At 66.9% G+C, this 55760-nt stretch carries 51 protein-coding genes and 2 tRNA genes (1 of these 53 only partly in view); 28 read left to right on the forward strand and 25 right to left on the reverse strand.

What is annotated here, in order from left to right; genetic code table 11:
• Positions 1-175 precede the first annotated feature (175 nt).
• The 3 genes from cysK to FHR04_RS20960 form a co-directional block, all read right to left on the reverse strand.
• Complete coding sequence (cysK, locus tag FHR04_RS08790) at positions 176-1126, reverse strand: cysteine synthase A (RefSeq protein WP_139402538.1); 951 nt, start codon at positions 1124-1126, stop codon at positions 176-178.
• Between the two features lie 139 nt (positions 1127-1265).
• On the reverse strand, positions 1266-3131 hold the full coding sequence (locus tag FHR04_RS08795) for a PRC-barrel domain-containing protein (RefSeq protein WP_139402540.1): 1866 nt from the start codon (positions 3129-3131) through the stop codon (positions 1266-1268).
• 54 nt (positions 3132-3185) lie between these two features.
• Positions 3186-3326: a hypothetical protein gene (locus FHR04_RS20960; protein ID WP_170213905.1), complete on the reverse strand. Its 141-nt coding sequence runs from the start codon at positions 3324-3326 to the stop codon at positions 3186-3188.
• A 474-nt stretch (positions 3327-3800) separates the two neighbouring features.
• Between FHR04_RS20960 and aceB the strand changes: the two genes are divergently transcribed.
• From aceB to FHR04_RS08830, 7 genes are all read left to right on the forward strand, one after another.
• Complete coding sequence (aceB, locus tag FHR04_RS08800) at positions 3801-5381, forward strand: malate synthase A (protein WP_139402542.1); 1581 nt, start codon at positions 3801-3803, stop codon at positions 5379-5381.
• Positions 5382-5385: 4 nt separating this feature from the next.
• Complete coding sequence (locus tag FHR04_RS08805; RefSeq protein WP_139402544.1) at positions 5386-6201, forward strand: IclR family transcriptional regulator; 816 nt, start codon at positions 5386-5388, stop codon at positions 6199-6201.
• Positions 6202-6289: 88 nt separating this feature from the next.
• Positions 6290-7684, forward strand: a complete 1395-nt coding sequence (locus tag FHR04_RS08810) for an aldolase/citrate lyase/malate synthase family protein (RefSeq protein WP_139402546.1) — start codon at positions 6290-6292, stop codon at positions 7682-7684.
• Positions 7681-8940 carry an allantoate amidohydrolase gene (locus tag FHR04_RS08815; protein ID WP_139402548.1) on the forward strand — a complete coding sequence of 420 codons (1260 nt, stop codon included), beginning with the start codon at positions 7681-7683 and terminating at the stop codon, positions 8938-8940. The genes FHR04_RS08810 and FHR04_RS08815 overlap by 4 nt, the downstream gene beginning before the upstream one ends.
• The gene (locus FHR04_RS08820; protein WP_139402550.1) at positions 8937-10277 is read left to right on the forward strand and encodes an allantoinase; all 1341 of its coding nucleotides are present in this window, start codon (positions 8937-8939) and stop codon (positions 10275-10277) included. The genes FHR04_RS08815 and FHR04_RS08820 overlap by 4 nt, the downstream gene beginning before the upstream one ends.
• A gap of 48 nt (positions 10278-10325) precedes the next feature.
• Positions 10326-11090, forward strand: a complete 765-nt coding sequence (allE, locus tag FHR04_RS08825) for a (S)-ureidoglycine aminohydrolase (RefSeq protein WP_139402552.1) — start codon at positions 10326-10328, stop codon at positions 11088-11090.
• Positions 11091-11131: 41 nt separating this feature from the next.
• Positions 11132-12856 carry an NAD-dependent malic enzyme gene (locus tag FHR04_RS08830; protein WP_139402553.1) on the forward strand — a complete coding sequence of 575 codons (1725 nt, stop codon included), beginning with the start codon at positions 11132-11134 and terminating at the stop codon, positions 12854-12856.
• 88 nt (positions 12857-12944) lie between these two features.
• Here FHR04_RS08830 and FHR04_RS08835 read toward each other — a convergent pair whose 3' ends face one another.
• A complete protein-coding gene (locus tag FHR04_RS08835; protein ID WP_139402555.1) occupies positions 12945-15557 on the reverse strand; it encodes a YhgE/Pip domain-containing protein in 2613 nt (870 codons plus the stop codon).
• A 111-nt stretch (positions 15558-15668) separates the two neighbouring features.
• On the opposite strand from FHR04_RS08835, the gene FHR04_RS08840 reads away from it, so the two are divergent.
• Positions 15669-16250, forward strand: coding sequence for a TetR/AcrR family transcriptional regulator (locus FHR04_RS08840; RefSeq protein WP_139402557.1), 582 nt, complete (start codon positions 15669-15671; stop codon positions 16248-16250).
• A gap of 184 nt (positions 16251-16434) precedes the next feature.
• On the opposite strand, the gene FHR04_RS08845 is transcribed toward FHR04_RS08840, so the two are convergent.
• Positions 16435-17811, reverse strand: a complete 1377-nt coding sequence (locus tag FHR04_RS08845; protein ID WP_139402559.1) for an AAA family ATPase — start codon at positions 17809-17811, stop codon at positions 16435-16437.
• Between the two features lie 205 nt (positions 17812-18016).
• Positions 18017-18712 (reverse strand): Crp/Fnr family transcriptional regulator, encoded by a 696-nt coding sequence (locus FHR04_RS08850; protein ID WP_039686082.1) that lies wholly within the window; start codon positions 18710-18712, stop codon positions 18017-18019.
• 305 nt (positions 18713-19017) lie between these two features.
• Between FHR04_RS08850 and FHR04_RS08855 the strand changes: the two genes are divergently transcribed.
• Positions 19018-20853, forward strand: a complete 1836-nt coding sequence (locus FHR04_RS08855) for an acyl-CoA dehydrogenase C-terminal domain-containing protein (protein ID WP_139402561.1) — start codon at positions 19018-19020, stop codon at positions 20851-20853.
• Positions 20854-21169: 316 nt separating this feature from the next.
• Here FHR04_RS08855 and FHR04_RS08860 read toward each other — a convergent pair whose 3' ends face one another.
• The 4 genes from FHR04_RS08860 to FHR04_RS08875 all read right to left on the reverse strand — a co-directional run bounded on the left by FHR04_RS08860 (position 21170) and on the right by FHR04_RS08875 (position 22219).
• Complete coding sequence (locus tag FHR04_RS08860) at positions 21170-21589, reverse strand: response regulator (protein ID WP_139402563.1); 420 nt, start codon at positions 21587-21589, stop codon at positions 21170-21172.
• 122 nt (positions 21590-21711) lie between these two features.
• Complete coding sequence (locus FHR04_RS08865; RefSeq protein WP_139402565.1) at positions 21712-21894, reverse strand: hypothetical protein; 183 nt, start codon at positions 21892-21894, stop codon at positions 21712-21714.
• A gap of 158 nt (positions 21895-22052) precedes the next feature.
• Positions 22053-22127, reverse strand: a tRNA-Val gene (locus tag FHR04_RS08870).
• 18 nt (positions 22128-22145) lie between these two features.
• Positions 22146-22219 (reverse strand) — tRNA-Cys (locus FHR04_RS08875).
• Between the two features lie 104 nt (positions 22220-22323).
• On the opposite strand from FHR04_RS08875, the gene FHR04_RS08880 reads away from it, so the two are divergent.
• Positions 22324-23223 (forward strand): glycerophosphodiester phosphodiesterase family protein, encoded by a 900-nt coding sequence (locus FHR04_RS08880; protein WP_249039048.1) that lies wholly within the window; start codon positions 22324-22326, stop codon positions 23221-23223.
• A gap of 24 nt (positions 23224-23247) precedes the next feature.
• Here FHR04_RS08880 and FHR04_RS08885 read toward each other — a convergent pair whose 3' ends face one another.
• Complete coding sequence (locus tag FHR04_RS08885) at positions 23248-24465, reverse strand: adenylosuccinate synthase (RefSeq protein ID WP_139402567.1); 1218 nt, start codon at positions 24463-24465, stop codon at positions 23248-23250.
• A 171-nt stretch (positions 24466-24636) separates the two neighbouring features.
• Positions 24637-25062: a secondary thiamine-phosphate synthase enzyme YjbQ gene (locus tag FHR04_RS08890; RefSeq protein WP_139402569.1), complete on the reverse strand. Its 426-nt coding sequence runs from the start codon at positions 25060-25062 to the stop codon at positions 24637-24639.
• 52 nt (positions 25063-25114) lie between these two features.
• On the opposite strand from FHR04_RS08890, the gene FHR04_RS08895 reads away from it, so the two are divergent.
• Positions 25115-26383: a hydroxyacid-oxoacid transhydrogenase gene (locus tag FHR04_RS08895; protein WP_139402571.1), complete on the forward strand. Its 1269-nt coding sequence runs from the start codon at positions 25115-25117 to the stop codon at positions 26381-26383.
• Between the two features lie 15 nt (positions 26384-26398).
• On the opposite strand, the gene FHR04_RS08900 is transcribed toward FHR04_RS08895, so the two are convergent.
• The 3 genes from FHR04_RS08900 to FHR04_RS08910 are packed head-to-tail and all read right to left on the reverse strand — an operon-like array spanning position 26399 to position 27892.
• Positions 26399-26743, reverse strand: coding sequence for a YraN family protein (locus FHR04_RS08900; protein WP_039686100.1), 345 nt, complete (start codon positions 26741-26743; stop codon positions 26399-26401).
• Between the two features lie 13 nt (positions 26744-26756).
• Positions 26757-27434, reverse strand: a complete 678-nt coding sequence (locus FHR04_RS08905; protein WP_139402573.1) for an HAD family hydrolase — start codon at positions 27432-27434, stop codon at positions 26757-26759.
• 11 nt (positions 27435-27445) lie between these two features.
• Entirely contained in the window at positions 27446-27892 is a 447-nt protein-coding gene (locus FHR04_RS08910; protein WP_139402575.1) for a putative dsRNA-binding protein, read from the reverse strand.
• Positions 27893-27931: 39 nt separating this feature from the next.
• On the opposite strand from FHR04_RS08910, the gene FHR04_RS08915 reads away from it, so the two are divergent.
• Positions 27932-28426 (forward strand): hypothetical protein, encoded by a 495-nt coding sequence (locus FHR04_RS08915; protein ID WP_139402577.1) that lies wholly within the window; start codon positions 27932-27934, stop codon positions 28424-28426.
• A 70-nt stretch (positions 28427-28496) separates the two neighbouring features.
• Positions 28497-28724, forward strand: coding sequence for a PspC domain-containing protein (locus FHR04_RS08920; protein ID WP_139402579.1), 228 nt, complete (start codon positions 28497-28499; stop codon positions 28722-28724).
• Positions 28725-28788: 64 nt separating this feature from the next.
• Here the strand turns inward: FHR04_RS08920 and FHR04_RS08925 are convergent, their stop codons facing one another.
• The 4 genes from FHR04_RS08925 to FHR04_RS08940 form a co-directional block, all read right to left on the reverse strand.
• The gene (locus FHR04_RS08925; RefSeq protein ID WP_139402581.1) at positions 28789-29265 is read right to left on the reverse strand and encodes a hypothetical protein; all 477 of its coding nucleotides are present in this window, start codon (positions 29263-29265) and stop codon (positions 28789-28791) included.
• A gap of 4 nt (positions 29266-29269) precedes the next feature.
• Positions 29270-29566 carry a hypothetical protein gene (locus FHR04_RS08930; RefSeq protein WP_039686112.1) on the reverse strand — a complete coding sequence of 99 codons (297 nt, stop codon included), beginning with the start codon at positions 29564-29566 and terminating at the stop codon, positions 29270-29272.
• A gap of 29 nt (positions 29567-29595) precedes the next feature.
• Positions 29596-30705: a M20 family metallopeptidase gene (locus FHR04_RS08935; protein WP_249039049.1), complete on the reverse strand. Its 1110-nt coding sequence runs from the start codon at positions 30703-30705 to the stop codon at positions 29596-29598.
• Between the two features lie 113 nt (positions 30706-30818).
• A complete protein-coding gene (locus tag FHR04_RS08940; protein WP_245616367.1) occupies positions 30819-31130 on the reverse strand; it encodes a hypothetical protein in 312 nt (103 codons plus the stop codon).
• Between the two features lie 301 nt (positions 31131-31431).
• Here FHR04_RS08940 and FHR04_RS08945 point away from each other — a divergent pair, with 301 nt between their 5' ends.
• The 3 genes from FHR04_RS08945 to fumC all read left to right on the forward strand — a co-directional run bounded on the left by FHR04_RS08945 (position 31432) and on the right by fumC (position 35336).
• Positions 31432-33372, forward strand: coding sequence for a S9 family peptidase (locus tag FHR04_RS08945; protein ID WP_139402583.1), 1941 nt, complete (start codon positions 31432-31434; stop codon positions 33370-33372).
• Positions 33373-33449: 77 nt separating this feature from the next.
• Positions 33450-33908: a hypothetical protein gene (locus tag FHR04_RS08950; protein WP_139402585.1), complete on the forward strand. Its 459-nt coding sequence runs from the start codon at positions 33450-33452 to the stop codon at positions 33906-33908.
• A 33-nt stretch (positions 33909-33941) separates the two neighbouring features.
• Positions 33942-35336, forward strand: a complete 1395-nt coding sequence (fumC, locus tag FHR04_RS08955; RefSeq protein ID WP_139402587.1) for a class II fumarate hydratase — start codon at positions 33942-33944, stop codon at positions 35334-35336.
• A gap of 166 nt (positions 35337-35502) precedes the next feature.
• On the opposite strand, the gene FHR04_RS08960 is transcribed toward fumC, so the two are convergent.
• Complete coding sequence (locus FHR04_RS08960; protein WP_139402589.1) at positions 35503-37320, reverse strand: NPCBM/NEW2 domain-containing protein; 1818 nt, start codon at positions 37318-37320, stop codon at positions 35503-35505.
• 701 nt (positions 37321-38021) lie between these two features.
• Complete coding sequence (locus FHR04_RS08965; RefSeq protein WP_039686125.1) at positions 38022-38237, reverse strand: hypothetical protein; 216 nt, start codon at positions 38235-38237, stop codon at positions 38022-38024.
• Between the two features lie 241 nt (positions 38238-38478).
• Between FHR04_RS08965 and FHR04_RS08970 the strand changes: the two genes are divergently transcribed.
• The 3 genes from FHR04_RS08970 to ubiE are packed head-to-tail and all read left to right on the forward strand — an operon-like array spanning position 38479 to position 40827.
• A complete protein-coding gene (locus FHR04_RS08970; RefSeq protein WP_139402591.1) occupies positions 38479-39669 on the forward strand; it encodes a glycine C-acetyltransferase in 1191 nt (396 codons plus the stop codon).
• A gap of 11 nt (positions 39670-39680) precedes the next feature.
• Entirely contained in the window at positions 39681-40055 is a 375-nt protein-coding gene (locus FHR04_RS08975; RefSeq protein ID WP_249039050.1) for a GNAT family N-acetyltransferase, read from the forward strand.
• A gap of 43 nt (positions 40056-40098) precedes the next feature.
• Positions 40099-40827: a bifunctional demethylmenaquinone methyltransferase/2-methoxy-6-polyprenyl-1,4-benzoquinol methylase UbiE gene (gene ubiE, locus FHR04_RS08980; protein ID WP_139402595.1), complete on the forward strand. Its 729-nt coding sequence runs from the start codon at positions 40099-40101 to the stop codon at positions 40825-40827.
• A 36-nt stretch (positions 40828-40863) separates the two neighbouring features.
• Here the strand turns inward: ubiE and FHR04_RS08985 are convergent, their stop codons facing one another.
• Together FHR04_RS08985 and FHR04_RS08990 are read right to left on the reverse strand one after the other, a co-directional pair.
• Positions 40864-41295 carry an SWIM zinc finger family protein gene (locus tag FHR04_RS08985; RefSeq protein WP_139402597.1) on the reverse strand — a complete coding sequence of 144 codons (432 nt, stop codon included), beginning with the start codon at positions 41293-41295 and terminating at the stop codon, positions 40864-40866.
• Positions 41292-42773 carry a UDP-N-acetylmuramoyl-L-alanyl-D-glutamate--2,6-diaminopimelate ligase gene (locus FHR04_RS08990; protein WP_139402599.1) on the reverse strand — a complete coding sequence of 494 codons (1482 nt, stop codon included), beginning with the start codon at positions 42771-42773 and terminating at the stop codon, positions 41292-41294. Before FHR04_RS08990 ends, FHR04_RS08985 begins: the two co-directional genes overlap by 4 nt.
• Before the next feature lie 481 nt (positions 42774-43254).
• On the opposite strand from FHR04_RS08990, the gene FHR04_RS08995 reads away from it, so the two are divergent.
• The 4 genes from FHR04_RS08995 to argR all read left to right on the forward strand — a co-directional run bounded on the left by FHR04_RS08995 (position 43255) and on the right by argR (position 47484).
• Positions 43255-44637 carry a nucleobase:cation symporter-2 family protein gene (locus tag FHR04_RS08995; RefSeq protein WP_139402601.1) on the forward strand — a complete coding sequence of 461 codons (1383 nt, stop codon included), beginning with the start codon at positions 43255-43257 and terminating at the stop codon, positions 44635-44637.
• Between the two features lie 124 nt (positions 44638-44761).
• A complete protein-coding gene (locus tag FHR04_RS09000; protein ID WP_139402603.1) occupies positions 44762-45679 on the forward strand; it encodes an AEC family transporter in 918 nt (305 codons plus the stop codon).
• A gap of 49 nt (positions 45680-45728) precedes the next feature.
• Positions 45729-46958 (forward strand): bifunctional phosphopantothenoylcysteine decarboxylase/phosphopantothenate--cysteine ligase CoaBC, encoded by a 1230-nt coding sequence (gene coaBC, locus FHR04_RS09005; protein WP_139402755.1) that lies wholly within the window; start codon positions 45729-45731, stop codon positions 46956-46958.
• A 55-nt stretch (positions 46959-47013) separates the two neighbouring features.
• Positions 47014-47484: an arginine repressor gene (gene argR / locus FHR04_RS09010; RefSeq protein WP_039686136.1), complete on the forward strand. Its 471-nt coding sequence runs from the start codon at positions 47014-47016 to the stop codon at positions 47482-47484.
• Positions 47485-47506: 22 nt separating this feature from the next.
• On the opposite strand, the gene FHR04_RS09015 is transcribed toward argR, so the two are convergent.
• On the reverse strand, positions 47507-48880 hold the full coding sequence (locus FHR04_RS09015) for an MFS transporter (protein ID WP_249039051.1): 1374 nt from the start codon (positions 48878-48880) through the stop codon (positions 47507-47509).
• Positions 48881-49011: 131 nt separating this feature from the next.
• Here FHR04_RS09015 and FHR04_RS09020 point away from each other — a divergent pair, with 131 nt between their 5' ends.
• Together FHR04_RS09020 and FHR04_RS09025 are read left to right on the forward strand one after the other, a co-directional pair.
• Positions 49012-50166, forward strand: coding sequence for a pyridoxal phosphate-dependent aminotransferase (locus FHR04_RS09020; protein WP_139402607.1), 1155 nt, complete (start codon positions 49012-49014; stop codon positions 50164-50166).
• 111 nt (positions 50167-50277) lie between these two features.
• Positions 50278-50754, forward strand: a complete 477-nt coding sequence (locus FHR04_RS09025) for a hypothetical protein (protein ID WP_139402609.1) — start codon at positions 50278-50280, stop codon at positions 50752-50754.
• 72 nt (positions 50755-50826) lie between these two features.
• On the opposite strand, the gene FHR04_RS09030 is transcribed toward FHR04_RS09025, so the two are convergent.
• Entirely contained in the window at positions 50827-51423 is a 597-nt protein-coding gene (locus tag FHR04_RS09030) for a DUF4097 family beta strand repeat-containing protein (RefSeq protein ID WP_139402611.1), read from the reverse strand.
• A gap of 224 nt (positions 51424-51647) precedes the next feature.
• Here FHR04_RS09030 and FHR04_RS09035 point away from each other — a divergent pair, with 224 nt between their 5' ends.
• From FHR04_RS09035 to FHR04_RS09045, 3 genes are all read left to right on the forward strand, one after another.
• Positions 51648-53372 (forward strand): ABC transporter substrate-binding protein, encoded by a 1725-nt coding sequence (locus FHR04_RS09035; protein WP_139402613.1) that lies wholly within the window; start codon positions 51648-51650, stop codon positions 53370-53372.
• Positions 53373-53525: 153 nt separating this feature from the next.
• Positions 53526-54545: a YpdA family putative bacillithiol disulfide reductase gene (locus tag FHR04_RS09040; protein WP_139402615.1), complete on the forward strand. Its 1020-nt coding sequence runs from the start codon at positions 53526-53528 to the stop codon at positions 54543-54545.
• Positions 54546-54590: 45 nt separating this feature from the next.
• Positions 54591-55760, forward strand: the 5' portion of a protein-coding gene (locus FHR04_RS09045) for a VanW family protein (RefSeq protein WP_139402617.1). It continues 216 nt past the right edge of the window; only the first 1170 of its 1386 coding nucleotides appear in the window; the start codon lies at positions 54591-54593; the stop codon falls past the right edge of the window.

The raw sequence follows: 55760 nt of genomic DNA on the forward strand, positions 1-55760 counted from the left end.
CGCCCGGCAGGGGCGCGTCATCGGCGATGGCGCGTATGGCTGTGGCTAGCACGACAAAGGTGCCGAATACCTCGGGCCTGGGTCCCCCGGCCAACACCAAGAACGTGGACAGGCAGCCAGCGGAACTATGGTTGGGTAATCGGGCCGTGAGCTGGTGTGCGACAGCCGCCCCAGTTCAGAGCCGTTCGCGTGAATACGGTTTATAGCCCGGCGGCGTCCCGGTCTGGTCACTGAACAGCGCCGTGGTCAGGTACCGCGCCCCGGTGTCGCAGGCAATCGTGGCAACGCGTTTGCCCTCGCCCAGCTCGCGGGCCACCTGTAAGGACGCCCAGGCATTGGCCCCGCTGCTCATGCCCACGAAAACGCCCTCTTCTCCAGCCAGCCGACGGGCCAGGGGGTAGGCGTCTTCCTCCCAGACCGTGATCACGCGGTCAATGATGCCCCGGTCCAGGTTGTCGGGAATGAAGCCCGGTCCCATGCCCTGAAAGCCGTGCTCGCCGCGTTCGCCGCCGCTCAGGACGTTGCTGCGCGCCGGTTCCACGGCAATCACCTGAATCTCGGGGTTCTGGGACTTGAGGTAACGCCCCACCCCGCTGATGGTGCCGCCCGTGCCGCTGCCGTACACGAAGGTGTCGATGCGTCCGCCCATCTGCTGCCACAGTTCCGGGCCGGTGGTGCGCTCGTGGACGGCGGGATTGGCCGGATTGGTGAACTGACCCATCACCACCGCCCCGGTCTCCTCGGCGATGCGCCCGGCTTCCTCGATGGCGGCCAGCATGCGGCGCGCGGGATCGGTCAGCACCAGTTCCGCGCCGTAGGCTTTCAGCGTGCGCTTGCGTTCCTCGGACATCTGGGCGGGCATGCACAGGATCAGTTTGTAGCCCTTGGCCGCCGCCACCTGCGCCAGCCCCACCCCGGTGTTGCCGCTGGTGGGTTCCACAATCGTGCCGCCGGGCTTCAGGCGGCCGCTGCGCTCGGCGTCCTCGATCAGGCCCAGCGCGGTGCGGTCCTTGATGCTGCCGCCGGGGTTCTGGCCCTCCAGTTTCACGAACACGTCTGCCATGCCGGGTTCTGTGACCCGTTGCAATTGCACCAGCGGCGTGTTGCCGATCAGCGTCTCAACCATGCCCGCCAGCATAGGCCCGGTCACGCCGACGCAGCAGGAGAAGACTCGCAAAGTTGACAAGCGGCCGATCCGACAGAAAACGCCGCCCCGTCACAGGGACGGGGCGGCGCTGGAAAGCAGGAGAAGGGGAAGGGTCAGCTCAGCCGTGCGTTTTGGGATCGGTGGACAGCCCAGTGGCGGGCGTGGTGTGTTCGCCCAACTCCGGCTGGCTGTCCAGCGCCCCCTTCCCGTGCTCGTCGGGACGGCTGTCCAGCGGGTTGATGTCCGGCGTTTCCGTGCTGACGCTGTCCAGCAGGATGTCCAGCACGTCACCTTGGGTGGCCAGTTCCACGGCCTTGTGGGTCACGATCTCGCCCAGGTTCAGGATGATGCTGTCGTCGGGGGCCAGGATCACGCGGTTGACCGGGCGGCCCAGGGCGTCCTTGATGCGCTGCTCGTGCAGGGCCTGCTGCCGCTCGTCCAGGGCCGTTTCGGCGTCCTCGCGGCGCTCGCCGATCCAGCCTTTGGCACGGTCCCACAGGTTGCTGGCCCCGCTGGACACGTTCTCCAGCCCGTCAGCCAATGCGGCGCGGGTGTCGGTGCCGCCGGACTGGGCGGTCTGGACCGGACGAACGCCGGTGGCCGCCAGCAACCGGTCCTCGACGCCCAGGTGCCGGGCACGTTCCACGATGGCCGCCGTCACGATCTGGCCCTGCGCGGCCACCAGGCTGCCGCCGGGGCTGCGAACTTCCGTCTTGGCACGGCGGCCGATGGCGGCCTCGGGGCTGCTGGGGTCCACGGCCGCTTCTGTACTCCTGTTCTGCAGGCCACCCGAGAGTGCTGCAGCCGTCAGGGCGCCCAGCTTGCCGGTCTGCTCGGCGCGCTCGGCCTGATATTCGGTGATCACGCCGCCCTGGTACACGATGGTCTCGCCCGCGTCGGTGGTCACGTCCTGGCTGGCGGTCTTCCCCACCACGTAGGCTTTCTGGCGCTCGGCCGTGGCGTCGCGCATGTCTTCGAAGCCGCCCTGCACCCGGTCGCGGGCGTCGCCGTAGGTCGCCACGATCACGCCGCCGGTGGCGTTGGTCGCCAGCGCCCCCAGCTTGCCGTCCCGCTCGGCCCGTTCGGCCTGCTCGGCGGTGATGATCTGGCCCTTGGTCACGATGGTGGAACCGTCCTCGGCGTGCAGGTCACTGCCCGCCGCTTTGCCGATCACGTATTCTTTCTGGCGCTCCCTGGACGCGTCGGCAATGTTGCCGTAGGCGTCCGAGATCGCCCCACCCGTCGCGGTGGTGGCGAGCGCCCCCAGCCGGCCGTGCTGCTCGGCCCGTTCGGCCTGCTCGGCGGTGATGGTCTCGCCCTTGGCCACGATCACGGTCCCGTCGTCCAGCGTCACGTCGCCGCCCGCCGTCTTGCCGATGGCGTACTCCTTCTGGCGCTCACGGGTGGCGTCGGCGATGTTCTCGTAGGCGCCCCGGATCGAGTCGCCCGCACTGCCGAAAGCCCCCCGCAGGCCGCCCGGTTCCTGCTCCTGCATGGCGCTCGCCACCGACACCGGCACGATGGCCGCGTGCTCCCCGATCTGCACGTTTTCCGGCGCAGGCACGAAGGTGCGCCCGTTGCTCAGGTCAGAGAACACGCCGCCGGTGGCCTCGTAACCCTCCACCCGGCCGGTCTTCTCGTCGAAATACACGTCGGCGATCTTGCCCAGGTCCTGTCCCTCGGTGGTCAGCAGGGTCATGCCGATCAGGCTGATCTTGCTGTCCAGCACGTCGGCCAGCCGGTCATCGTCACGGGTGGTGGTCACGTGCTCCGCCGAGTCGATCATGATGGCGTCCTCGCCGATCGAACGGATCATCTCGAAGGGCACGACTTTGGCGGCGCGAAACCAGCCGCCCTCGTCCACCAGCAGGCCCAGCACCTCGTTGGCCTGATGATCGAAAATCAGATCGTGCACGCTGTCGATGCGCTGGCCCGAGTCGATGGCAACGATGTGCCGTCCCAGAATGTCTTTGCCTTTAATCATGGATTACGCTCCAGGAAGAGGTTGAAAACGAAGAAGAAGAGGCAACCAGGACCTTCAGATAAAGCCCAGATTGAGGATGCCCTGCGGTTTCAGGTACAGGAAATACGCCAGCAGGAAAATGACGATCAGGATCAGGAGGATCAGCAACCACGTGCCGCCACCGCTCCCACCGCGATTGCCTTTGAGTCGGGTCATGTTGCCTCCATACCAGAGTGTATGGATGAACGGCGGGTCAGTGATGGCTGAAGCGCTCAGCTGCACTTGTCCTACTCTTGGGATGGTCTTTACAAAATTTAATCTGTGGACACGGCACGACTTCCTGGTCCTTACCTACCGTCCGGGATGGAAAGGCATGGGTCCGGGCGGTTCATGCCAGCAGACCAGAATCTGCTGCGTCACAGACCGCTCCGCCTTTGCGGCGCCCTCAGCCACGCAACGGTGCGGAACGGATGAGTGGCCCACCCGCAGCGCCGTTTAGACAGGACCTGTCCCTGCGCCGCAGACAGGGTGTTCACATTTGCCATTAGTTTGCGTACAATGAAAATCAAGTTCATTGCACGGAAGTTGAGTGCGGTCCAGAGCGTGCAGTGCCAAGGGTTCCCAGTCCAGACGGTTCAGGCCCCGCAGGCCAGGTCACTTCCCACCCTTTTTCCCGCCAAGGAGCACCCCATGAGCGACACCCCCACCAGCAAGGCCGCGCCCTCCGAAGGTTTGCAGATTCACGCCCCCGTCAGCGAGCAGCAGCGGGAAATCCTGACCCCGGAGGCGCTGGCCTTCGTGACCGAGCTGCACCGCCGCTTCGAGCCGCGCCGCCGCGAGCTGATGGGGGCACGCGCCGACCGTCAGGCGCGCCTGGACGCCGGGGAACTGCCGGACTTCCTGCCCGAGACCCGTGAAATCCGCGAGGGAGACTGGAAGATCGCGCCGCTGCCCGCCGACTTGCAGGACCGCCGGGTAGAGATCACCGGCCCCGTGGACCGCAAGATGATCATCAACGCCCTGAACAGCGGCGCGCGGGTGTTCATGGCCGACTTCGAGGACGCCAGCAGCCCCACCTGGGACAACATGGTGGACGGCCAGCGGAACCTGCGCGACGCGGTGCGCCGGACGATCACGCTGGAGCAAAGCGGCAAGTCCTACCAGCTCAACGACAAGACGGCGGTGCTGCTGGCCCGCCCGCGCGGCTGGCACCTGCCCGAAAAGCACGTGACGGTGGACAATGAAACGCTGTTCGGCGCGTTCTTCGACTTCGGGCTGTACGCCTTCCACAACGCCGCCGAACTCCTGAAGCGCGGCAGCGGCCCGTACTTTTACCTGCCCAAGCTGGAGTCGCACCTGGAAGCCCGGCTGTGGAACGACGTGTTCAACTTCGCCGAGGAAACGCTGGGCATCCCGCACGGCAGTATCAAGGGCACGGTGCTGATCGAGACCATCCTGGCGACCTTCGAGATGGACGAGATCCTGTACGAGTTGCGCGAGCACTCGGCGGGCCTGAACTGCGGGCGCTGGGACTACATCTTTTCCTACATCAAGAAGTTCCGCGAGCAGGGTGACCGGGTGCTGCCGGACCGCTCCAAGGTCAGCATGGCCGTGCCGATGATGAGCAACTACAGCAAACTGGCGATCCAGACCTGCCACAAGCGCGGCGCCCCGTCGATTGGCGGCATGAGCGCGTTTATTCCGGTCAAGAACGACCCGGAAGCCAACGAGAAGGCCTTCGCGCAGGTGCGCGCCGACAAGGAACGTGAGGCTGGCAACGGCCACGACGGCACCTGGGTGGCGCACCCCGGCATGGTTCAGCTCGCCACCGAGGTCTTCGACCGCCTGATGCCCACGCCCAACCAGATCGACAGCGGCAAGCAGATGGATCTGAAGATCAAGGCCGCTGACCTGCTGACCCCGCCGGAGGGCACCGTCACCGAGGCCGGCGTGCGCACCAACATCAACGTGGGCATCCAGTACCTCGCGGCGTGGCTGCGCGGCAGCGGCGCGGTGCCCATCCACAACCTGATGGAAGACGCCGCCACCGCCGAGATCAGCCGCGCGCAGCTGTGGCAGTGGCGCAAGCAGGGCGTGACGCTGGAAGACGGGCGCACCCTGTCCCATGAACTGTTCGATGAGTTGTACGCCGACGAGGCCGGCAAACTGGGCGGCGACTATGCGGACGCCACCAAGCTCTTCAAGGACATGGCCACCCGCACGCCGCTGGCCGACTTCCTGACGCTGCCCGGCTACGAGCAGCTGGCCTGACGCCATGACCGACACCTCTCCCCCCAACACCCGCCAGAAGACGGGCCGCGCCCGCACCGGCGAGGCGGGCAGCGTCCGCACGCTGGAACGCGGCCTGACCGTGCTGACCTCGCTGGCCGAACTGGGTCAGGCGTCGCTGACGCAGGTGGCCAAGGCGGCAGGCCTGTCGGCCAGCACCACCTATCGCCTGCTGGAAACGCTGCGCCAGAGCGGCTTCGTGGAGTGGGAGGAGCGCAGCGGGCTGTTCAGCGTGGGGGTGCGGGCCTACCAGGTGGGCGCGGCCTTCGCCGGGCGCAACACCCTGATGGGCGCGGCCCAGACCGAGATGCAGGCGCTGGTCGACGATCTGGGCGAGACCGCCAACCTGGCCGTGCTGCGCGGGGGCGAGGCGGTGTACATCCATCAGGTGGAGGGCCGTCAGCTGGTGCGGATGTTCGCGCAACTGGGCGCGGGCACGCCGCTGAACTGTTCGGGCGTGGGCAAGGTGCTGCTGGCGTGGCACAGCGACGACGAGGTGGCCGGGCGTCTGGGCGAGCCGCCCTACCCGGCCTTCACGCCCAACTCGATCACGACGCTGGGCGCCTACCTGAAAGAACTTCAGAACGTGCGGACACAGGGCTACGCGCTGGACGACGAGGAACGCGAGATCGGCGTGCGCTGCATGGCGACGCCGCTGCGCGACCACACCCGACAGGTGGTGGCCTCGCTCAGCGTGTCCGCGCCGACTTCCCGCTTCGACAAGTCGCAGGTGCCGGCGTTCTACGAGCGCATGAACGCGGCCTCGCGGGCCATCTCGGCGCGGCTGGGCTGGACGCCATAATTCACAGCCTGAAGGCGTCCATGTCGGTGTGGACGCCTCTTTTTGCACACCGATAGATAGATGGCTAAGTAACTTCTGGAGGTTCACCATGAGTCCATCCCCACTTCAACTCAGGCCCGACGCGCAGACGCTGGTGGCTGAATTGCACCGCCAGCTCAGACCGCGCTGGGAGGTGCTGGACGACGCGACCCAGCCCGCGCCCGCCACGCCCCCGGACTATCAGGCCGCCGCGCTGCCCGACAACCTCAGGGGCCGCCGGGTGGAGCTGATCGTGGAAGCCTCCGACACCGACGCGCTCAGGGCGGCGCTGAACTCGGACGCGGACGCGCTGGTGCTGGATTTCGACGACACCTTTGCGCCCACGCGCGCCAATGTGGCAACGGCTTACGCGGCGGTGGAAACGGCGGCGAGCAGCGACAAGACCATCCTGGCCCGGCCCCGCGCGCTGTACGCGGTGGAGGAAAACTTAGATTTCGGTGGCCTCGCCATCGCCGCCCTGTGTGATCTGGGGGTGATTCTGGCCGCGCGGCCCGAACAGCCCATGCACCTCTACATTCCCAAGCTGGAAACGGTGGAGGAGGCGGGGCTGTGGGAGGACGCGCTGGCGCTGGCCGAAGACCATCTGGGCCTGGAGAAAAACGCCATCAAGGTCTGCGTGCAGATCGAGACCTACGCCGCGTGCCTGCACGCCGACGCGCTGCTGCACGCGCTGCGCGGGCGGGCCTTCGGGCTGAACGCCGGGCGCTGGGACTACGTGTTCAGCCTGACCAAGCGGGTGGGCACAGGCCGGGGGGCCATGCCGCCGCGCCATGACCTGACGATGGACGTGGACGCCATGCGCGCCTACGCCGAGGCGCTGGTACGCGTCTGCCAGACGCGCGGGGCGCAGGCCATCGGGGGCAGCGCCGCCGTCGCGCCGGACGCGGCCAACCCGCAGCCCGCGCTGGACGCCGTGCGCGCCGACAAACAGCGGGAAGCCGCGCAGGGCTTCGTGGCCGCCTGGGCCGGACTGCCGCTGCTGCTGGACGCCGTGCGGGGCGCGTTCGAGGGCGAAGCGTCGCAGCCGCTGCCCGCCGAGACCGCCGAGCGCACGCACGAGCGCCTGCTGGCCTTGCCCGCCCCTCGCCCTCTGCCCCTGAACGTCGTGCAGGACAGCATCGGCCTCGCGCTGGCGGTGTTCGAGGCATGGTACGACGGGCGCGGCGTGGTGGTTCGGGGCGGCAGGATTGAAGATACGGCCACCGCCGAACTGGCCCGCGCGCAGTTGTGGCAGTGGGTGGGGTGCAGGGCAGAGTTGGAAGGCGGCGACACGTTCACGGCTGACCGCTACCTCTCCGAACGCCGCGCCCTGGCCGCCGACAACACCCCGCAGGCCCGTCTCCTCGATCACCTCGTCCTCGCCCCCGTCTGCCCCGAATACTTTCCCCGCGCTGCCCAACTCTTGAATCAACAGCCGCTCCAGCCCCAGGAGGCCACCGTATGACCGCTGAATCCCGCCTTGCCCTGACCTCTGAAACCGTCCAGGCGCTGAGCCAGAAAATCATGGACGCCTGCGCCGCGCTGGCCTGCTACACGGAAGTGGAGGGCGAAACCAACCGTCCCTTCCTCTGCCCCACCACGCGCCAGGTGCATGAGTACCTGACGCGCTGGGCCGACGAGCTGGGCATGACCACCCATGAAGACGCCGCCGGAAACCTGCGCTCGCACCTGGCCGGGCCGACGCCCGACGCGCCGACGCTGTACCTCGGTTCCCACCTCGACACCGTGCCGAACGCGGGCGCGTACGACGGGATTCTGGGCGTGGTGATGGGCTACGCCATGCTGGAGGCGGTGCGGGGGCAGACGCTGCCCTACGCGGTGGAAGTGGTGGGCTTCTCGGAGGAGGAGGGTGTGCGCTACGGCGTGCCGTTTATCGGCAGTCGGGCGCTGGTGGGCACCGTGGACGACATGCTGGAACTGTGCGACGCGGCGGGCCAGAGCGTGCGCGACGCCATCACCGAGTACGGCCTGAACGTGGAGGACATCGGCGAGGCGCGCTACAAGGGCCGGGCGCTGGGTTACTTCGAGATTCACGCCGAGCAGGGGCCGGTGTTGCAGGACGCGGGCGCGTCGCTGGGCGTGGTGGAGGGCATCGCGGGCCAGAACCGCTTCATCCTGAATTTTGTGGGGCAGGCATCGCACGCCGGAACCACCCCCATGAACCTGCGCCGCGACGCGCTGGCCGCCGCCGCCCGCTTCGCCGTGGCCGCCGAGGACGTGGCCCGCGCCACCCCCGGCCTTGTCGCCACCGTGGGTGTGATGGGGGCGCTCCCCGGTGCCATGAACGTGATCCCCGGCGAGGCCCACTGCACCCTGGACATCCGCCACGCGAAGGATGAAGTCAGGCTGAAAGCGTTACAACACCTGCTGGACACCGCCCAGTCCGTTTCCCAGGAACGCGGCGTCACCGTGACCATCACGCCCAAGCTGGAGGAGCGGGCCACGCCGATGTCCGACTCTTTCAAGGCGCTGCTGCACCGCGCTGCCGAGGCCGAAGGGCTGCCCCACCCCGAACTGGTCAGCGGCGCGGGCCACGACGCCATGATCATGGCCGCGCACATGCCCTCGGCCATGCTGTTCGTGCGCTCGCCCAACGCGCTTAGCCACCACCCCGACGAGCTGGTGCTGGTGGAGGACGTGGCCGACGCCCTGCGCCTGAGCGTGCGCTTCCTGCACCTGCTGGCGGAAGAGAACGCATGACCTTTGATCTGATCATTCGCGGTGGCACCCTGGTCACGCCGAAGGGAGAGCGCCGCGCAGACCTGGGCATCAGCGCCGGCCAGATCGCGGAAGTCTCGGAAGAGATCACGGCAGGCGGCAAGGAGTTGAACGCCTCCGGCCTGCACGTCTTCCCCGGCGTGGTGGACGCGCACGTTCACTTCAACGAGCCGGGCCGCACCCACTGGGAAGGCTTCGAGACCGGTTCACGGGCGTTGGCGGCAGGTGGCGGTACGGCCTTTCTGGACATGCCCCTCAACTCCTCGCCCCCGGTGCTGGGCCGCGCCGAGTTTGAGGCCAAGCGCGAAATAGGCGAGCAGAAGTCGCTGGTGGATTTCGGGCTGTGGGGCGGGCTGACCCCCCTCAATCTGGATCGTCTGGACGAACTGGCCGAGGCCGGGGTGATCGCCTTCAAAGCCTTCATGAGCCACAGCGGGCTGGAGGAATTTCCGGCGGCGGATGACCTGACGCTGCTGGAGGGGATGCGGACGGCCAGGAAACACGGCCTGCTTGTTGGCACCCACGCCGAGAGCAACGAGCTGACGCGCGGCCTGACCGAACAGGTGCGGGCGGGAGGCCACAAGGGCGTGCGCGATTACCTGGACAGCCGCCCGGTGCTGGCCGAACTGGAAGCCGTGACCCGCGCCCTGCTGTTCGCCGAGGAAACCGGGGCAGCGCTGCACCTCGTCCACATGAGCAGCGGGCGGGCGGTGGCGCTGGCCTTCGAGGCCAAAACGCGCGGCGTGGACGTGACCATCGAAACCTGCCCCCATTACCTCCACTTCACCGACGAGGACGTGGAGCGCGTGGGCGCGGCCCTGAAATGCGCGCCGCCGCTGCGTTCACGGGACGTGCAGGACAACTTGTGGCAGGAATTGCTGGCCGGACACATCGACATCGTGGGTTCGGATCACTCGCCCGCACCACCGGACATGAAGACCAGCGACGACTTTTTCGCGCTGTGGGGCGGCATCAGCGGGGCGCAGAGTACGCTGAACGTGCTGCTGACCGACGGGTACGGCCAGCGCAAGCTGCCGCTGGAAGCCGTCGCCGCCCTGAGCGCCCTGAACCCCGCCCGCCGCTTTGGCCTGCCGAACAAGGGCCGCCTGGACGTGGGGGCCGACGCCGATCTGGCCCTGGTGCGCCTGGACGAAACCTTCACCCTGACCGAACTGCATGACCGCTGGAGGCAGAACCCCTTCGGCGGCCAGGATTACCGGGGCCGCGTCACACACACGCTGTCGCGGGGGCGAGTGGTCTATGCGGACGGCAAGTTTGACGACGGCGTGCGGGGGCGGTTGCTGCGGCCTGGGGCGTAACGCAGTGCCCCCTCTTTTCAAGACTTGCCCCCCATTCAAAGGAGCCACATGAAACACCTCGGAGCCACGCGCAGCGCGCTGGAAAACGCCCACGCCGTCATCACCCCCGAAACCTTCGTCCGTACCGCCCTGGCCGAGTGGCCGGGCAGCCAGATCGTGCTGCACATCGCGCCCGTCATCGGTACCCGCGCCCGCTTCGTGCAGTTCACGGCGGAGATGCCCGCCGGGGCCAGCGCCAAAGAGTCCGCGCACGGCTACCAGCGCTTCGCCTTCGTGCAAAGCGGTGAGGTGGAGGCTGATGTGGACGGCGAGAAGCGCACGCTGAAGGAATACGACTACGTGTACGTTCCGGCAGGCGTGACGCACACCCTGACCGCCAGCACCGACGCCCGCGTTTCCGTGTTCGAGAAGCCCTACGAGGCGGTGGACGGCGTCAAGGCGCCCGGCGTGTCCTGGGGCAACGAGCGCGAGAATCCCGGCTACGCCTTCGAGGGCGACGACCACCTGATCGCCCGCAAGCTGCTGCCCGACGAACCAGCCTTCGACTTCATGGTCAGCACCATGAGCTTCGCGCCAGGGGCCAGCCTGCCGTACACCGAGGTGCATTACATGGAACACGGCCTGCTGATGCTGGAAGGCGAGGGCCTGTACAAGCTCCAGCAGACGTACTACCCGGTCACGAAGGGCGACGTGATCTGGATGGGCGCGCACTGCCCGCAGTGGTACGGCGCGCTGGGCCGCGAGTGGAGCAAATACCTGCTGTACAAGGACATGAACCGGCATCCGCTGGCAATGCTGGGCTGCGGCCTCTGAACCCACCACATCCCTTCGCCCATTCTCCAGAGGAGCCTCGCATGTCCCAGACCACCCAACCCCTGACCGATCACTACGACGTCAAGCGCGACTCAGACGGCCACCGCTACCTGCACCCGCTGGTGACCGGCTTCAACCTGACCCGCATTCCGCTGCTGAACAAGGGCACGGCCTTCACGGAGGACGAGCGCCAGAAGCTGAATCTCGACGGCCTGCTGGCCCCGCAGATCGACACGCTGGACGTGCTGGCCGAGCGCCTGTACGCCGATTACGTCAAGATTGAGGACACGCTGGAACGCCACGTCTTTCTGCGTGGCCTGCAAGACCGCAACGAGGTGCTGTTCTACGCGCTGCTGGCCGCGCATGTGGAAGAAATGCTGCCCATCGTCTACACGCCCACCGTGGGTCTGGCGGTGCAGAAATTCAGCCAGATTTACCGTTACGCGCGTGGCCTGACCCTCAGCACCAATAACATTGACCGGGCCAAACAGGCGCTGTCGAACGTGCCGCTGAACGACGTGCGGATCATCGTCGCCACCGACAGCAGCGCGATTCTGGGCATCGGGGATCAGGGCTTTGGCGGCATGGCGATCAGCATCGGTAAGCTGTCCCTGTACACCGTGGCGGGCGGCGTCGGCCCTGACAAGACGCTGCCGGTGGAGCTGGATGTGGGCACGGGCCGCGCGGATTTGCGCGACGATCCCTCCTACCTGGGCGTCAAGCATGACCGCCTGAAGGGCGAGGAGTACCTGCGCTTCGTGGACCGGTTTGTGGAGGCCACCCTGGAGCGCTTTCCCAAGGCCATCATCCAGTGGGAGGACTTCTCCAAGGACACCGCCTTCATGGTGCTGGAACGCTATCGCCGGGTGGTGCCGAGCTTCAACGACGACATCCAGGGCACTGGGGCGGTGGTGCTGGCCGGGGTGCTGAATGCCTGCCGCCTCAAGGGCGAGACGCTGGCCGAGCAGCGCGTGGTGGTCAGCGGCGCGGGCGCGGGCGGGGCTGGCGTCGCCGCCGCCATCCGCGAGGGCATGCGGCGCGAGGGGCTGAGTCCCGAGGACATCGCGGGGCGCGTCTTCGTGCTGGACTCGCGCGGCCTGCTGACCGATGACCGCGCCATGGAAGATTACAAGAAGTCGCTGGCGACGCCCAAGGTGTTGACCGAGGGCTGGGCCGGCACTGGCCTGTTGGACGTGATTCGCGAGGGCAAGGCCACCGTGCTGCTGGGCCTGTCCGGCGTGCCCGACACCTTCGACGAGGAAGTGGTGAAGGCCGCGATGGCGAACACGCCGCGCCCCCTGGTCTTCCCGCTGTCCAACCCCACCGCCAACTGCGAGGCGCTGCCCGAAGACGTGCTGCGCTGGAGTGGTGGCGCGGCCCTCGTCGCCACTGGCAGCCCCTTTGACCCCGTTGAACTGAACGGTGAGACTTATCCCATCGGACAGGGCAACAACGCGTTTATCTTTCCGGGGTTGGGCTTCGGCGCGATCCTGGCCCGCGTGCGCGAGATCACCGACGAGATGGTCACCGAGTCCGCCTACGCGCTGGCCGCCTACACCCAGCGGCTGCACCCGGGCCGCACCTTCCCGCCCGTCTCGGAACTGGCCGACGCCAGCCTGGAAGTCGCCGTGGCCGTGATCAAGCAGGCGCTGAAGGACGGCGTCGCCACCGAGTTCAGCATCCGTGGCCTGAACGACGACGAGCTGCTGGACGTGGTCAAGGCCAAGTTCTGGCAGCCCAAGTACCTGCCGTTCAGGGTGGAATAAGCGGGATGAAAAAGAGGAAAGGCGCATCCAGGAAACAATGGACGCGCCTTTCTTATGTCTGGGAGAACGCGGCAGGAGGGAGCGGGCCTTACCCCCGCGCCAGCTCCTCCCGCTCGTGATGCACTTCCTCCGACACCAGGGGCGAGGTGATCAGCGGTTTGAAGTCCTCGTCGGCCACCACCTCCCAGCGGCGGCGGCCCAGCAGGCCCGCGCCGACGCTCAGGACGGCGATGCCCAGCAGCACCAGCATGAAGGTGACGTAACTGCCCTGGAACGCGCCGCTCAGGGCGTGGCGGAAGGCGTTGACGCTCTGCGTGACCGGCACGAAGTTGTGGATGGCCCCGAAAAAGGGCGGCGAGAGTTCCACCGGGTAGCTGCCCCCCGACGCCGCGAGTTGCAGCACCAGCAGCACCAGGGCGATCAGCCGCCCCGCCGCGCCGAACAGGAAGATCAGCGCCAGCACCAGCGTCAAGAAGGTCAGGCTGGAGGCCAGCGCCGTGGCGATCACCTGCGCCGGGTGCAGGAACTCCACCCCCAGCGCGTGCACGCCCCAGACCACCAGCAGCGCCTGCACGCAGACCAGCGCAGCGGGAACAGCGGCCTTGCGCAGCATCCGCGCGAACTGCGAGGTGCCGCGTCCACTGCGGGGCAACTGGCTGTACGGAAAGATGAAGGTGGTCAGCGTGACGCCCACCCACAGGCTCAGGGCCATGAAATACGGCGCGAATCCGGCCCCGTTGTTCTTGACCGGGGCGAACTTCTCGGTCACGGGCAGCACGCTGGCGCTGAGGCCCGCCGGATCACCGCCCAGGCCCTCGGTGTCGGCGGGAATCTTGCTGTAGAGGGTGTCCAATCCGTCGCGCAGCTTGACAGCCCCGGCGTCCAGATCCGTCGCCCCGGTCTGGAGTTTGGTGGCCCCACGGCTCAGGGTGTTCAGGCCATTCCTCAGCTCGCCGGATTTCTGGGCCAGGGTGGACGCACCATTTTCCAGGTTGTTCAGATCGCCCTGCGCGGGCAATTGCGCGGTGATCTGCCCCAGCGCGTCCTTGATCTTGAGGTTGCCGTCAACAAGGGTATTCACGCCACCTTGCAGAGAGGTAGCCCCCGCACTCAGCTCAGCCGCCCCCTTTGCCGCCTCATTGGATTTCTGGGCCAGTGTCGCCGCCCCGCTCTGAAGTTGCGCCGTGCCCGTCGTGAGCTGCACGGCCCCGGCGCTGAGCTGCCGCGCGCCTTTCACAGCAGCGGCGGAGGCAGCGGAGGCATCCTTCAACCCCGTGGCAAGAGAGGCGGCCCCGCTTTGCACTTTGGCCGTCCCCGCTGCCAGATCGTTCGCCCCCGTCGCCAGCTGTCCGGCACTGACGGCCGCTTTCTGCGCCCCGTCGGCCAGTTTGGGCAGCGCGTTGCTCAGGCTGTTGCTGCCCGCGTGAACCCCCGTGGCCCCGCTGTTGATCTGCGCGATACCGCCCTTGAGTTCGCCGGGCAACAGCGCCTGATCCTTCACCGACTCATTCAGGGTCTTGGTGCCGGTGGCGAGTTCGGCGGCGCCCTGGTTCAGCTTGTTGGCCCCATCTGTGGCCTGCTGGAGGCCGCCCGACAACTCCTTGAGGCCACCCGCAAGCTGCTTATTCCCGGCCGCCACTTTCCCGGCCCCGGCGTTGGCCGCTTTTGCCCCAGTCGAGAGCTGATCCGCCCCGTCTGAAAGCTGGCCCAACCCAGTCTGAAGCTGAGGAAGTTTGGAAGCCAATTCTTTGCTTCCGCCCGCCAGTTGCGCCGCGCCGGCATTCGCACTTTTCGCCCCGGCCGACAGCGCTGAGGCTCCGTCCGAGAGTTGAGTCAGTCCGGCCGACAACTGCGCCGTCCCGCTCTGAAGCTGTCCCACGCCAGTCTGGAGTGGTGCGAGCTGGGCCTGGCCGGGCGCGGCCGCCTCCAACTGGCGCAGACCGCTGGAGAGTTGGGCGCTGCCGTCCGTGAGTCTGCCGACGCCGGAAGACAGCGATTTCGCACCTTCTGTGAGCTGTGCGCCGCCATTCGCCGCAGCTTTCGCGCCAGTGGCCAGCTCAGTCGCACCATCCTTGAGCGCTTTCGTGCCGTCCTCCAGGGTTGCCGCGCCGTCGCGCAGTTTCCCTGTCGCCGTGCGAATGTCGGCGAAGCCCTTCTGCACGTCTTTCAGCGAGTCGCCCACCACCTCCCAGCGGTTCTCGCCCAGCGTGCGGTTCAATTCGTCGCTCAGGGTGTCCGCGAAGGTGGACGCCACGCGGCTGGCGAAGTAGCTGCCACCCTCCGAGACGTAGAACTTCAGCAGGCCGTGGCTGGAGCTGTCCCCCTCCACCGCCTTCGCACTGAAATCGCGGGGCAGGGTCAGCGAGAAGTAGGCGTCGCCGCGTCGCACGGCCTCCTGGGCGGCGGCCTCGCTGGGGTAGCTCAGGTAGTTGAATTTGGGATCGGCGCGCAGATCGTCCACGACTTCCGCGCCCAGCCGCACGGTCTCGCCCCGGCTCTGCGTGCCCTTGTCCAGATTGACCAGCGCCACCGGCAAGTTCTTCAGGTTGCCGTAGGGATCGATGGCGCTGCCCAGGTAGATGCCCGCGTACAGCAGCGGCACCACCGCGATGGCAGCGGCGGACAGCCACATCATGGGGTGACGCCACAGGCTGCGCTCGGCGGGGGTCAGGATTTTGAAGTCTTGGATCAGTCTGGACATGGCGGCTCCTTGAAACGGGAGAGCCGCAGCCCTCCCCGAATGGCTCCACTATCCTCCTCTGTTGACAATTCGTCAAGTGACAGAGTGTCATAAACGTGTTAGGCTGATCTCATGACGGCCTCTTCCCTGCCCCCCCGCCGCCTGAGTGCGGAAAACCGCCGTGAACAGATTCTGGAGATGGCGGCGGCACTGTTCATCGATAGGGGGTTCGAGGCGGTGGGCATGAACGACATCGCCCGCGAGTTGCAGACCTCGCGGCCCACGGTGTACACCTATTTCACGTCCACCGAGGACATGTTGCGCGCCCTGCTGCGGGAACGCCTGCCGGCCATGTGGGAGCAGTTGCGGCCCATCCTGCCCACCTCCGGCGAATTCCAGGCCGACACGTTCAGCGCGCTGTTCCTGGCGCTGCTGCACGAGCGCGAGTTGCTGCTGCTGCTGCACAGCGGCGGCGGCCCGATCTTCCGCGAGCAACGCGGGCACTTTCTACAACAACTGGGCGAGTGGATCGAACCATACCGGCGAGCGGAGTCCAGGCAGCCCCAGGTTCTGCACCTGATCACGCTGCTGCTGGAAGCGGCGGCGGTGGAGGCCGTGCGGGCCGTGCGAGACGACGCGGAGCTGGCGGCGCAGGCACGGACGATAGGCCAGTTCATCGCGGCAGGCGTGGCGGTCACGGGCAAAGAGGGCTGATCCCCGCAAAGCACCACGCCAGCCCTTTGCGTGTGGGCAGACGGGCGCAAAGCCCGCGTTTTAGAGCAATTGTCAAAAGTGCTGTGTGCTTTTGACCGAACGGAGTGAGTGAATTTTGCTGAGCATTTGGGAGAATGGAGGCATCAGAAGTCTTTTTTCTGATGCAGCAATTCGGACAAATGCTCTAACCTGTCAGCAGGCGCAGTCTGGTTGGGCAGCACCCCGCGGCGACGGTTGGATCGGTCTCGCCCACCAGTTCGGCCCAGTCCCGGCGCACCCGCACCTCATCGGTGCGGCGTTCCAGCAGGTATTCCTGCACGCGGGCCATGCTCAGCACGCCCCCGGGCACGTGGGCGGCCAGTTGCTCGGCTTCCGTCACCGTCCAGTGCGGCCAGAACCGGCGCAGCATCCCGGCCACCTGGGCCTGCGTGGCGTTGCCGATCAGCACATGCCGGTCCGCGCGGCCCGGGCGGATCAGGGCGGCGTCCAGCCCTGCCAGATCGTTGGTGGTCATGAAGGTCACCCGGCCCCCCTCGCCTGCCGCGACCCCGTCCAGGGCGTTCAACAGGCCGTTGAAGGACAGCTTCACGCTGGGCGTTCTCGGTTCGCGGCCCAGAAACACGGCGTCGATGTCTTCCAGCAGCAGCAGGGCGCGGCGCGGCAGTTCGCCCAGCAGGGCGGTCAGGCGGTCATCGCTCAGGTCCGGCGTGGCCAGGTTCAGCACACACACGTTCAGCCCGGAGGCCCCCGCCAGCGCCGAGACCAGGCTGCTCTTGCCGTTGCCGGGCGGCCCGTGCAGCAGGTAGCCGCGGCGGTACGGAATGCCCAGGTCCGCGTACCACTCGCGGTCCTCGAAGAAACTGCCGAGGTCGGCGTGCAGGTTCTCCAGCAGGCCATCAGCGTAGATCAGGCTGCCCAGCGGACGGGCGGCCCGGCGTTCCACCAGTTTCCAGCCCTGGTACTCGGGCACGTAGATTTCGACGCGCCCGTCACTGCGGCCTGCCGTCAGGTCGTAGGCCTCGCGCAGCAGCTCGGCAATCACCGGACGCGCCCCGGACAGCATCCGGAAGGTCAAGCTATGGGTGAAGCCCAGGCCCTGGTGGTTCTGCCCCTGCCGCTCGGTGCGCTGCGGGTACGCCAGCATCCAGTGGCCCCGGAAGCGCAGCAGCGCCGCGCCGCTCAGCGGAACGAGGCGGGCGGTGATCTCGTCGCCGTCGCGGTCCGTGCCGATGGTGACGTTATGACCGCCCATCTGCTCATTGAAGCGCGTGATCACGCCCAGATGCCGCAGATGACGGCCCACCGGTTGCGCCGCCAGCCACGCGGCCAGCCACGGAAAGGCCGGATCGTCGCCCTGAATGTCCAGCGTGACGGTCCACCGGCGCTCCAGCTGCGAGAGCAGTTGCCCCGGCAGCGCACGGGCGGACATGGCCGCCGCGCTCAGCAGGCCGATCAGCAGGCCACCCTGCGCCAGTTCATTGGTCGCCAGCGTGTGCCGTGCCGTCTCGATCAGCTCGGTCCAGACGGTGTGAAGAAGGTTGGAAAGGTCAGTGAGGTTCATGGTCAGGTCCAGGGAAAGAGGCGCAGCAGTGTGCTTCTGTCTTCACCATGACCCTAGCCGTGATCCTGCCGCTCCCGCCTGTGCCGAATGGCTGAGGCGGGCCTGCGCGTGTGGGCTTAGCTGTGGCCTCCCCCGACGCCGGTCCAGCGCCCCAAACAGCACAAAAAAACCTCTCCACGGTGGAGAGGCCTGGGAACGCAGAAGGTCAGTTGCCCTGTTCGATGTACGCCTTGAGCGCCTCCATGCGGACAATGATCGGGGTGCGGGCGCGCACGATGGCGCCGTCCTGCTTGAGCTTGCCCAGCGAGTGGCTGACCGTCTCGCGGGTGGCCCCCACCATCCGGGCGATGTCTTCCTGGTTCAACTTCAGGTTCAGCTCGACGCCCTGGCTGTGCGGCCGGCCGAATTCGCGGGCCAGACGGTACAGCAGGCTGGCGACGCGCTCAGGGGCGCTGTAGGCGCTGACGGTGGCGCTCCACGACTGCGCCTCGAACAGCCGGGCGGCCATCAGGCGAATCAGCTTCATCGCCAGATCGGGCTTGCTGTTCAGCAGGGACTGCAACTCGCTGCGCGGCAGCACGATCAGGGTGGTGCGCTCCAGCGCCTCGGCCTGGGTGGGGCGGCGTTCCTCGGGTTGCAGCAGCAGTTCGCCGAAGGTGTCGTGCTGCCCGATCACGCCCAGGATCGCCTCCTTGCCGTTGGGAAACAGCTTGCTGATCTTGACCAGCCCGCTCTTGACGAAGTACAGCGCGTCGGCCGGATCGTCCATGCGGTAGACCACCTCGCCCGGCCCGTACTGCCGGTACGGCGTCGTGGCCGCCACCTTCTCCAACTCGGCAAGTTCAAGGTCGGCAAACAGCTCGGTGCGTTTGAGGTGCCAGACCAGGCTCGGATAATTCATGATCTCCAGCAGGATACTCGAATCGGACGGTGTGAGGGGCAGATGTACCTTCAGCCGCCACAAGGCCGAAGATTAAGACAAGACAGGCCCAGGGTCATTTTCGTGAGCGGTCCTGGTCATCTGAAAGGGGTCCGAGGCCAACCACCCCGAGCTTTACCCCAGCCCTCAAGAAAAGGGGCCATTGATAAAGACTGGCCCACCGGATCCGCGTGACTTTCGGCGCCAAAAGTTTTATACTCGGTCTAAACTACAGTGCCGGGTATCGTGCCAACAGGGGCATGGGTCCTGCACCACAAGGAGTCTGCATGCCGACCTACAAAGCACCGCTGCGCGACATCAAGTTTCTGATCAACGAACTGCTGGACGCTCCCGCCGAACTGGCGAAGATGCCGTACTACGCCGAGAACGAGACCGCCGACGCCGCCCTGATGGAACAGGTGCTGGACGAGGCCGCCCGCTTCGTGGAAGGCGAACTGGTGCCGCTGAACGTGGTGGGCGATCAGCAGGGCTGTGTGCGCCACGACGACGGGGAGGTGACCACTCCGGACGGCTTCAAGGCCGCCTACGACAAGTACCGCAAGGCCGGCTGGACCGCGCTGGACGCCGATCCGAACTACGGCGGCCAGGGCATGCCCCATCTGGTGAGCAACGTGCTGGTGGAATTGCTGAACAGCGCCAACGTGGCCTGGAGCATGTACCCCGGCCTGAGCCACGGCGCGTACTCGGCCCTGCACGCGGTGGGCAGCGACGAGCTGAAAGACCTGTACCTGCCCAAGATCGTCTCCGGCGAGTGGACCGGGACCATGTGCCTGACCGAGCCACACGCGGGCACCGACCTGGGCATCATCCGCACCAAAGCCACAGACAACGGCGACGGCACCTACGCCATCAGCGGCACCAAGATCTTCATCAGCGCGGGCGAACACGACATGGCCGAGAACATCGTGCATCTGGTGCTGGCGCGTCTGGAAGGCAGCCCCGAGGGAACCAAGGGCATCAGCCTGTTTCTGGTGCCCAAGTACCTGCCCACCGCCGACGGCGGGGTGGGCGAGCGCAACGGCGTGGTCTGCGGCAGCCTGGAACACAAGATGGGCATCAACGGCAACGCCACTGCCCTGCTGAACTTCGACGGCGCCACCGGCTTCCTGGTCGGCGAGATCAACAAGGGCATGAACCACATGTTCATCATGATGAACGCCGCCCGCCTGGGCACCGGTTTGCAGGGCCTGGGTCTGGGCGAGGTGGCGTACCAGAACGCGCTGACCTACGCCAAGGACCGCCTGCAGATGCGCCACACCCCGCGCGTCAACCCCAGTGAGAGTGCCGATCCCATCATCGTCCACCCCGACGTGCGCCGCATGCTGCTGACCGGCAAGGCCTACACCGAAGCGGGCCGCGCCATGGCGATGTGGCTGGCCCTGAGCATCGACACCGAGCACCACCACCCCGACGAGGCCGCCCGCAAGGAAGCCGGCGATCTGGTGGCGCTGCTGACGCCGATTGCCAAGGCCTTCATGACCGACAACGGCTTCAACATCGCCGTGCAGAGCCAGCAGGTGTTCGGCGGCCACGGTTACATCCGCGAGTGGGGCATGGAGCAGTTCGTGCGCGACGCCCGCATCGGGCAGATCTACGAGGGCACCAACGGCATTCAGGCGCTGGACCTGCTGGGCCGCAAGGTGCTGATGGACGGCGGCAAGAAGCTGCAGAAACTGGCCGGCATCCTGCAGGAATTCGTGGACGCCCACGAGGACGACGAGCACATCGGCGAGTACGTTACGGCGCTGGGCAAGGCCTCGCAGCAACTGGGCAGCATCACCATGGTGGTGGGCCAGAAAGCCATGAGTGGCCCCGAGGGTGCCGACGAGGTCAATGCCGCCGCCGTGGACTACCTGCGCTTCTTCGGCCACGTCGTGTACGGCTACCTGTGGGCCCGCATGGCGAAGATCGCCCAGGACAAGATCGACGCCGGACAGGACAAGGACGGCTTCTACCTGGGCAAGGTGCAGACCGCACGCTTCTACTTCACCAAGCTGTTCCCCGAGATCAAGGCGCTGGCCGCCACCATCAAGGCGGGCAACGAGCCGCTGGCCGTGGACGACCGTCTGTTCGGCCTGGAACGCGCACTCGTTACCGCCTGAGCTTTTAATATTCAGCGAACGGCGCTCACTCCTGCGGGGGTGGGCGCTGTGCTGTATTCGGCGGGACCGGCGCTAAATCTGGGAGGCCACACGGACTCCGATTGAAAGGTGTTAAAAACACCTGGAAATCCGAGCGTAGCGAGCAGGAGAAAAACGGGTTCCGGACGTGGAGTGTAGACATCGGCGCTGTCCCGATTTCTACCGCGTTACAAACGGAATTCGTATCAGAAGGGGCAGCCCCCCTGCCAGTGCACATCCTCGCTTGGACACAGAGGCCACCGTAGAGAAGTGTATCCATCAGGCCCACCTGACCGGGTTAGCCGCCGTGGTTAACGGTTCGGCTGGCCTGCCAGTAGTGCAGGACCTTCTCCAGCTGTTCCAGAAAACCAGCGAAGCTCGACGACTTCACCAGATAGGAGCTGGCATGCAGGGTATAGGCCTCGCTCACGTCCTGCTGGGCGCTGGAGGTGGACAGGATCACCACCGGAATATGCACCAGCCGCGGAGCTTTCTTCATCTCGCGCAGCAGTTCGAATCCGCTCATTCCTGGCATGTTCAGGTCCAGCAGCACCACGTCGGGCTGGAACTCGGGGCTGTGCAGCAGTGCCAGCGCCTCGCGGCCACTGCCCACGCAGGTCAGCACGCACTCCGGACACAGATGATCGAACGCTTCCTGAGCGAGCAACTGATCCTGCAGACTGTCATCCACGAGGAGGTAATGAAAGGGGAGCGGCATTCCCCGGATCATAGAGCCTCCGGGGCCTGGGCCGGATGTGTGAGGGCGCCTCAAAGAAATGGGCGGACCACCCACTCAGGGTGCCACCTCAGTCAGTGAATCAGGACACCAACAGCAGCCGATCAGCCGATGCGTGACACCTTGTGGCCCACGGGCATGGTCGCTGAGCGGTCACGAGTGGGCGTGCTGGCGAAATTGCGGGTCTGCATCCGGGCCACCGGAACGAGCCGCCTCGTGGGCCGTGGGGCCAGCAGCAGCGCAATGGCCGCAACGCCGAACAGCACGATCAGAAGGAGACTCACCATACGCAGCAGTATGTCAGTGCGGCCCGGCGCTGCCCATTACGAATCGCTTCATTGGCGGCTGAGATCCTGCTCATTTCGCGGGCCTTTATGAGGTGCCCCCTGAGCCCCGGTCCACGGCAGCCAAGGAAAAACCCCCGCCTGAGCGGAGGTTTCCGGTGTGGTAGACCCGAGCAGATTTGAACTGCTGACCCCTACAGTGTCAATGTAGTGCTCTACCCCTGAGCTACGGATCTGAAAAAGGGTGGGAATATTGGAGGCGCTGACCGGATTCGAACCGGTGGTGGAGGTTTTGCAAACCTCTGCCTTACCACTTGGCTACAGCGCCGAACTGCAAGCCGCCTTCTGGCAGGGCTTTCCTCTCCAGCGCAAAGAATACTAGCACGCCCCCGCAGACCTGTAAACCGGTGGGCATCCGGCTAAACTGACTGTATGAAAAAGCGGGGTTGGGCAGAGATGGGCTTGCTGGCTGTGGGGCTGCTGGGCCTGCTGGGGGCGTGTGGTGGCCGTCCGTCCGGGACGGAGGAGCCCAATCCTCTGATCACCGGGCGCGTGTGGAACGTGGCCCACCAGGGCGGTGAATTGCGGTGGCCCAGCAACACCATGCTGGCCTTTCGCAACGCGGCGGCGCTGGGCGTGAATATGCTGGACACCGACATGCACGCCACCAAAGACGGCGTACTGGTGCTGTCGCACGACGACACGCTAAACCGCCTGACCGACACGCAGGGCCGGATCGAGGACATGACGCTTGAGCAGGTGCAGGCGGCCGACGCGGGCTCTACCCTCTCGCTCGACGGCGGCCAGACCTTTCCCTTCCGGGGCCAGGGGGTGCGCGTCGCCACGCTGGCGGAACTGCTGGGCGCGTTCCCCGACATGCCGCTGTCCATTGAGATCAAGCAGGTCAGTCCCAGCCTAGGCGTGCCTTTCTGTCAGGCGCTGCGGGACGCGGGGGCCACGGCGCGCGTGGTGGTGTCCAGCTTCAGCGATGTGGCGATGCAGGATTTCCGCGCCGCCTGCCCCGAAGTCCTAACCAGCATGACCGAGAAGGAACTGCGCCCGCTGGTGTTGCTGAGCAAGGTGGGGTTGGCTGGACTCGCGCCGCTGCCCGGTCGGTCGGCCCAGGTGCCGCTGACGGGCGGCGGCATCACGGTGGTGACGCCCTCTTTCTTGAAGGCCATGCACCGCCGGGGCGTGTCGGTGCAGGTCTGGACGATCAACGACGAGGCCACCATGCGCCGCCTGATCCGCATGGGCGTGGACGGCATCCTGACCGACGATCCAGTTTTGCTCAAGCGGGTGCTGGAAGAGGAAGGGCAGGCGCAGAGGTAGCCGCGCCCGCCCCTGGCCCTCAGCTCAGTTCCAGCTCACCGCGCCGTAGGTCTGCTCGCGGGCCGGGCCGCAGGAGAAGATCACCACGGGGCAGCCCACGGTTTCCTCGATCAGGTCGAGGTACGCCTGGGCCTCTTTGGGCAGCGTATCGCGGCTGTCCGCGCCGTCGGTGGTGGCCCAGCCGGGCATGTTCTTGTACACCGGCTGGCCGCCTTCGTCATAGGCCACGCAGACCGGAATGATGTCCAGGCCGGCCAGAATGTCCATCTTATTGATGACCAGCCCGTCCAGGCCGTTCACGTCCACGGCGTACTTCAGCAACGCCAGATCCAGCCAGCCCACCCGGCGCGGGCGGCCGGTGGTGGTGCCGTACTCGTCCCAGGGCTGGCTGCCGTCGCCGCGCAGGCGCAGGATTTCCTCGTCGCCCGTGACCTCGGTGACGAAGGGGCCGTGCCCGACGCGGGTGTTGAAGGCCTTGGCGACGCCGTAGACCCGGTGCAGCGCCTTGTGGTTCACGCCCGCGCCCACCAGAATGCCGCCCACGGTGGGGTGGCTGCTGGTCACGAACGGATACGTGCCGTAGTTCAGGTCCAGCAGGGTGGCCTGCGCGCCCTCGAACAGCACGTTGCGGCCCTCGGCGATGGCCTGCCGCAGCTGCGCCCCGGTGTCCTGCACGAAGGGCAGCAGCGCCTCGCGGGTGGGGGCCAGGGCGTCCAGGGCCACCTCCACTGAAGTCCAGCCCGCGTCGCGGGTGCTGTTGGGTTTGGCCTCCAGCAGCCGTTCCAGGCGCTCACGCAGCACCGCGTCGTCGGCCAGATCGCCGAAGCGCAGGCCCACGCGCCGGGCACGGTCGGCATACGCCGGGCCGATGCCGCGCCCGGTGGTGCCCACGAAATCCTTGCGGCCGTCCACGTACTTGTGGTGCGGCAAGACCAGATGGGCGCGGTCACTGATCCGCAGCTCCGGATCGATGCCCGCGTTCATCAGATTCTGGCGTTCCTCCAGAAACTTGTCGGCGTCGATGACCATGCCGTCACCCAGGATGCTGACCGCGCCGAGATGCAGCACACCGCTGGGCAACAGGTTCAGCTTGAAGGTCTGGCCCTTCGCCGTCACCGTATGCCCGGCGTTCGCGCCGCCCTGAAAGCGCACCACGAACTCCGCCTGTGGGGCCAGGAAATCGGTGATCTTTCCCTTGCCCTCGTCGCCCCACTGCGCCCCTAAAATTGCAATTCCAGGCATCTCAGCCCCTCGGCCATGCGCGCAGACTTGCCTCGTCCTGCCCTGGCCCTTGCGGCACGAGCAAAAAAAAACACGGCGCACGGCACCGTGCCTCAGCTTAACGGATGGCGGCGCAGGTGGGGTGAGGTTGTGTAGGGGGTGGGGGTGTCGCTGGCCGGGAGGGGTGCCCCCTCAGTCCGCCTCTCCCATCAGCGTCAGCACCAGCCGCCGCGCTCCGCCACTGTTGCGGTGTTCACACAGATAGATGCCCTGCCACGTCCCCAGCGCCAGCCGCCCGTCCCGCACCGGCAGGCTCAGGCTGACGCCCAGCACGCTGGCCTTGATGTGCGCGGCCATGTCGTCGTCGCCCTCCAGGGTGTGTTCAAACCCCGCCCAGCCGTCGGGCACGGCGTGATTGAAGTAGCGCTCGAAGTCGCGCCGCACGTCGGGGCTGGCGTTCTCGCTCACCGTCAGGCTGGCGGAGGTGTGCTGGATGAAGACGTGCAGCAGGCCCACCCGCACCCCGGCCAGTTCGGGCAGCGCCGAGACCACCTCGCGCGTAATGAGGTGGAAGCCGCGCGGGTGGGGCCGGAGGGTCAACTCGCGTTGGTGCCACATGCCGCCCAGACTACGCCGCAGTTGCTACAGTCGGCCCTATCAGGGGGCAAAAATGAACGACGAGCGGGAAACGATTTTTACCGTGGAGGCCACGCCGGTCAAGTTCGGCCCCGGCGCGGCGCTGGAGACCGGCTGGGAACTGGGGCGGCTGGGAGCGCGGCGGGTCTTTTTTGTGATCGATCCGGAGGTGCGGCGCCTGGGTCTGGCCGAACCCGTGCTGGACAGTGTCCGGGCCGAGGGCATTGACGTCACCGTGTACTCGGACGTGGAGACCGAGCCGACGCTGGCGTGTTTCGAGCGGGCGGTGGCGGCGGCGCGGGCCGCTGGGGCAGATGCCTTCGCCGCGCTGGGTGGCGGCAGCGCCATCGACATCGCCAAGGTGGCGAATCTGGTGGTCTCGGACGGGGGGGCGATCATGGAGTACGTGAACGCGCCGGTAGGCAGAGGCCGGCAGCCGGGCGAGGCGTTGCGCCCGCTGCTCGCCCTGCCCACCACCCCCGGCAGCGGCTCGGAGGCCACCACCGTCGCCATCCTGGATCTGCCGGAACTGCGCATCAAGACCGGCATCAGCCACCGCCGCCTGCGGCCCGCGCAGGCCATCGTGGACCCGCAGCTGACCCGCAGCGCCCCGCCCGCCGTGATCGCCTCGGCAGGGCTGGACGTGGTGTGCCACGCCGCCGAGAGCTACCTGAGCCGCCCGTACACCTCGCGCCCGCGTCCGGCCACGCCCGGTGAACGGCCCCCGTACCAGGGCAGCAATCCGGTGGCTGACCTGTGGTCCGCGCAGGCCATCCGCAACGGCGGCCAGTTCCTGCGCCGCGCGGTGAGGGACGCGGCGGACGAGGAGGCCCGGGGCGCCATGATGCTCTCGGCCACCATGGCGGGCGTGGGCTTCGGCTCGGCGGGGGTGCATATTCCGCACGCCTGCGCATACCCGATCGCGGGCCTTAAACACGACTACCGCCACCCCGGCTACCCCGGCACCAGGAACTTCGTGCCGCACGGCTTCAGCGTGATCGTCACCGCGCCTGCCGCCTTCCGCTTCACCTTCGACAGCGCTCCGGCCCGGCACCTCGCGGCGGCCACCATGCTGACCGGGCAAAGCTATGCGGAGGATGACCGCGACGCCCTGCCAGAGGCGCTGCTCTCACTGATGCGCGACGTGAATGCTCCGCTGGGCGTGCGCGAATTCGGCTACGACGATTCGGACATTCCCGCGCTGGTGGACGGGGCCATGAAGCAGCAGCGCCTGCTGAACGTGGCCCCGCGCACGCCCACGGCGGACGATCTGGCGCGGATCTTTGCGGAATCGATGGGCTAGGCTGCTGGGCGGGCGTTATTCCAGCACGTCCAGCAACCCAATGGCGCCGGTCTCCGCCGCGCCGTCAATGGTCAGCACTTCCAGGCGGCACGGCAGATCGTCGCGGCCCAGTTCACGGGTCAGGTAGGTCAGCGCGGCGCGGCGCATCAGCGCCAGCTTGCGCGGCGTGACGCTCTCGGCGGCGCTGCCGTAGCGGGTCTGACGGCGCTGGCGCACCTCGGTGAAGACCAGCATTTCCCCAGCCTCGCGGGAAACGATGTCGATTTCACCGCCGGGAATGCGGTAATTGCGGGCCAGAATCTCGCGGCCCAGTCCCAACAGGTGGGCGGCGGCGCGGGCCTCGGCGTCCGCGCCTTTCAAGAGGGGCTTGGCGTCAGGCCAGCCACGTCGCCCAGTTCGTGAAGTCCGGCACCGCCAGCGACGCGCCCGCGTCCAGCAGCGCCTGTTCGGAAGAGGTGGTGGTCAGCGCCACGACGCGGCAGCCGGCCCCGGCCGCACTCCTGACCCCGTTGACGGCGTCCTCGTGGGCCAGACAGTCGGCGGCGTTCAGGCCTAGCCGCTGTGCGCCCAGCAGGAACGGTTCGGGGTGCGGTTTGCCGCGCGTGACGTCCTCGCCCAGCACGCGGGTGCCGAAGCGTTCGCCCAGGCCCAGCGCCCCCATGCCGAAGTCCACGTTCACCCGGTCGGCGCTGGTGACCAGGCTGTAGGGAATGCCGCGCCCTTCCAGGGCGTCGAGGTAGCTGCTCAGGCCCGCCACTTCACGCAGCTGACCCAGGGCCAGATCGCGGTAACGCCCCTCCTTGGCCTCGTGGAAGCGGGCGATCAGTTCGGCGTCCGGATACTGGCCGGTCAGGCGCTCGATGATCTCCGGGTTGCGGCCACCGTCCACCTTGGTGTCCAGGTCATGCTCGGTCAGGCTCAGGTTCAGCACCTCGGCGGCCACCTCCTGCCACGCCTGACGGTGAAAGGCGTTGTTGGCGGTCAGCACACCGTCCATGTCGAACAGCACGCCTGCCGGACGCCACGGCCAACCCACGGCGCTGTTTTGCATGGTGCCCTCCTTCACTGGCCGTCTTCCGGGCCGTGGCCCAGATCAGCCAGCAGATCGCGGTACAGCCGGGCGGCGTCGGCACGCACCTCGTCCAGCGTGGCGTCCTCGGAGGCGAGGTCAAGGGCCGCCTCCAGCGCCGCTTCCAGCACGCCGGAGTAGATCGGCCAGCGGACGGGAGGCCGGGACTGGACGGAAGATTGGGCCTCATCATCCGGCAACTGCGCATCCAACTGCGCGTCACTGACGCCGTCCAGGGCGCGCAGGGCCGCCTCTGCCGCCAGCCTTTCGGCGTCCTTCTTGCTGCGGCCCTCGCCGCCCACGCCCAGCACGTGCCCGCCGGCGATCACCTGCACGCGGAAGGTGCGCTCGTGCGGGGGGCCGTGCAGCTGCGCCTCGAAGATCGGCGTCCCCTGCCCCTGGTTGAGCAGGCGCGCGATCAGTTCACCCTTGGCATTCATGGCCCCAGACTAGGGCATGGTGAGGCGTTAGCCTGTGGGATGCGCCTGCCCCTGACCCTGCTGCTTCTTGTCTGCGCCACCGGACTGGCCCAGGGGGCGGCACCATCCGCCGCGCCGCCCCGCAGTCCCCTTCAGCCGGGTCAGGTCTGGACGCTGGAGGCCGTGACCGCCGAAGGCGAGACGTTCCAGACCACGCTGCGCCTGGGCCGCCAGCCGCCGCAGGGCACGCCCGTCAGCTACCTCGCGGATCGGGGGGTCATGCTGCTCGACGTGGCGCACGCCTCACTGATCGCCCTTGACGTGGCCGACGCGCAGGACGGCGGACTGGCGCTGGCCTGCGCCTACGTCGGCCCGCTGGAGGGGCAGCGCTTTGGGGGCGTGCTGGCCGCCGCCCCGCTGGAAGGGTTGCCCCCCTTGCTGGAGGTAGCCCTGGCCGTTTTCGAGGTGGCCACCACGCCCGAAGACCGCGCTGAGGCCAGCGCCGAGGTGGGGTTGGGACGCTGCACGCTGACCCTGAAGCAAGAATCGGCCTGACTTTCGATGGAGGAAAACCATCCACCAAAAGGCTGTTTCGCACAGTTCATGCGCGGCGCAAACTGCGCGCATGGAAAAGAAGCTGATTCGCGACATGAACAGAAAAGTGCTGGGCGGCGTGGTGGCGGGCTTGCAGCGCAGCTACGCTCCGCAGATGGATCTCTCGCTGCTGCGGGTGCTGGTGGCGGTGGGCGGCGTCCTGATTCCCCCGCTGACCCCCGTCGTGATCGTGGCCTACGGCGTACTGTGGATCGTCGCGCCACGCTCGGACCGGATGGCCTTGCCGCCCCTCGCCTGATTCCCCAGCAGGACGCCACCGGAAGAACTCCCTCCGGTGGCGTCCTGCTGTTCAGGCGTCTCCTCTATTCAGAGGGACAGTCCTGCCGTGTCCCGGCCACGCGTTCGGCCAGGGCACCCAGGCGACGGCGAAGGCCCAGAAGATAGAGGTCTGGCGGCACTTCCTCGCCGAGGCACCACACCCGGACCTCGCGTTTCTCTGCGGCCCGCAACAGGGTATCCAGCACCAGCAGCAGGTGCTGGCGGCCCGCCCGTGCCTCGGCCAGCAGTTCGGGCAGGGTCATGTCGGCCAGCGGGGCAGTTCTGCGCAGCGGCAGTCGGTCCCACTCGTCGCCCAGACCGATGCGCATCTCCATGCCCATCTTGCGTTCCATGCCGATGCTGCCGCGCAGGGTGTCCTCGGCCCCTGCGCCCCAGTGGGCCGACTCCAACACCTCGGCATGCCGGGCGCTCAGCTCATCCAGTTGGCGGCGGACAGTGGGCACGTCGGTGGTCCGGGCCTCGGCGCGCAGCACGTCCAAAGGGTGGGGTTCGGCAGTCATGGCTTCAGTCTTCCCACTCGGCCACCGGCACGAAATCTACCCCATCGCCGCTGGTGGACAGCACCTGATAGCGGTTGTTGAACTGCACCACCAGCTCGCCCCGGTCCAGATGCTGCGGCGAGACCACCGGCTTGCGGAACACGTAGTTGCCGTCGTCGTCGATGCCGATGTGCGCTCCCTTGGTAAAGCGGAACTCGACGATCTCGCCGTGCCGCGCCGTGCGGACGCGCACGCGGAAGGTCTGGGCGTCGTCCTGCTTGACGTTGGGGTTGGCGGGCGGTTTGCGGAACAGGTTGAACATGGGGCCTCCGGGCGTGACCAGGGAACAACTCAGATTTCTTGCAGCAGGCGGGTCAGCAGCCGCACATGGTCAGGCCAGCGGTCCAGGCGGACGTGTTCGTGGCTGGCATGTGCCCCGTCGCCGGGGGCGCCCAGGCCGTCCAGGGTGGGCGACAGCGGCGCGGTAAAATTCCCGTCGCTGCCGCCCCCCACGAACTCATGACCCACCGTGAACCCCAGCTCCTGCGCGATGGCCTGGGCCTGCCCGAACAGGCGCATGGTGTCCTCGCCCTGCTCGAAGGGCGGACGGTTCAGGCCGCCCCGGATGGTCAGCGTGACGCGCGGGTCGTCGGGGGTCAGGGCCTGCACGGCGGCGGTAACGCGTTCGGCCTCGGCCAGGGTGGCCACGCGCAGGTCCAAGTCCAGCACGCATTCGGCCGGCACCACGTTGACGGCGCTGCCGCCCCGGATCAGCCCCACGCTGATGGTGGTGCCGACCTCCGGACGGGCCAGCGCCTGCACCGCCAGGACGGCTTTGGCCGCCGCCGTGATGGCGCTGGCCCCCTCCTCGGGCTTGTTGCCGGCGTGGCTGGCGACGCCGTGAAAGTGCAGCGAGAAATGCCCGGTGCCCTTGCGTCCGGTTTTCAGGTGGTGGCTGTCGGCCACGGGCGGTTCCACCACCAGCACGGCGCGGGCGTTGCGGGCGGCGGCCTCGATGTGCGCGCGGCTGCTGGCGCTGCCCGTCTCCTCGTCCGGTGACACCAGCACCTGCACGCCGCCCGCAGGCCAGCGGTGCCGCAGCGTGCGCAGGGCGTGGTACAGCCCGACGATGCCGGCTTTCATGTCGTAGGTGCCCGGACCGTACAACCGGTCGCCCTCCTGGCGCCAGGGCATGGTTGCCAGGGTGCCATGCGGCCACACGGTATCGGCATGGGTCAGCACCAGAATCGGCTTCTCATTGTAGACGGTTCCAAAGTTGAACAGGCGGGTGCCGCCGGGCAGGGCGTGCGTCTCGGCGCCCAGATCGCGCGCCCACTGTTCCATCACGTCCATGACGCGCGAGATGGCGGCCAGATCGCTGGACGGCGACTCGATCTCGACCAGCGTCCGCAGATCGTGCAGCATGGCGTTCAGTTCAGGATGGTCGGCTGAAGATGACATGGCCGCATGCTACCCCGGCCTGCCAGACCGTCGGCACGGCCTGAAGTTCAGCAAAAGAGACCTCCGGCGCGGCGCCGAAAGCCGGCGGTCTGCCCCGAAGGTCTGCGGGGCGCTTAGGTGAGCAGGGCGATCTGCTGGGGCGTGGCCCTGAACTTCGCGCGGCCCTTGAGGTACAGGTCGTGCACCACTTCCTTGCCAAAAATCCGGCCCAGGTGGGTGCAGGTGACTTCCAGGGTTCGGGTCTCGCCGCGCTCCGCGCTGATCTTGAGCCGCACGACGCTGGTGGTCCCAGGCACCCAACTGCACTGCAGGTCCTGCAGGGCGGGCGGGGTCTGGGCCGGTCTGGTCGGGGAGCGAACAGCCAGCGGCGTGGCCTTGGGGGCAGGCTGCTGGGTGCGGGCGGATGAGGGTTGAGGAGCAGTCATAACGGGCCTCCAGAAAGACGGAAACGAAGATGGGGGTGCTTTGATCTGCGGGCATCGCTGCAGCTCCAGAACGGCAGGCCAGACCAGCGGACATGAACGCCGGAACATCGACGCCGCGCCGCGAAACGGGGCTGTACCTGAGAGGTGGAGTCGGTGGTGCCGGTCTGTCTAGCCTAGCTGACCCTTTTCTGATGAACGGGAGTTTGGACTCAATTGGTCTTGACCATTTCGTCATGAATCGCTGATCGTCTGAGGTGAAAAAATCGCGTGGGAGGCTGCAGGACGGGTTATCCTGCAGGCCATGTCCAATTCATTGCCCGGTCCCGACAGCCTGCTTGCCCTGGCCTTTCCCTCCGATCCGCAGGTCAGTCCGGACGGCGGCAAAGTGGCCTTCGTGCTGGCCCGCGTGGAGGAGGAAGACCCGCAGAAAACGGACGCGGAGTTCGCCAGACCGCGCTACAAAACCCACCTGTGGCTGAGTGACGGCGGCCCGGCACGGCAGCTGACCCACAGCGAGGGCCGTGACAGCTCGCCGCGCTGGTCACCGGACGGTGAGACCCTGGCCTTTGTGCGAACCGTCAACGGGCGGGGTGGGCAGCTGTATCTGCTGCCCCTGGGCGGCGGCGAGGCCCGGCGCGTGACCGGGTTTAAGGGGGCCGTGCAGGACGTGCAGTTCAGCCCCGACGGACGCTTCCTGGCCTTTTTCAGCGGCGCCGACGACGAGGACAAGCGCGACGAGCGCGGCGAGGCCCGCGTCATCACCCGCCCGCGCTACCGCTTCAACGGGCGCGACTGGCTGCCCGAACGCCCGGCCCGGCTGTGGCGCTACGACATCGGGGCCGACACCGTGACCGAGTGGCATACCCCCGACACCGAGATCAACAGTTATACGTGGCAGCCGGATTCGGACGGCGTGCTGTTCGTGTCCAGCGCCGATGAACTGGCGGCCACCCAGGGCCAGCAGGAGGTCTGGCAGTTGCCGCTGGAGGGCCAGCCCACGCAGCTCACGCACTGGAACTCAGGCATTGGGGCGCTGATTCCACACCCGGACGGGGGGCGCTTCGTGCTGGTGGGCCGCCCCGAAGGCAAGGGCAGCCCGGAGAACAGCCACCTGTTTCTGTTCGAGGCAGACGGTTCGTGGCGGCGACTGGACGAGGGCCACGATCACGGCGTCGGCAACATGGTGGGCGGGGACTGCCATGTCGGGGCGCTGCCCGAAAAGCCGGTGTGGCTGAACGAGCACACGCTGCTCTTTTCCAGCACCGTGCGCGGCAGCTGCGGCCTGTTCCGCGTGACCCTGGACGGCGAGGTCACCCCACACGATCACGACGCCCAGACCGTGATTCCCTCCTTCACCGCGCGGAGCGGCGGCGTGGCCCTGATCCGCGAGCGCGCCGACCGCTTCCCCGAAGTAGAGCTGAACGGCCAGCAGGTCACGAATCTGCATGAGCGCCTGACCTTCCCGGCGCGTCCCCCCGAACGCGTGACCTTCCAGAACGACCTGGGCGAGGGCGAGGGCTGGGTGCTGTTGCCGGGGGGCGAGGCGAAAGTGCCCTCGATCCTGAGCATCCACGGCGGCCCGCACACCGATTACGGCCACGCCTTCATGCACGAATTCCAGCTGTTCGCGGCGCGCGGCTACGGCGTGTGCTACAGCAACCCGCGCGGCAGTGCCGGCTACGGTCAGGCGTGGGTGGACGACATCCACGGACGCTGGGGCGGCCCCGACGCGGACGACCTGCTGAACTTCTTCGACCGCTGCCTGGAAGCCCACCCGCGTCTGGATGGCAACCGCAGCGCCGTGATGGGCGGCAGCTACGGCGGCTTCATGACCAACTGGATCACGGGGCACACCACGCGGTTCCAGGCGGCCATCACCGACCGCAGCATCTGCAATCTGCTGAGCTTCGGCGGCACGTCCGACATCGGGCTGCGCTTCTGGGAAGACGAGCTGGGCCTGAACTTCCACCGCCGCGCCGACGCCCTGCGGCTGTGGGACATGAGCCCGCTGCAATACGTGGAGAACGTCAAGACGCCCACGCTGATCGTGCACAGCGTCCTCGATCACCGCTGTCCCATCGAGCAGGCCGAGCAGTGGTACGCCGCCCTGACCCTGCACGGCGTTCCGGTGCGCTTCGTGCGCTTTCCGGAAGAAAACCACGAGCTGTCCCGCGCGGGCCGCCCAGACCGGCGCATCAAGCGGCTGGAGGAGTATCTGGGCTGGCTGGAAGAGTGGCTCTGATGGTGAAAACCCTCTGTTGCCTCAGCTTGACCCTTTGCGCGGGGACTCAGGCAGGCGGCGCGGAGCCAGCTCAGCCCTTGACGCGCCTGAAAGCTTTAAAACAGATTCCGGGAGTCAACGACGTGCATGAATTTGCGCCACCGTTTTCTAAGGGGGCCACCCACCAGATACAAATATGGGTCGGCTCCAGCACCACCGAAATACTGGGCTCGCTGGGAACGACAGATTTCGGCGGACAGATCAACTCGGTGCTGCTGTGGGTTGACGAGCCGCTGACCACTGCCGTTCAGAAACAAGCGCTTGCAGCTGTGGCGCGTGGGGTGCTGGCGCGCTGTCAGATCGGAGTCAGTGGCGCGCAGCTCCGGTGGGTCAGCGCAATTGCTGCACGCCCCTGGATGCAGTTGACGTTTCAAGAAAAAGTTCTGGGGCAACTCCACATCGGCTGGGGGGAAGGGGAGGCCCTGAAGGTTGGTTCCCGATACGGTAGCGGCCTGAGCCTGCTGTGGCCTGGCAATCTCAGCCGCTGGGACCTGTAAATCCCGTCCCTCTCCTGTTCTAAACTCTTCTCCATGACCCAAACCCGTAAAGAATCCGACACGATGGGCACGCTGGACGTGGCTGCCGACCGCTACTGGGGCGCACAGACCGAGCGCAGCATCCACAACTTCCCGATTGGCCGCGACACCTTCGTGTGGGGCCGCCCGATCATCCGGGCGCTGGGCATCCTGAAGAAGGGGGCGGCGCAGGCCAATGCCGAACTGGGCGAACTTCCGCAGGATGTGGCCGATCTGATCGTGCAGGCCGCCGACGAGGTGATCGCCGGGAAACTGGACGATCACTTTCCGCTGGTGGTCTTTCAGACCGGATCGGGCACCCAGAGCAACATGAATTCCAACGAGGTCATCTCCAACCGCGCCATTGAGATCGCGGGCGGCGAGATGGGCAGCAAGAAGCCGGTGCATCCCAACGATCACGTCAACCGGGGCCAGAGCAGCAACGACACCTTTCCCACCGCCATGCACATTGCCGTGGTGCTGGAACTGAACGAGCGGTTGTACGGCGACGTGGGCAAATTGCGGGGCACCCTGCACGCCAAGGCCGAGGAATTCGCGGGCATTGTGAAGGTGGGCCGCACCCACCTACAGGACGCCACCCCCATCACGCTGGGTCAGGAAATCGGCGGCTGGGTGGCGCAGCTGGATTACGCGCTGGCCGAGGTGCGGCACGCCGGGGAAGGCCTGCTGGATCTGGCGATTGGTGGAACGGCGGTGGGCACGGGCCTGAACGCGCATCCACAATTCGGTGATCTGGCCGCGAAGAAGTACGAGGCCGAAACCGGCTTCGCCTTCCGCAGCGCCGAGAACAAGTTCGCCGCCCTGAGCGCCCACGACGCCCTGGTGCAGACCTCTGCCGCGTTGCGAACCCTCGCAGGCGCGCTGATGAAGATGGCGAACGACGTGCGCTGGCTGGCGTCCGGCCCCCGCAACGGCATCGGCGAGATCACCATTCCTGAAAACGAGCCCGGCTCCAGCATCATGCCTGGCAAGGTCAACCCGACGCAGAGCGAGGCGCTGACGATGGTAGCGACGCGCGTGTTCGGCAACGACGCCACCGTGGCCTTCGCGGGCTCACAGGGCAACTTCCAGCTCAACGTCTTCAAGCCGGTGATGGTGCACGCGGTGCTGGAAAGCATCCGCCTGATCAGCGACGCCTGCCTGGCCTTCAATGACCACTGCGCGGCCGGTATTCAGCCGAATCTGGACAAGATCCAGCACAATCTGGACATCAACCTGATGCAGGTCACCGCCCTGAACAAGCATATCGGCTACGACAAGGCGGCGGCCATTGCCAAGAAAGCACACAAGGAAGGCAGCAGCCTGAAGGAAGCGGCGCTGGGTCTGGGTTACGTCACAGACGCGGAATTCGACGAATGGGTCGTTCCGCTGGAGATGACCCGCAACTGAGGCACAGGCACCCGTCCCACTGGCCTTCTGCTGAAAGGCCAAATGGATCGGGACGGATAGAGTTCATCCACCATCCTTCCTACAGGACGAAGAGTGGGTCTGCCGTATGTAGCAGACCCACTCTTCGTTGTGGCCCAGGCAATGGAGGCCCGCTGTTCTTTGGAACTCAGTTCGAGCCGACGCTCATGCCCGCGGCGCGGAACTTGCTCTGCCACAACTGGTACTCCTGCTTCTCGGTCTCCAGCGTTACCGTGCCGGACCAGGAGGTGTTGTTGTAGCAGGTGCTGGTGCAGTCAGCGAACCAGGTGTTGTTGAACCAGGTACTGTTGTTGCTATTCACGCGAGTCCAACCAATCAGATTGTCGTGGACTGTGTTGTTAAACCAAGTCTTGCTGCGTTGGCCGTTATTAATGTCCCAGACATAGATACCGACGTTCTGAGCCTTATTGATCTGGCCGGTAGGCAGGCGGCCACTCGACAAAATACGGTTGTTGAACACCTTGTGATCGTGTCCTCCAGCAATGCCAACGCCTTGATTGGAGGTGCTGACAATCTGGTTGTTATAAACGTCTACGTAGCCACCCGCCTCTGTCATGTTGCCTACCGGGCCGTCGCCCAGCATGATGCCACCACCAGAGTAGGAGCCATCTAAGGGGTCAACAGCAAAAGCGCCCTGAATGTAATTGTCATGAATCTGAATACGGCTGCTGGAGGTACCGCTGGTGGAGTACAGATTGATGTTCTCCTCCAGAGAGCTCTTGCCCGGCTCGTTGATTACCTCGTTCCACGCAATCTCAACGCCGGCGACTCCCTGAACTTTGGCGATCTGAGCAAACTGAACGTAATAGCGCTGACCGTTGTAGCCACCCTTGCCGTCGCTCTTGCGCCCATCAATATTCTTGACCTTGTTACGCAGGATTTTGATGGTCTGCCCCGAACCCTTGCCGTTGAACTGATTGACGTAGATGCCCGAGGTTCCTTCCATATAATTGTTCTCGACGCGGAGATTCCGAAGTTCCTCGGCAGCGATAAAACGCCCAGCGTGTTTGCCTGAGACGTTGGGATTCAAACCGTACGCGTTGGAATTGCGTACCGTCAGGTCCATAAACCAGCCACGAATCAGTTCGCCGCGCCCACGCAGGTTGGAGCCTTCGATCACGACAGGCTCGCTGGTCTTCACGTACACAGCAGGTACGTTGGGATCCATGCTCTCCCAGTTGCCGCGGTAGGTGCCACCCTTGGTAATCACCAGCGGGCCGCTGTACTTGACATTGTTGGATGGTGGAGGCGTGGGCGCGGGGGCAGGAGGCGTGGGCTTGCTCGAGACATTACAATCCACCAGGACTGCCCCGCCCCAGTCGGCGTGATCATAGTCAATGTTGTCGCCCGCATCGGTCACCACCAGCTTCAGTTCCTTGCGCCCCGAAACGTCCACGTTGACCGTCTTGGCCTGGTCAGCGCCGGTCATCTTCCCGCTGTCGAACAGCTTGATGCCGTCAGCATAGACCTTAAACACGACGCTGCCCCGGTTGCCCACCTCATCGTCCAGGCCAACATCGCTGATAAAGCGGCTGCACTTGCCGGCAAGGTCGAAGGTCATCGAGGAATTGGCATGCACGCCAAAACCGTTGTCGTACTTCTTGCCCTGGATGGTCAGTTTGCTTCCATCGTTGCTGCCCTTCTCGCCGTTGCTCATGTTGCGCTCGACTGGACCCCAGCCGCTGGTGGCGGCCGTCCAGGGTTCGCTGCTCAGGGGATTGTTGCCCGCCTTGAGGTCCTGGGCCTTCAGATCGGTCAGCCCATTGTCGGAAGAAACCCAGGAGTGGTCCATGCCGTCGTAGATGAACTGACTGCCGTCACGTCCATCGACCTGAGGCTGTTCCGCTTGCGGCTGCGGCGCGGCGCTCTGCTGGGAGCAGGCGGCCAGCGTCAGGGTCAGGGCGAGGGCGGTCAGGGAGAAGGCCGTACGTTGGGACTGGGGCATGGTGAATTTCCTCTTGAAATGGGACTTGGATGACTTGATCGATTCAGGCTGTGGGGCAAACCTGCAGCGTGGCCTTGATCGCGTCGGGCGGAGGGCTGGGCTCGGCTCAGGATCAAATCTCTTCCTATCGCCAGAGCGCCGCCGTGGTGCTTGCTCAGTCACCTTAACTAAATCTTATTAGAGGCGTCTGCATAATGGCCGCGCATTAGGCTTCTCATGGCGCTCACAATGAGATCAATTCGCTTCTCATGCTGAATATTTCATACCTTAAATGAAGTGACGCGAACGACGAAATAGACAGTCCACCACGCCTGTTTGAGATGATGAACCTGATCGATTCCTGACGCTATGACTCGCCGATTCAGTGAACTCTTTCCCGGGAGGCTCTCTCTCATCTACGGGCGTTCAACGGGCATCTGCAGGAGGGGTCATCCCCTGCTTTAAGATCGTCAGGTCGTGTCCTTCTGTTCCCGCAACAAAGCCCCTCCCACTTGGCAAGGAGTTGCTCTCCCGCACAGTGATAGGCAAGGGACGTGAGCAGGAACGACTCAGCTCATCAAGACAAAGGCTATGTGCCCGCAGAGAAACTGAGGGTGGAGAAAATCGGAGGTCCGAGAAGCTCCAGTAAAAGACATGGGACGACCCAGCTGAGTCGTCCCATGTGGGTCAATGGATCCCACCACCCCTAGTCTGATTCTGGCTCAGGCAACGGATTCACGGACGAGGCCACCCGCCAGTCCATCAGACATCCACAGGTTCACCTGCAGGTTGCTGCTCGCCGGAACCAGTCCAAGCTCTTCTGTGGGCACGGCCCAGCGCTCACCCTTCGCGCTTCTGACGAGTACCGAGATGACCAACGCCACCAGCAGGCACAGCGCGACGGCGGCGGGCAACAGCGCGATCATCAGGAAGGTCATGCCCTACTGTGCCTGCAGGGGCCTGTCCAGACTCTGACAGGTTTTTGTCAGCGCCTGCATTAAGGGTCATTTTCTCATCCTATCCACATCTCTATGAAGTGTGGTCTTTCTCCTATTACATTAATTTCGTTGTGTGGCACACAACATCTCCTGGTATTGACGTGGTGACGCAGCAGATGCATCTGGTCTACCCGTCTCCAGCTCACGGACAGTCGCCCCCCCGCGCCCCTAGACTCAGGCCATGTCAACCTCTTTGTCGGATCGCCTGAACGCCGAACTCGCCGGACTGCGGGACAGCGGGCTGCTGATCAAGCCACGGGTGCTGGACGGGGCCAACCGTGCCCGGATGCGGGTGGACGGGCGCGAGGTGGTGAACCTGGCGAGCAACAACTACCTGGGTTTTGCCGATCATCCCCGCCTCAAGGAGCGGGCCGCCGCCTACCTGCGCGAGTGGGGCGTCGGGGCCGGGGCCGTGCGGACTATTGCCGGGACGCTACGAATTCATGAAGAGCTGGAAGCGCAACTGGCCGCCTTCAAGCACACCGGCAGCGCACTGGTGCTGCACAGCGGCTTTACCACCAACCAGGGGGTGCTGGGCGCCCTGCTCAAGGAGGGTGATCTGGTGGTCAGCGACGAGCTGAACCACGCCAGCATCATCGACGGTCTGCGGCTGACCAAGGCGACCAAGAAGGTCTACAAACACTCGGACCCGGCCGATCTGGAACGCATTCTGAAAGAGAACGAGACCGACGGCCTGAAACTGGTGGTGACCGACGGCGTGTTCAGCATGGACGGCGATCTGGCCCCATTGGATCAATTGATCGAGGTGGCCCGCAGGTACGGCGCCATCACCTACGTGGACGACGCCCACGGCAGCGGCGTGATGGGCGAGGCCGGGCGCGGCACGGTGCACCACTTCGGCTTCGAGCATGCCGACGACGTGATTCAGGTGGGCACGCTCAGCAAGGCCTGGGGAGGCGTGGGAGGCTACGCCGCCGGACACGAGAACCTGCGCGAACTGCTGATCAACCGCGCCCGGCCCTACCTGTTCTCCACCGCGCAGCCCCCGGCGGTGGTGGGCGGGCTGGTGGCCGCCATCGAGGAAGTGCAGCGCGATCCCTCGCTGATGCGCCGGTTGTGGGACAACACCCACTACTTCAAGGCCGAACTGGGGCGGCTGGGCTTTGACACCATGGGCAGCGTCACGCCCATCACGCCTGTCGTCTTCGGCGAGGCCGAGGCCGCCTTCGAGGCCAGCCGACTGCTGTTCGAGGAAGGCATCTTTGCCGTGGGCCTGGGCTTTCCCACCGTCCCGCGCGGCAGCGCCCGCATCCGCAACATCGTGACCGCCGAACATACCCGCGACGATCTGGATCAGGCGCTAGCCGCCTACGAGAAGGTGGGCCGCCGGCTGAAGGTGGCCGGGGTCTGATCGAGTACCGGGTGCGCGAACGGCCTGATCTGGCCGCGCTGGGTCGGCTGCGGAAAGCGGCGTGGGGCGGCCAGGATGACGGCGCGTGGTGGCAGGCGGTCCTCGAACGCAGCCTGACGTGGATCACGGCTTTTGACGGGACAGAGCTGGTGGGCTTCGTCAACGTGGCGTGGGACGGCGGCGTCCATGCCTTCCTGCTGGACACCACCGTTCATCCGGACTGGGGGCGACGCGGCATCGGGGTCAATCTCGTCTGGGAAGCCACGCAGGCGGCGAGAGCGGAAGGCATTCACTGGCTGCACGTCGATTATGAACCGCACCTGCACCAGTTTTACGAGCTATGCGGCTTCCGCCCCACATCTGCGGGGTTGCTGAAACTGCACTGATCCTTCCCCTTTTTCCCGGTCCTGCCCGGCTATCATCTTCGGCATGACCGCCGCACCCCGAAAGCCCTCCGTGGGCGACAAACAGGACAAGGGCAGCGACGTGCAGGCCATGTTTGCCGACATCGCCCCGCGCTACGACCTGCTTAACCGCGTGCTGAGCCTGGGCGTGGACCGGGGCTGGCGGCGCGAGGCGGCGCGGGAGGCGCTGGCCCTCGCCCCGGCGCGGGTGCTGGACGTGGCGACGGGCACGGCGGACTTTGCGCTGGAACTCAAGACCCGTGCGCCGCAGGTCGAGGTGGTGGGCAGCGACTTCGTGCCGCAGATGCTGGAGATCGGGCGGACCAAGGCGGCGGCGCGGCACCTGGACATCGCGCTGGAGGAGGGCGACGCCCTGAACCTGCCCTACCCCGACGGCAGTTTCGACAGCGTAACCTGCGCGTTCGGCTTCCGCAACTTTGCCGACTATGCCCAGGGGCTCTCAGAATTCTGGCGGGTGCTGGCCCCCGGCGGGCGGGCGGTGATCCTGGAGTTTCCGCCGCCCCGCGCCGGGCTGTTCGGTTCTCTGTTCCGGTTTTACTTTCAGCACGTGCTGCCGCGCATTGGCGGGTTGATCAGCGGCAACGCAGGCGCGTACACCTATCTGCCCGAGAGCGTGCTCGCCTTTCCGCCCCCCGAGCGACTGGCGGATCTGATGCGCGCCACTGGCTTCCGAACCCGCCACCGCCTGCTGACCTTCGGCATCGCGGCGATTCACGTGGGGGATAAGCTGTAGGACACTGGCAACGACTAACCGGCGACGCCAGATCAGTTACCAGTCGGCCTCGTCATCCAATCCCTCATCCTCGTCCACGACACGCGCCCAGTCGCGCGCCACGGCGGGGTGATGTTGCAGCACCCGTTCCAGCAGGCGCTCCACATCCGCGTCGGCCCAGCCCTGAACGTTGGGCAGGCGGCGGGCGGCAGGGGCCGGAACGAAGGTGGCCGGGGACGCCTGATACACCAGCAGCGTGGCGCAGACGTGCTTGCACATGACGTTGTGCTCGTCGGGGCAACTGCAGGACCACTGCTTGCGTCCCAGATCCACCGCCACGCGGTACGGGGCACGTCGGCTGCCCTGCACGCGGGCACGTAGGGTATCGCCGTCGCGGGTGCAGGCGCCGACGACCTTTGGCAGCGCCAACGCCCGGTCCCGGACCTTGGCGCTGGCGTGGGCCAGCAGTTCGGCCGCTGAAGGCGTCATGGTGTGGCGGGCGCAGCCCACGCGGCCAGCGCCGCCCGCGCCACGGCCACCTCATCCCACGGCAGGGTCTCGTCGGCGCGTTCCAGGGTGTCTTCAGGCCCCTTGCCGGCCAGCAGCACGGTGTCTCCCGGTTGCGCCTGCCGGATGATCCACGCAATCGCCTCTGCCCGGTCGGCAATGGTGGTGAAGTTTTCGTGTCCTGTTTCCTGAGCCCCCCGCTCCATCTCGCGCAGGATGTCGGCCAGGGAGGTGTCGCGGCAATCCTCTTCCGTGAAGACGGCGTGATCGGCCAGCCGGGAAGCCACCTCGCCCAGCGGCGCCCGCTTGCCCGGATCGCGCGGCCCGCCCGCCGAACCGATCAGCACCCACAGCCGCCCTGGCGTGGTGGTGCGTAACGTCGCCAGCGCCTTTTCCAGACTGGGCGGCGTGTGCGCGAAATCCACGATCACGCGCGGGGCAGCGCCGTCGCCGGGCAGCAACTCCATGCGCCCCGGCACCCCCCGGAAGTAGGCCAGACCAGCGATCAGGTCCTCCTTCGTCGCGCCCAGTTGGGCCGCCGCCGCCATCCCCGCCAGCGCATTGGCCACGTTGAAGCGCCCGATCATCGGCAGGTGCGCCTGGAATTCTCCCAGGGGTGAGGTGACGCGCCAGTCCAGCCCGCCCGCGCCTTCCCTGATGTCATGAGCCGTCCAGTCGGCCTGCGTGCCCTCGGCGCTGTAGGTCGTTTCCTCTGGCGCGAGGCCGGTCAGCTGCGCGGTCCACGGATCGTCCGCATTCAGGACGGCGTGACGGGCGCGTTCCACCAGCTTGCGTTTCTCGGCGAAGTACCCTTCCACGGTGCCGTGAAAATCCAGGTGTTCGCGGCTCAGGTGCGTCCAGACCGCCACGTCCCAGTCCACGCCGCGCACCCGCTCCAGGGCCAGCGCGTGGCTGCTGGCCTCCAGCACCGCCGCGTCCGCACCCGCCGTCACCAGTTCGCGCAGGGTGCGCTGGACCTGCGGGGCCTCGGGGGTGGTGAAGTGGGCCGGGAAGTGCCGCAGTTCGCCGTCCGGCAACTCGTAGCCCACGGTGCTGAGCAGGCCCGTCTTCAGGCCCGCCGCGCGCAACAGGTGGCGGGTCAGCCACGCGGTGGTGGTCTTGCCGTCGGTGCCGGTGACCCCCACGACCCGCAGCTCCCGGCTGGGCTGGTCCTCAAGGGCCGCCGCCGCGTCCGCCAGCGCCGCCCGCGCGTCTGGCACCCGCAGGTAGGGCAGCGGCGAGGTCAGGCCGTCCGGCAGGCCCTCGCCCAGCACCGCCACCGCCCCGGCCTGCCGCACCTGTTCTATGAAGCGGTGGCCGTCGAAGCGTGCCCCGCGAATCGCCACGAACACGTCCCCCGGCCCCGCCCAGTCGGCGTTGTGGGTGACGCCGCGCACAGGCAGGTCAGGCAGATCAGTGGGCGGCAGATTCAGGGCGGCGGCCAGGGCTTGCAGACGCATGCGCCGAGGGTAGCAGGGGAAGGAAGAAAGCGAGTGGGTGCATGGCGCGAACGCCAGAGCACAGGTGGGCTCGCCCAGGATTCCGAACCGCTCGCTACCCGAGGGCCACAAAATCACCCTTCTCCCATGAGGGAGCTGAGCACCGGCCAGGACAGCAGCTTCACAATATGGCATTTGTCCTTTAGAGTTGTAACTCTCCTGGTAACCAATTTTTGAACTGGGTTGAGAACCGGGCGCACCCACTTTTTCTGTCGGCCAGGAGACCCTTTCCACCATGATGAGTCGAATCTGACGAAACCTTGACAGTATTTTGAAAAGCTTTTACACTCTATGGAAATTAGACAGCTAAGTAAAAGGGCCGGAGGAGCGGTGGAGTGACGGTAGGAAGCACGGGGCAGGCTCGGCAGGCACGCGCGGCAGGCCATTTCTAGACGCATCAACGCAATCTGCACTGGCCCAGACGGCCAGATTCGGAGGAAACATGACGACAGCACCAACGCGCAACAACGTCCACCCCGTCGACGAGGTTCTGGCTCCCCAGAACATGATTGCTTTCGGGCTCCAGCACGTGCTGAGCATGTACGCGGGCATCGTGGCCGTGCCGCTGGTGCTGGCGTCGGCCCTGGGCCTGGACAGCGAGACCGTGGTCCGTATCATCGGGGCCAGCTTCTTCATGTGTGGCGTGGCCACCATCATCCAGACCATCGGCTTCGCAGGGTTCGGGGCCAAGCTGCCTATCGTGCAGGGCACCACCTTCGCCTCGGTGGCCACCATGATCGCCATCGGCAAGTCCTTTGGGCTGCCGGGCATTTTCGGGGCGGTGATCGCGGGGGGCGTGCTGACTGTTCTGCTGGCGCCGTACTTCTCCAAGCTGCTGCGCTTCTTCCCGCCGGTGGTGGCCGGCACGGTGATCCTGATGATCGGCGTCTCGCTGATGCCGGTGGCGATCAAGTGGGCCGGCGGCGGCACGCCCGGCATCACGCCCACGTTCGGCGCCCCCATCAACCTGGGCCTGGCCACCCTGACGCTGGTGATCGTGCTGCTGCTTACGCGCTTCGGCAAAGGCTTCCTGAGCCGGGTCGCCGTGCTGCTGGGCCTGGTCATCGGGACCGTGGTGGCTGCCCTGCTGGGACAGGCGGATTTCTCCAAGGTGGCGACCGCCGAATGGTTCGGCTTCACCATGCCATTCCACTTCGGTACGCCCACCTTCAGCCTGGTGCCGGTGCTGTCCATGCTGCTGGTGATGCTGGTGGTCATGGTGGAAACCACCGCCGATCTGCTGGCCATCGGTGAAGTGACCGACAAGCACGTGGACGCGGGCGACGTGGCCAAGGGCCTGCGCGCCGACGGCCTGTCCACGGCGCTGGGCGGCATCTTCTGCGCCTTCCCCTTTACCGCCTTCGCCCAGAACGTCGGCCTGGTGCGCTTCACCGGCATCAAGAGCCGTTTCGTGGTGGCCGTGGCCGGCGTGATTCTGATGCTGCTGGGCTTTCTGCCCAAGCTGAGCGCGGTGGTCTCGGCCATTCCGCTGCCTGTCCTGGGCGGGGCGGGGCTGGTGCTGTTCGGCACGGTGGCCGCCGCCGGGGTGCAGACCCTGTCCAAGGTCAACATGAACGACACCCGCAACCTGATCATCGTGGCCGTCAGCGTGGCGCTGGGCGTGATTCCTTCCACGGTGCCCACCCTGTACGAGAAGCTGCCCGAACAGGCCCAGCTGTTCCTGGACAGCGGCATCACCTCCGCCGCGCTGGCCGCGATCATCCTGAACATCCTGTTCAACATCGTGGGCAACAACACGCCGCACCCGTCCTCGCTGGCCCCCAGCTCCAGCAACGCGCCGGAACCGAGCGACTTCCACGCCTGATCCAGCCCCGAACACGGCCACGCCGCACCACCAGCCCCCTCCCAGCGGAGGGGGTCTTTCATGGCTTTGCGGCCGCGTGGTCCGGCCAGCGCCGCCCCACCGTTTATGGCAGGATGCTCCCTGAATGTTCCAGGCCCTGAGCAACGTGCTGCTGCCCGTGATGATCGTCGCCGGACTGGGGGCGCTGCTGGCCTCGCGCATGAAGATCGATCAGGTCACGGTCTCGCGCCTCACCATGTACCTGCTGATTCCGGCGCTGGTGCTGGACGTGATTCTGCGCACGCCTGTACGCGCCGCCGAGGCCGGGCAACTGGGGCTGGCTTTTTTGCTGGTGATGGCCGTGTCGCTGGGGCTGGGCGCCGTGGCCGGGCTGGGCCGCCCCGACGCCGAACGCCGCAGCCTGAGCGCCGCCTCGGGCATCTGGAACAGCGGCAACATGGGGCTGCCGATTGCGCTGTTCGTGTTCGGGGACAGCGGGTTTGACCGGGCCACCGTCGTGTTTCTGGTCTCGATTGTCGCCATGTACATCGTCGGCCCGGCCATCTACGGTTCGGCCTCCAGGTCTGGGCAGCGGTACGGCGCGGCCGACATCTTCAAGTCGGTGTTCCGGCTGCCCACCGTCTGGGTGGCGCTGATCGCCGTGGCGCTGCGGGTGCTGAATGTGCCGCTGCCGCAGGGCGTGACGCGCGGGGTGTCGCTGCTGGCCGAGGCCACGCTGCCGCTGGTGCTGCTCTCGCTGGGCCTGCAACTGGGCGCGGGCGGATGGCCACCCCTGAACCGCCGGGTGTGGCTGGCGGGTGTGGTGCGGCTGATCGGCGGCCCGCTGATCGCGCTGGGCGTGGGCTTTCTGGTGGGCCTGCGCGGCGAATCGCTGGCGGTGCTGGTGCTGTCGGCCAGCATGCCCACCGCCGTGAACGCGCTGCTGATCGCCCAGGAATACGGCGGCGACGCGGACACGGTGGCGGGCGTGGTGCTGGTCACGACGCTGGGCTCGGTGCTGACCATTGCGGCGGTGGTGGCGCTGCTGCCGGGGCTGGGGTAGACCGACAGGCCGCTCTCCCCGGCAGTCGGCCCGCTAGACTCCAGAGGTGATGGCACAGACGGCGGCAGAGAATCAGAAAACGGTGCTGGTGATCGTGGGCGGCAGCATGGCGGCCATCAAGGCGCCGTCCGTGCTGCGGCGGCTGCGCGAGAGCGGCGCCCGGGTCAACGCCATCGCTACCCGCGCCGCGCTGGCCTTTGTGACCGAGTTGAGCCTGTCCACCGCCGCCGACGGCCCGGTGGGCACCGACGCGGCGTGGTTCTCGCCCCGCCCCGACGCGTTGCACCTGACACTGGCGAAGGCCGACGCCGTGGTCATCGTGGGCGCATCTGCCGAGTTGCTGGCCGGGGCGGCGGGCGGCCACGCGAACGAACTGGCGCTGGCGACACTGCTGAGTGTCGAGGGGCCGGTGCTGTGGGTGCCGGCCATGAACGCGGCCATGTGGCATAGCCGGGCGGTGCAGGCCAACGTAACGCGGCTCAAAGACTGGGGCCATCACTTTCTGGGGCCGGAAGTCGGCGCGTTCGGCACGCGTGGCGAGGGCGCGGGCCTCGGGCGCATGGCCGAGCCGGAGACGATTGCCGCCGCCGTGCTGGCAGTGCTGAACCCTGCCGCCCCGCGCGATCTGGAGGGTTTGAAGGTGGTGGTGTCTGCCGGGCCGACGCGCGAGTATCTGGACCCGGTGCGCTTTATCAGCAACCCCAGCAGCGGTAAGATGGGCTTCGCGGTGGCCGAGGACGCGCGCGACCGGGGCGCGCAGGTCACGCTGGTCACGGGGCCGGTGGGTCTCGCCGATCCGCCTGACATGGCTGTGGTCCGCATCGAGTCGGCGCTGGAACTGCGCGACGCTGTGCTGGGAGCCGCCCAGACCGCCGACATCGTGGTGATGACCGCCGCCGTGGCCGACTACCGCGCCGCCGAGCTGAAAGGGGAAAAGCAGGCCAAGGTGGCGGGCGACGTGAGCATTCACCTGACCCCCAATCCCGACATCCTGGCCGAGCTGGGGTGCGAGAAGGGCGGGCGCGTGCTGGTGGGCTTCGCGATGGAAACGCACGCGGGCGTGGAGCGGGCCGCCGCCAAGGCCGCGCGCAAGAACGCGGATTTCATCCTGCTGAACTACCCCACGCAGGCCGGCACCGCGTTCGGCGGCGACGACAATCAGGTCACCCTGGTCCGCGCCGACGGGACGCACGAGGACTGGCCGCGCACCAGCAAGCGCGAGGTGGCCCGGCGCTTGCTGGACGAGGCGCTGCGGGTGCGCGGGGCGCGGACCAGCTGAGCCTGCCGCCACCCCCCAATTGCATTATTCACCCCCACTGCATAGAGTAGCGGGCGTGCCAGGCAAGCTCAGCAAGGAACAGCGTCAGAAACGCATTCAGGACATCATCGCCCGCGAGAGCGTCGCCACGCAGGGCGAACTGGTGGACTTCCTGCGGCGCGAGGACGTGCTGGTCACGCAGGCCACCGTCAGCCGCGACATCAACGAGCTGCGGCTGGTGCGCGTGCCGGTGGGCAAGGGCCGCCACCGCTACGCTCTGTCGCAGTCGGGCGGGCACGGCGACGTGCAGGGCGAGCTGGCCCGGCTGTTCCAGAATTTCGTGCAGGACGTGGACCGGGGCGAGAACGTGCTGGTGGTCCGCACCGCCGAGGGCCACGCGTCCGGGGTGGCGCTGCTGATGGACCGCTTGCGCCGCGACGACATCGTGGGCACCATTGCCGGCGAGGACACCATCTTCGTGGTGGCCCGCACCACCGACGAGGGCGAGGCCCTGATGGAAGAGCTGCACGCGCTGATGCTGGGCTAGCGGCCGCAGCCCGCCCACCCCTTCAGGATCCGGACGACCGCCTCAGTCGGCCCACCATAACCAGCGCCAGCACGGCCCCCAGCAGCGTGACTGCAAAGGCCAGCGTGAAGGCCCCGTCCAGCGGGCGCACGCGGGCGATCAGCGCGCCGCCGATGCCTGCGGCCAGCGCCACCATCAGCGACTCGATGTTTGCCAGCTGCCCGGACAGCTGCCCCGCACCCTCCGGCGAGGCGCTGGACATGGCGAACAGCGACGTGCTGGTGTAGCCGACGCCCATGCCCAGGCACGCCAGCACCCAGGCCGGGTAGACCACCCACAGCGGCGCGGCGCCCAGCACCCCCAGGGCGGTCAACGCCACCCCGACGGCCACGCCGCCCAGCCCGGCCCGGATGCGAAGGGGCCGGGACGCCTCGCCGTGCGCGTCCTCCAGACGGGCCTGAATCCATGAGCCCAGGGTCCAGGTCACGCCGCCCAGCGACAGGATGATGCCCGCCCCGGTCAGGCTCAGCCCGCGCAGCTCGTTGAGGGCCAGCGGCAGAAAGGAGGTGGTGCCCATGACGGCAAACGCCGCCAGCCCCCGGACCATCAGGGCGCTGGGCAGGCCGCCCGCGAAGCGCCACATGCCGGCCGGGAACAGCGTGCGGGTGCTGAGGCCCACGCCCAGCACGCCCGCCACGCCCAGCAGCAGGCCCAGCGCGTCGGCGCGGCGCAGGCCCTCCACCAGCGCCCCCGCCGAGACCGACAGCGCCAGCGCGGCCCACAGGACGCGGCGGTTGCTCCGCGCAGCCTTCCCCTCGCTCGGCTGCCGGACCCGCACCCGCAGCGGCAGCACGCACAGCGGCGCGCTGAGGGCCAGCAGCGGCACCAGCCCCCAGAACACCACCCGCCACGACCACTGGTCCGCCATCACGCTGGCGATCAGCGGGCCGATCAGGGCCGGCAGCAGCCACGCGCTGGAAATGGCCGCCAGCATCCGGGCGCGGGCGGCCGGCGGGTAGCGGGTGCTGATCACCGCCCACGGCAGCGCGGCCAGCCCGCCTGCCCCCAGCCCCTGCAACAGGCGGGCCAGCACGAACACCAGCATGGTGGGGGACGCCGCGCCCACCAGCAGTCCGGCGGCAAACAGCACCAGCGCCAGCACCGCGCCGAAGGCCAGCCCGCGCCGGTCCGCCAGCACGCCGCCCAACACCGCCCCAAACAGGCTGGACAGCAAAAAAGCGCTGGAAGCCCAGCCGTACAGGGCCAGCCCGCTGAGCTGCTCGGCCACCCGTGGCAGCACGGTGCTGACCGCCATCGACTCGAAGGCCACGATCAGCACCACCAGCACCAGCCCCAGGCTCAGCGTGCGGGGAACGGCGGGCAGGGGAAGCGCCTCGGGAATCAGGGTGCCACTCACGCAGCGCATCCTCGCACAGCCGGATGAACACGCGCCGTGAGGATCGGACGGACCCGTCCAGGCCAGCGCGGTCTCGCCCCCTGTCTGACCCGCCTGCCCCCGCCGCCCCCCACCGGAGCGCACACTGAACCATGCCCCAACTGTTGCCCCGCGCCCGCGCCTCTCAGGAGAGCGTGTTTGCCCGCATGAGCCGTCTGGCCGCGCAGTACGGGGCCGTCAACCTGGGGCAGGGCTTTCCGGCCGACGCCCCCCCGGCCTTTCTGCTGGACGCGGCGCGGCGGGCGGTGGGCACGCTGGACCAGTACAGCCCACCTGCCGGCCTGCCCGCGCTGCGCGACGCCATCGGCGCAGACCTGGGAGTGGACGGCGTGGACGTGATCGTGACCTGCGGGGCCACCGAGGCGCTGAACGTGCTGGCCCTGGCGCTGTACGGTCCCCGTGATGATGGCAGCCGGGACGAGGTCCTGATGCTGGAGCCGGTCTTCGACGTGTACCTGCCCCAGGCACGGCTGGCCGGGGCCACGCCCGTCACGGTGCCCATGACGCTGGACCTGGCGGGGGGCTGGTCCCTGGACCTGGCGGCGCTGCGGGCCGCCGTGACTCCACGCACGCGGGCGCTACTGCTCAACAGTCCGTACAACCCGACCGGCACCGTGTTCTCCCGCGAGGAGCTGACGGAGATCGTGGCGCTGGCCCGCGAGCATGACCTGTGGATCATCAGCGACGAGGTCTACGACGAGCTGTATTTCGGCGAGAAACCCCTTCCGATGCGCGAACTGGCCCCCGAACGCACCTTCACGGTGGGCAGCGCGGGCAAACGGCTGGAGGCCACCGGCTGGCGCGTGGGCTGGATCGCCTGCCCGCCAGGACAGGCCGGGCAGGGCGTGGCGGCCAACGTTGCGGGCGTGCGGCAGCAGGGCTCGTTCTGCGCGCCCACCCCCCTGCAGGCGGCGGTGGCGGCGGCCCTGCCCGTCGCCCGCGCGGGGGGCTATTACGAGGGGCTGCGCGCCGAGTACCGCGCCCGGCAGGACCTGCTGGCCGAAGGGCTGAGAGGGCTGGGGGCCACCGTCTTCCTGCCGCAGGGCACCTATTTTCTGACGGCCATTCACCCCGAGTGGCGGGCCGAGACGCTGGTCCAGCGCGGCGTCGCGGTGATTCCCGGCGAGGCCTTCTACGCTCAGCACCCCGCCCCCGAAGGCCTGCTGCGGGTGGCCTTCTGCAAGTCACGCGATGAGATCGCGCAGGCGTTGGAGCGGCTCTCGGTGGTCGCGACCACCCCGGTCTGAATCCGTCCGGCGCGCACCCAGTCAAAGGATAAGTGAGCGGTAAAGGTCTGCGTTTGTTTATGTGAAGCCCGTGACCTTTCAGCACCGAAGGGATCTGGCTATGGTGGGACCATGAAGAAAGCCACCCTGATCCTCCTGGCGCTCGGCGCCGTTTCCTCTGCCTCCGCCGCGAATTATGTCGGCGGGTCCATCGGCTCTGGCCTGAGCGTGCATTACCAGAACGACCTGACCACCAATTCGGCGATCCGTTACGGCCTGAACCTGGACGCCATCAACTTCAACTTCAATGCGCTGTCGGTCAACGCCAGCGTGGATTATCTGGCGGATTTCGCGGGCGTCGGTTCGCTGGGCGGCTTCACCCCGTACTACGGCGTCGGCCTGGGCGCGGGCGCGGGTCTGGGCAGCAACCTGGGCCTGAGCGTCTACCCCCACGCCACCCTGGGGCTGCGTTACAACATCTCCGCGCCCCTGAGCGTCTTCGTCGAGGGCAATGCGGGCGCCTACGTCCGCGTCGGCAGCGGCGCGAACACCACCAACGTCGGCCTGGGCAGCACCGCCCGCATCGGCCTGAACTACCGCCTGCCCTAACCTCCTCCGGAACTTGTTGCCCCCACCCAACTTGCGGGTGGGGGTTTCCAATTGAGCGGGTAGATCAGAGCTTCACCTGACGGTGAGGTTTCCCTGGCCCACCGTCACCGTCACATTGATCCTGTACGTGGCCGTCCCGAAGTTAGCACTCTGGTACGTGCCGTTGAAGTCCTGACCGTCGGCCACCTTCTTGCCATTCATGACCAGCGTTCCCTGGGTCAATTTCTTGACCTCCAGACTGATTCCGGTGTTCGGCGGCAGGGTGATGGTGGTGTCGCCCTGCGCCTGCCGCAAGGTCGCCTTCAGGTTGGCGGCAGGCAACTTTAACTGCAGGTTGCCGAGTTCCTGGGTCACTTGCAGGCCCAGCAGCTTCAGAGACCGCAGATCCAGACTGCTCTCGCCCTGACTGGCCTGAACCGTCAGGTTGATCGGCAATTTTGGACTCAGCCCGACCGCCCAGTCGCCCAGCGAATGCGAGGCAGACACGTAGGCCACACCATTTCTGACGGCCGGATTGCGGGCACCCAGGACCGGCGAGGCCGCGTCGTTCGCGGTCACCGTCAGGTCTCCCAGGTCCTGCTTGAGGCTCAGGGCGACGCTGCGGTAAGTGGCCGCGAGGGCAAGAGAGGCCAGGGAAAGGGCGGTCAGGGCCAGGGCCATGCGTTTCATGGTTCACGTCCTTGCAGGGGTGAGGGGCGGCAGGGGGGGGGCCGAACTGTTCCCGCCCCATTCTGGGTTCGCCAGACCGGAACGTCATGCGGGCCAGATGTGTATTGTCCAGAAAGAGCGAGCGCCGCCGTTGGTCCCCGCTGATCTGGCGGGGCATAGTGGGAGGCGCCACAAATCAGGATCCGCTCTCCTCTCCCCCGTTCTTCACGCTCCGGAGGTCCGTCATGAACCGAATCCTGCCCCTCACCTGCGCCCTGCTGTGTTCTGCCGCCGTGGCCGCCGCGCCCAGAGACACGCTGGTCATCCAGCAGGCCGCCACCGTGACCACGCTGGATCCCACCGCCGCCTACGACACCTTCAGCCTGCAGGTGTTGGAAAACATGTACGAGACGCTGTGGACCTACAAGGGTGCCAGCCTGACCCAGATGACGCCGCTGCTGGCCTCGGCCCTGCCGACCTACACCAACGGCGGCAAGACCCTGACGGTCAGTCTGCGCAAGGGCGTGAAGTTCCACAGCGGCAACCCCATGACCTGCTTGGATGCCCAGTACACCTACCGCCGCAATCTGGTCACCAACAGCGCCGAGTCGGCCAACTGGTTCATCAGCGACGCGCTGCTGGGCACGCGCGACAACGCCGCGGCCGACAAGAGCGTCACCTGGGCGCGCATCGCCGGGGCGGTCAGCTGCGACGCGCAGGGGCAACTGGTGTTCAAGCTGCCCAAGCCGGACCCGGCCTTCATGGCCAAGCTGGCCTTTGCCGGGCAGGGCGTGCTGGACAGCAAGTGGGCCGCCAAGCTGGGCGAGTGGAACGGCTCCGAAGCCACCTGGCGCGAGTGGGTGGGCAAGGACGTGTCGGCCAGCCGACTGAGCGCCCAGCCCAGCGGCACCGGGGCGTACCAGTTGCTGCGCCGCGACGCCGACAACGTGCTGCTCAAAGCGTTCCCCGAATACTGGGGCGGCAAACCCGCGATCAGCAACGTGATCATGCAGAAGGTAAGCGAACTGGCCGTGCGTCAGCAGGCTTTCCTGCGCGGCGACGCCGATCTGATCGAGGCCGGCACGCGCGCCAACGTGGAGGCGCAGCTGAAGGGCAAGCCCGGCGTGACCGTGCTGGACAACCTGCCCAGCGCCGGGGCGCAGGCGCTGTTCATGAACAACAAGATCAAGAACAGTGCCGCGCTGGGCAGCGGGAAGCTGGACGGCAAGGGGATTCCCGCCGACTTCTTCGCGGACGCGGCGGTGCGCCGGGCTTTTGCCTCCGCCTTCGATTACGACCAGTACATGCGCGACGTGCAGCGCGGCAAGGCCGTCAAGCGCACCATGCTGCTGCCGGACACCTTCCCCGGCTATTCCAGGGCCACCAAGACCTACAGCTACGATCCAGCCCAGGCCCAGGCGCTGTTCAAGGCCGCGCGCGGCGGCGAGGTCTGGAAGAACGGCTTTACCATCAACGCCAATTACCGCACCGGGCACATCGCCGGACAGGTGGCCCTCGAACTGCTGAAGCGCAACGTGGAGGCCCTGAACCCGAAGTTCCGCATCAACATCATCGAGGAGCCGTGGTCCGAGCAGTCCAAGAAGATGCAGGAGGGCCTGGAAATCATGCTGCCGATGGGCTGGAGCGCGGACTACGCCGATCCCGACAACTTCCTGTACACCTTCTACAGCTCCGGCGGCTTTTTCTACCCCACCAACAACTGGAAAGACGCCGACGTGGACCGCTGGCTGGAGCAGGCCCGCACCACCGTGGACGCCGCGGCCCGCGCCAAACTGTACAAACAGGTGGCCGACCGCGCCTACCAGGAAAGCCCCTTTATCGTGTTGCCCGCCGAGACCAACATCCGGCCCGTCCGCAGCACCCTGCAGGGGGCCTCGGCGGCCACCTACAATCCCATGCGCTCCTTCGGCTTCACCGGAACGCTGTGGCGGGAACTGAGCAAGAAGTAAGCGGCAGTCCACAGGCCCGTGGATCGGGGGCACGCGGGGGAAGGCACAGCTCTTCCCCCGCGCCCCTCTGCGTGTGGCCTGCCACTCCCCTCCCCCGGTCTGGCGTCTATAAATCTCACGGTTGGTGGTGGCCGGGACTGACACAATGGCCGGATGAACCTTGCACTTCCCTCTGACCTGTTTGATGTCGCCATCGTCGGCGCTGGCCCGGTGGGGCTGGCCGCCGCCATCGCCTGCAAACGCGCTGGCCTGAGCTACGTGGTGCTTGACCGGGGCTGTGTGGTCAACGCGATTTTCGAGTACCCCACCTACATGTCCTTTTTCACCACCGCCCCCGAACTGGAAATCGGCAACCACCCGATGGTGACCGGCCATGACAAACCCGACCGCCGCGACGCCCTGATGTACTACCGCCTGGTGGCCCAGCGCGAGGCGCTGAACATCGAGCAGTACACCGAGGTCACGGCGGTCCACGCCGCCCCGGCAGGCTTTACGCTTGCCATTGAGCGGCGCGACGGCACCCCGGACGTGCTGGAAGCGCGGCGGGTGGTCGTGGCAACCGGGTACTACGACAATCCGCTGCCGCTGGGCATTCCCGGCGAGGACGGTCAGAATGTCAGCCATTACTACACCGAGGCGCACCCCTTCATGGGCCTGAACATGACCGTGATCGGCGCGGGCAACTCGGCGGCGGACGCGGCACTTGATCTGTGGCGCGGCGGCGCGAAGGTCACGATGGTGGTCCGGGCCCCAGAACTGAAGAACACCATCAAGTACTGGGTGCGCCCGGACCTGGAAAACCGCATCAAGGAGGGCAGCATCGACGCCCACTTCAACTCGCGGGTCATCGAGATCGGCACGGACGAGGTGACGGTGGAGCGTGAAGACGGCACGACCTTCCAGCTGCCCAGCCACTTTACCTTCGCGCTGACCGGCTACCGCCCAGACCTGTCCTTCCTGGCAGAGCTGAATCTGGCCCAGCAGCCGGACGCGTGTCTGGTGCTGGACGAGCACTATCAGAGCAGCGTGCCGGGCCTGTTCGTGGTGGGCAGCGCAGGCTTCGCGGGCAGGACCAATCAGGTGTTCATCGAGAACGGACGCCACCACGCGGACCTGGCCGTGGCCGAGATCGGGCGGCAACTGGCCGGGCACGCGGAATTACAGCCCCGCTAAGCTGCCCTCACAGACGCGCGACTGGTGCGTGGAATACTGCCGGGCATGAGTTTAAAACTTCGCTGGTCCCTAGGCCTGGGGGCCGCGCTGCTGACGGCGGCCCTGGGGCAGAGCGTGGCCCAGATGCCGCCCATTCCAGCGCTGCCGCTGCCCCCTCAACCCATCCCGGCCCCCGCGCCTGAGCCGGTTCCGGTGCCCGAACCGCAGCCCACCCCCGACCCTGTTCCGGAGATGCCCCTGCCTGAACCGACGCCGCAGCCCGCTCCAGAGCCAGCGCCGGTACCCACACCTCCGGAGCCTGTTGCGCCAGCCGCGCCGCCAGCCCCAGCCAAGGCCCCGGCGTTCAGGGCACCGCTGCTGATCAACGTGGAAACCACCCTGCCGGCGCTGGTGAACGGCAAGAAGACCACGGTTCCGCTGACCCGCACCCTGACCATCCCCGGCCCGCGCATGGTCCTGATCCGGCAGAGTGGCGGGATCACCGCCAGTCTTGACGCCGACCTCAAGGCGTTCGTGAACGGCCTGTCCAGCAAGGCCCAGGATGCCCGTTTCGAGGAGCTGTGGGACGGCTGGTCCGTGGTCCAGCGCAATGCCCTGAAGATCGATCTGGAGGCCACCCGCGCCAACGTGCTGGCGGCCATCCAGGACCCAAAAGGCGTCAAGGCCAGCGTGGTGGTGACTGGTCAGACCCCACCCAAGCGCACCCTCGACTACTTCCTGTCGCGCGGCATCACCACGCACCTGGGCACGGGGCAGACCAACTACTTCGGCAGCAGCGCGGACCGCGTGACCAACATTCACGTGGGCGCCAAGAACTTCGATGACCGCCTGTTCGACGGCAAGGTCTTTTCCTTCAACGGCTTTGTCGGCCCGGTCACGGCCCGCAACGGTTACGTGACGGGGCTGGTGATCGCTGGTGATCGCACGGCCAGTGGCGTCGGCGGCGGCATCTGCCAAGTCAGCACCACGGTCTTCCGCACCCTGTACGGGGCCGGGCTGCCGGTCGCCCAGCGGCAGAACCACTCGTATCAGGTGCACTACTACGACCCGCAGGGACTGGATGCCACCATCTATCAGCCCAGCCTGGACCTCAAGTTCGCCAATGACACCGGCGGCGCCCTGTGGTTCCAGACCGAGTGGGACGACGAGGCGGCCAGCCTGAGCATCAGCGTCTTCGGCAAGGCGCGGGACTTTACGGTCGACATCGGTGCGCCG

Origin of the sequence: Deinococcus radiopugnans ATCC 19172 (genome assembly GCF_006335125.1) — a bacterium.
Taxonomy (GTDB): domain Bacteria; phylum Deinococcota; class Deinococci; order Deinococcales; family Deinococcaceae; genus Deinococcus; species Deinococcus radiopugnans.

What these genes read in the sequence shown, in the direction of transcription:
- cysK (WP_139402538.1), bottom strand. Translation starts at nt 1,126, where the DNA reads ATGGTTGAGACGCTGATCGGCAACACGCCGCTGGTGCAATTGCAACGG.
- FHR04_RS08795 (WP_139402540.1), bottom strand. Translation starts at nt 3,131, where the DNA reads ATGATTAAAGGCAAAGACATTCTGGGACGGCACATCGTTGCCATCGAC.
- FHR04_RS20960 (WP_170213905.1), bottom strand. Translation starts at nt 3,326, where the DNA reads ATGACCCGACTCAAAGGCAATCGCGGTGGGAGCGGTGGCGGCACGTGG.
- aceB (WP_139402542.1), top strand. Translation starts at nt 3,801, where the DNA reads ATGAGCGACACCCCCACCAGCAAGGCCGCGCCCTCCGAAGGTTTGCAG.
- FHR04_RS08805 (WP_139402544.1), top strand. Translation starts at nt 5,386, where the DNA reads ATGACCGACACCTCTCCCCCCAACACCCGCCAGAAGACGGGCCGCGCC.
- FHR04_RS08810 (WP_139402546.1), top strand. Translation starts at nt 6,290, where the DNA reads ATGAGTCCATCCCCACTTCAACTCAGGCCCGACGCGCAGACGCTGGTG.
- FHR04_RS08815 (WP_139402548.1), top strand. Translation starts at nt 7,681, where the DNA reads ATGACCGCTGAATCCCGCCTTGCCCTGACCTCTGAAACCGTCCAGGCG.
- FHR04_RS08820 (WP_139402550.1), top strand. Translation starts at nt 8,937, where the DNA reads ATGACCTTTGATCTGATCATTCGCGGTGGCACCCTGGTCACGCCGAAG.
- allE (WP_139402552.1), top strand. Translation starts at nt 10,326, where the DNA reads ATGAAACACCTCGGAGCCACGCGCAGCGCGCTGGAAAACGCCCACGCC.
- FHR04_RS08830 (WP_139402553.1), top strand. Translation starts at nt 11,132, where the DNA reads ATGTCCCAGACCACCCAACCCCTGACCGATCACTACGACGTCAAGCGC.
- FHR04_RS08835 (WP_139402555.1), bottom strand. Translation starts at nt 15,557, where the DNA reads ATGTCCAGACTGATCCAAGACTTCAAAATCCTGACCCCCGCCGAGCGC.
- FHR04_RS08840 (WP_139402557.1), top strand. Translation starts at nt 15,669, where the DNA reads ATGACGGCCTCTTCCCTGCCCCCCCGCCGCCTGAGTGCGGAAAACCGC.
- FHR04_RS08845 (WP_139402559.1), bottom strand. Translation starts at nt 17,811, where the DNA reads ATGAACCTCACTGACCTTTCCAACCTTCTTCACACCGTCTGGACCGAG.
- FHR04_RS08850 (WP_039686082.1), bottom strand. Translation starts at nt 18,712, where the DNA reads ATGAATTATCCGAGCCTGGTCTGGCACCTCAAACGCACCGAGCTGTTT.
- FHR04_RS08855 (WP_139402561.1), top strand. Translation starts at nt 19,018, where the DNA reads ATGCCGACCTACAAAGCACCGCTGCGCGACATCAAGTTTCTGATCAAC.
- FHR04_RS08860 (WP_139402563.1), bottom strand. Translation starts at nt 21,589, where the DNA reads ATGCCGCTCCCCTTTCATTACCTCCTCGTGGATGACAGTCTGCAGGAT.
- FHR04_RS08865 (WP_139402565.1), bottom strand. Translation starts at nt 21,894, where the DNA reads ATGGTGAGTCTCCTTCTGATCGTGCTGTTCGGCGTTGCGGCCATTGCG.
- FHR04_RS08880 (WP_249039048.1), top strand. Translation starts at nt 22,324, where the DNA reads ATGAAAAAGCGGGGTTGGGCAGAGATGGGCTTGCTGGCTGTGGGGCTG.
- FHR04_RS08885 (WP_139402567.1), bottom strand. Translation starts at nt 24,465, where the DNA reads ATGCCTGGAATTGCAATTTTAGGGGCGCAGTGGGGCGACGAGGGCAAG.
- FHR04_RS08890 (WP_139402569.1), bottom strand. Translation starts at nt 25,062, where the DNA reads ATGTGGCACCAACGCGAGTTGACCCTCCGGCCCCACCCGCGCGGCTTC.
- FHR04_RS08895 (WP_139402571.1), top strand. Translation starts at nt 25,115, where the DNA reads ATGAACGACGAGCGGGAAACGATTTTTACCGTGGAGGCCACGCCGGTC.
- FHR04_RS08905 (WP_139402573.1), bottom strand. Translation starts at nt 27,434, where the DNA reads ATGCAAAACAGCGCCGTGGGTTGGCCGTGGCGTCCGGCAGGCGTGCTG.
- FHR04_RS08910 (WP_139402575.1), bottom strand. Translation starts at nt 27,892, where the DNA reads ATGAATGCCAAGGGTGAACTGATCGCGCGCCTGCTCAACCAGGGGCAG.
- FHR04_RS08915 (WP_139402577.1), top strand. Translation starts at nt 27,932, where the DNA reads ATGCGCCTGCCCCTGACCCTGCTGCTTCTTGTCTGCGCCACCGGACTG.
- FHR04_RS08920 (WP_139402579.1), top strand. Translation starts at nt 28,497, where the DNA reads ATGGAAAAGAAGCTGATTCGCGACATGAACAGAAAAGTGCTGGGCGGC.
- FHR04_RS08925 (WP_139402581.1), bottom strand. Translation starts at nt 29,265, where the DNA reads ATGACTGCCGAACCCCACCCTTTGGACGTGCTGCGCGCCGAGGCCCGG.
- FHR04_RS08930 (WP_039686112.1), bottom strand. Translation starts at nt 29,566, where the DNA reads ATGTTCAACCTGTTCCGCAAACCGCCCGCCAACCCCAACGTCAAGCAG.
- FHR04_RS08935 (WP_249039049.1), bottom strand. Translation starts at nt 30,705, where the DNA reads ATGTCATCTTCAGCCGACCATCCTGAACTGAACGCCATGCTGCACGAT.
- FHR04_RS08940 (WP_245616367.1), bottom strand. Translation starts at nt 31,130, where the DNA reads ATGACTGCTCCTCAACCCTCATCCGCCCGCACCCAGCAGCCTGCCCCC.
- FHR04_RS08945 (WP_139402583.1), top strand. Translation starts at nt 31,432, where the DNA reads ATGTCCAATTCATTGCCCGGTCCCGACAGCCTGCTTGCCCTGGCCTTT.
- fumC (WP_139402587.1), top strand. Translation starts at nt 33,942, where the DNA reads ATGACCCAAACCCGTAAAGAATCCGACACGATGGGCACGCTGGACGTG.
- FHR04_RS08960 (WP_139402589.1), bottom strand. Translation starts at nt 37,320, where the DNA reads ATGCCCCAGTCCCAACGTACGGCCTTCTCCCTGACCGCCCTCGCCCTG.
- FHR04_RS08965 (WP_039686125.1), bottom strand. Translation starts at nt 38,237, where the DNA reads ATGACCTTCCTGATGATCGCGCTGTTGCCCGCCGCCGTCGCGCTGTGC.
- FHR04_RS08970 (WP_139402591.1), top strand. Translation starts at nt 38,479, where the DNA reads ATGTCAACCTCTTTGTCGGATCGCCTGAACGCCGAACTCGCCGGACTG.
- ubiE (WP_139402595.1), top strand. Translation starts at nt 40,099, where the DNA reads ATGACCGCCGCACCCCGAAAGCCCTCCGTGGGCGACAAACAGGACAAG.
- FHR04_RS08985 (WP_139402597.1), bottom strand. Translation starts at nt 41,295, where the DNA reads ATGACGCCTTCAGCGGCCGAACTGCTGGCCCACGCCAGCGCCAAGGTC.
- FHR04_RS08990 (WP_139402599.1), bottom strand. Translation starts at nt 42,773, where the DNA reads ATGCGTCTGCAAGCCCTGGCCGCCGCCCTGAATCTGCCGCCCACTGAT.
- FHR04_RS08995 (WP_139402601.1), top strand. Translation starts at nt 43,255, where the DNA reads ATGACGACAGCACCAACGCGCAACAACGTCCACCCCGTCGACGAGGTT.
- FHR04_RS09000 (WP_139402603.1), top strand. Translation starts at nt 44,762, where the DNA reads ATGTTCCAGGCCCTGAGCAACGTGCTGCTGCCCGTGATGATCGTCGCC.
- coaBC (WP_139402755.1), top strand. Translation starts at nt 45,729, where the DNA reads ATGGCACAGACGGCGGCAGAGAATCAGAAAACGGTGCTGGTGATCGTG.
- FHR04_RS09020 (WP_139402607.1), top strand. Translation starts at nt 49,012, where the DNA reads ATGCCCCAACTGTTGCCCCGCGCCCGCGCCTCTCAGGAGAGCGTGTTT.
- FHR04_RS09025 (WP_139402609.1), top strand. Translation starts at nt 50,278, where the DNA reads ATGAAGAAAGCCACCCTGATCCTCCTGGCGCTCGGCGCCGTTTCCTCT.
- FHR04_RS09030 (WP_139402611.1), bottom strand. Translation starts at nt 51,423, where the DNA reads ATGAAACGCATGGCCCTGGCCCTGACCGCCCTTTCCCTGGCCTCTCTT.
- FHR04_RS09035 (WP_139402613.1), top strand. Translation starts at nt 51,648, where the DNA reads ATGAACCGAATCCTGCCCCTCACCTGCGCCCTGCTGTGTTCTGCCGCC.
- FHR04_RS09040 (WP_139402615.1), top strand. Translation starts at nt 53,526, where the DNA reads ATGAACCTTGCACTTCCCTCTGACCTGTTTGATGTCGCCATCGTCGGC.